Consider the following 57671-nt stretch of genomic DNA (forward strand, 5'->3'; position numbering starts at 1 on the left):
ACCATGGGGTCCTGAACGATAATCGTTTCTGGCCGTGTCCAGGCTTCAGAGAGCCTGTTGAGATCCTGATGATGGTGATAGGGATTGCCGCCCGCCCAATAGACGAGACGAATATCCGGATAGGTCCGCACCAATCCTTCATAGGTGTAAGTCTTCCCCGGATTGAGAAGCATATCACTAATACGCGCGACGGGAATGAAACTGTTAATGGGCTTGGTCAGTTGCGAGATTGCAGGCGACTTGCCAATATTGATTGGAGCGCCAACACCACCAAGGGATGCATATCCATATCCGACACCTCCACCCGGCAGTCCGATCTGACCGATCAGTGACGCAAGCCCCAGCGCCGCCCAGAAAGGTTGCTCACCATGATGCGCGCGCTGCAGGCTCCAGCTCACCGTTATCATCGAGCGTGTGTCTACCATCTGCTTCGCCAGCGACACGATCTGATTTCTATCGAGGCCCGTGATATTCGCCGCCCATTCGGCGGTTTTCACAACACCGTCGCTACTACCGTCCAGATAGGCCAGAAAGCGCTCGGAACCACTGGTACAGCGGTATAAAAACGACAGGTCGTGTCTGCCCGCCCTTAATATCTCTCCCGCTATGCCGATCATCAAAGCAGTATCTGTGTTTGGGCGGATCGGCCACCATTCGGCATTGACCCAATCGGGAATATCGTCACGCAAAGGGGAGACGAGAATGACTTTCACGCCGCGCTCTGCAATTTTCTTCAAATATATCTCAAGCGAATGACTTGCGATACCACCGGCTTCGCTTTGTGCCGTTCTTGGTGACAGTGCACCAAAAACAACCAATGTTTCCGTATGTTCGGCAATTGTATCGAGCGTATTGGCCTGGCCGCCACCAGCAGAATCATCTCCCAGCGTGTGCCGCAAGATAACCGGCCCCGCAGCGGTAGAGTAAGTGTCCACATGCCCGGTGAAACCACCGACCAGATTGAGCATACGTTTGAGTAACGATGGTGCATGATGAAAACGTCCGCAACTTGTCCAGCCATAAGAGCCGGCAAAGATCGATTCATTGCCGAATTCACGCGAGACGCGCTGTATCTCCTCGGCAATCAGGCTGATTGCTTCACTCCATCCCACAGGTATGAGCTTCTCACACCCGCGTCCGCGGCGATCGCTTTTCTCACGCTTCTCCAGCCAACCCGCACGCACCAGCGGCTGCGGCACGCGGCGATAGCCGCTGCCCCATTCTTTTACCGAATTGATGAGCGGCGACGGTGCCGGATCGAACTCGAAGGGCTCGACGCCGACAACCGTGCCATCATTCACAAGGAGCGTATAAGCGCCCCAATGGCTGCAATGTGGTACTCGCTTGATTTTACTCATGGCATGTACTCTCCGTTGGATCATAGCCTCGACAGGAAGCAGTTGAAGCGAGGCCTATAGTCGTCCGGCTTCGATAATCCGCTGTAGGAAAGCACGTGTGCGCTCCTGTTTCGGATCCCCGAATATTTCTTCCGCCGAACCTTCTTCATGCACTTTGCCGTCGGCCAGGAAACAGATCTTGCTGGAAACTTCGCGGGCGAATGCCATTTCGTGTGTTGCAAGAAGCATGGTCATGCCTTCGGCCGCAAGATCACGGACAATATTAAGCACTTCCGAAACAAGTTCCGGATCAAGCGCCGATGTGATCTCATCGAGAAGCAACACCATCGGCCCCATGGCCATCGCCCGGACGATAGCAACGCGTTGCTGCTGCCCGCCAGAAAGACGGTCGGGATATTCCTTCGCCTTGTGGTCGAGACCGATCCGCTTCAAAAGCGCTATTGCTCTGGCTTCCGCTTCCGCACGATCCTCACCCAGCACCTTGATCGGCGCCAATGTGACATTTTCAAGTACCGTCATATGCGGAAAGAGATTGTAGCTCTGGAAAACGATACCGACATCCCGTCTTAGCGTGTTGACGTCAACACCAGGGCCGGTAATCCGATCGCCGCATATGCGGATTTCACCGGACTGTATCTCCTCCAGTCCGTTGATCGTTCGCAGCAAGGTCGACTTGCCACAACCGGACGCACCGATCAGGCAGACGACCTGATGCTCTTCGACCATCAGACTGAGGCCATCGAACACCTTGTGGTGGCCGTATTGCTTATGAATGTCACGAATTTCGATCATTGCCATTGTGCGGAAGCCCTCAATTGCCGTTGGCACGCATGCGGCGCTGGTCCCGTTCCATCAGCTTGTCCACGAAACGAGCCTGTGGAATGGTGATCAGGATGAACAGGAAGGCGACGCCGGATACCGGCGACAGGTTGAAGTAATTGCTGGTGAGAATCTTGGCCTGATTGAAAGCATCGACAGCGCCGATCACATTAACCAGTGCCGTATCTTTCTGCAGACCGATAAAGCCGTTCAAGAGTGGTGGAATGATGCGTCGCACCGCTTGCGGTACGATTACGTATCGCAACGTCTGGAAATATGTGAGCCCCAGCGAGCGTGCTGCTGCCACCTGACTGCCATGAATACTCTCAATACCGGCGCGATAAATTTCGGCAGTATAGGCACCATGCGTCAAGGTCAACGCGATGATGGCAAAGGTTTCCTGTGAAAGATCCTTGACCCAAGGCAGCCCTGTTAGCGAGAGCCCAAAGCCGATCAGATAGATGTTGATGATCGCTGGCAACCCGCGGAATACGTCGGTGTAGATGGTCGCCATCATACGGATTGGACGCCACGCTTGACCGGGCATGAGCCGTGCAACGGCGACTATCAGCCCCCAAATAAGAACGAAGATTTCTGCAACGATGAAAATATAGATGTTGACCCAGAACGCCTTGCCGACCAGCCCGAACGTGCTCCCAATCAGCGGCAGCAGAAAGAACGTGCGCCCAACGGCGAGATCATTTGCAATGACGAACTGCACAAGAAGTATCACGGCTACGACCGCAGCGGCAGCACCCAAAGTATAATAGGCGTTCTCCCGCGACGCTGCATTGGCCACCCGGGCATCAACCATACTGTCCGACGCAAGCGCCGCTTTTGCAGCCCGTGAATTTTGCAGGCTTTTGAGCCCTGGCAGCAAGAGCAGCAAAACGGCAAGACCGCAGATCATCAGAACCGCGTCAACGAACACCCCCCCGATTTCCAGCGTCATAGCGGCGGCCCTGACGTCAAGCAGCGTTTTCCAGGTACAGGCAATGACGAGGACGCTGGCGCCCAATGCGGCAGTCACCCAACCGGCAACATCCTTGGGCGGCGTGCCGGCACTCCAGCGGCGCTTGCCGCTGAGAAGGCCAGAAATCTGGCCTCCTTCGCTATCCGTAATGAAGGACATCAGCTCAAAACCTCCCGCGATTACATCTTGATGTAGGGGATCGAAGCCGGGTCAGCCCCCAGCACCGGCGTGAGATACTTGGCTGAAAGTGACTTCACCGTCCCATCACCAATCAACGACTCAATGATTTTGTTGATCTTTTCGGCGTTATCAGAGCCCTTTGGATAAAGGCCGCCATATGTTTCACCTGTTGAAAATTGTCCGGGCACTTCAAGCGCTCCGTTTGAGCGCTTTGCCCAGCCGAGCACAACCGCGGTATCATTACCCACGGCATCAACCTGACCTGCCCTCAACGCAGTAACCGTGCTGGCTACATCCTGATACACCTTGACTTCGGCTGGCTGCAGCTTGCTGGAAACAAAATCAGCGGCTGTGGTCGACTGTTGCACGGCGATGCGCATCTTCTTGATGGATGCTGCGTCGACAACCGTACCCTTCTTCACCAGGATCCCGAAATCAGAGTGGAAATAGGGCGTCGAAAAATCGACAACTTTCTTACGTGGTTCCGTAATCGAAATCTGCGAAAGCGCCACGTCGAAATCTTTGGTTCGACCTGCTACCAGCGCATCCCATGCAACATTGACGATCTTTACACGATCGAGGCCCGCGCGATGAGCAATGTTAGCGCCAAGACAATATTCGTAACCATCCTTGATCTGGTCCGGCGTATCGCCATTGTTCCAGCCAGGGTTCGAAGGAAGATTAACCTGTACCGTCAATTGGTCGGCATTCACTGGTGTGAAAGGCATGGAGCCTTTCACACCAGTCACTTCGCACTCACCCATCATCTCAACAGCCAGAGCCGATGGCGCAGCGGCTAGAACCAAAAATGCAGCGAGAGTGACGGGGCGCCCGAGTGAAAAAAAAGTACCAAAGCTTGGTGTCATGATGCATTGCCTCCATTTGCAACGTTTAGATCTGTTATTGAGCGAAGAACGACGCAGCCTAGCTCGGCGCGCCAACGTTTGATGCTAGCAAGCGCAGAAAATCGCCGCGGGCAACAATGGCCCAACGAGGCATGTATGGCTCGCGACTTCCCTGATTTGATGTGCAGAAAGTCAGCCGCACCGGATAACCGGACGCGCAGTTCCACAGGCTCACTCATTTATTTTTATCCCCTCCATGCAATTCTACATTATAGAACAGCATTCTGAATAATTATGATGAAACGCCTAAACCTGTCAAGATACGGCGTTCGGACTTTCAATACTTCTGTGTGACAAAATCTGATGGAATCAATCCGCGCCGATTGGCTACAACGCTGGTCGGGGCATCTACGGCAGCAAGACCGTCTGTCATTATCGATAATACGATCGACTGACAGTTTGACGCGACGGCTCCAGACACGGCCTGGGTGACGGACAACTCCGGCATCCGAACCTGCGACGGCTTCGCCTACCTTACAGTTGTCATTGCTCTCTACTTGCGGAAGGTCTTCGGTTGGGCAATGCAGAGCCGTCAGACGACGGACGTCGTATTGCGGTCCCTGCTGTTGGCCGTGTGCGACGCAAGCCGAAGGAAAAGGGCCACTCGAACTAGAGCTCGCAGTTTACCAGTATGAACTGGGCATCGTTCCTCAAGTACTACAATCTGATTCACTCCCCGAGGCGGTGCGACAACTGCCATGACAACGCAGTCGCAGAGAGCTTCTTCAGTCTTCTGAAGCGAAAGCGGATACGCCGGAAAGTCTATCGTTCACGCGATGAAGCAGGTCAGGACGTGTTTGATTACATCGAGATGTTCCGCAACCCGAAATGAAAGCACGTCAGAAACAGGATGCTGTCGCCCGTCGAGTTCGAAAAGCAGCAGAAAATATAACCCGAGGGGGTCTACGAAACGCGGGGCTGTTCGTACCGTCATCGGTATCAGCGGATTGAAATAAGTTTGATCCGCATTTGCCGGTGAAGGAATGAACGCGGGCGTCGGCTATTGTAAACGTTCAGATACCGGCAGATGCCAGCGCGGGCTTCAAGTAGGTTGTAAGCGTGGAGATAGACCTCCTCGTATTTTATCGACCGCCAGAACCGCTCGACAACAGAGGAGGGAAAAGAAATTATGGACAAGACCCATGGTTTCCCGACGATAATTGCCCCACCATGCGCCTTTGCCATCCATCGAGATGACAATGGCGGTCTTCTTTAGCACGACGGTAAAGTCGATGAAGGTGAACTACGATCCTAGATCCGTGTTGACGATGTCAGGCCACCGTGACGGGCAAGTGCTACTTTCACCCCCGAAAGCCGGGTATCGTTCCGGCGCGGTCGTCTTATCATGATACCTCCCGTTCCGGCATCTAATCCGAACTCAGCAGAAATTCCATTTGTCCTCGCTGTGAGGATTCCCCGAGTCAGTTCTCTCACGTGACACAGATGATCCATTTGGATTTTTCCTCGCTCTATTGTGGGGCTATCGTGTTCGCGGAAATCAAACTGGCGCGGTTATATGTGGAAACCTGGACAAAGTCATAGCAAGACAGGTTGCTTCGACGATTATCCGAAGTCGGTCGTCGCGCGGATGATCGGTGGTCATCGATGACCTCGATTCCAGGCCCTGTCACGTTCTCCAATGGCCCAACGGGGCGCGTCATCAAAGCATCCTCAGCGCGGGCTTGGCTGGAGGGTTACAACCTCCTCCAAAGCGCTAAAGCTGCGGCAGAAGAACAGCAGGCGGCATCCCGCAAGGCCTATGGCGACAGTTACGCCCAGGGTTATGAGGACGGGTATAGCGAAGGACGGACGGGGGCTACACGCCTGATTCAAACCACAACTGCCAGAGTTGATCGATATCTCGGATCGCTGGAGAACGAAATCACCAGTCTCGCGCTCGATATTGTCACGCGTGTGCTCGGTGCGTTCGATACAGGCAACCTACTGGCCCAGGCAGCTCGTCAGGCGCTGGTGGATCTGCGTCGCTCAAAATACGTGAAGATTGCCGTCAACCCGGCCATGGAACAGGCTGTGCGTCGTGAACTGGCCGACCTGATGGCGAATGAAGAAATCCCCTTTGAAATACATGGCGATCCCGAACTGGCGGCTGATGCCTGTATTCTCTCTTCCGATCTCGCAGTGATCGACGCCACGCTCAAGGTACAGTTGGAAGCAATACGCACTAATCTTCAAACAGCCGATGCAACGTTTTCCAGAACGGGGCATGAATGAACGAAACAGACACGAAGCTTGCCTCCATCATCCCCCGATTGCGCGGAGGACTGACCGAAAACAGGGTTTCCCGTCCTAGCCGCGGTCGAGTGCGCGATGTCACGGGCCTGATGATCAGCGCCTCTATCGATGAAGCGCGCATGGGTGAAATCTGTGATCTTGTCGACCCCAAATCAGGTCAGCGAGGAAAAGCCGAAGTCGTCGGGCTAAGGGACGACACCGCGATCTTGCTCCCATTAGGCGACATTCAAAACCTATCCAGTCTTACAGAGGTTATCCCGACACGAAATGTACAGCAAATCCGTGTTGGATCAGGCCTTCTCGGTCGGGTCATCGATTCTCTGGGCAATCCCATCGATGGTGCGCCGTTGGAACCCAGCAACGACTGGCACTCCTATCCGGTCATGGCCCAGGCGCCCGAGCCGATGGAAAGGATGTTGATATCGGAACCCATCCATTTCGGTGTAAGGGCGATCGACGGAATGCTAACCTGCGCCCGGGGCCAACGCGTTGGTCTGTTTGGTGCACCCGGCGTCGGAAAGTCACTCCTTCTGGCCGAGATCGTCGAAGGCAGCGATGCAGATGTCACCGTTGTCGCCCTGATCGGGGAACGCGGCCGGGAAGTGCGCGAGTTCATGGAGCATCATCTTGGCGTAGCAACACGACAACGCTGTGTAGTGGTCGCAGCCACTTCCGATCGGTCGGGTATAGAACGTGTCAAGGCAGCACATGCTGCCACAACCATAGCCGAATATTTCCGCGACCAAGGCAAGCACGTACTACTGGCAGTCGACAATATCACGCGCTTCGCCAGGGCTCAGCGTGAAATTGGACTTGCTGCCGGTGAGCCTCCCACCAGACGCGGGTTTCCACCCTCTTTCTTTGCTGCTCTACCTCGCTTGCTGGAACGGGCCGGCCCCGGCTCCACCGGGTCGATTACTGGGCTTTACAACGTGCTCATAGAAGGCGACGGCACCCAGGATCCTGTCGTCGAAGAAGTTCAGGCACTGCTGGATGGCCACATCTTCCTCTCGGCAGATCTTGCCCAGCGCAACCATTTTCCCGCCATTGACGTCGTGCGGTCCAATAGCCGCCTGATGTCGAAGGTGATTGACGATGAACATCGTGCGGCGGCGGCACATATTAGACGGCTTCTTGCTAGGTATCAGGAGGTGGAGCTCCTGATACGCATCGGTGAGTACGAACATGGCGCCGATGCGCTAACCGACGAAGCGATTGCAAAGATCGACACGATCAACGACTTTCTGCAGCAAAAACAGCCAATGCGCGCACCAATCGAAGAAACCCTGCACCTGATGCGAGGGATAGCGGATTGAACCACGCCAAACAAAAAGCCGTCCTCGAGCATCTGCGCGAGATCCGTAAGTTTCGCGAAACAAAGGCCGGAGCCACTCTCGGTCGTGTCCGGAATCTGGCTCGACAAAGCGAAGCCAGCGCACGCGAAAAAACAGCACTTCGCCTCGCGCACGGAGTCGAGGCTGCAACCATGGAGCAAGAGATACTGGCAACAATGGCGGGTAAAACCATCAACACATCCCGGCTGCAATATCTGGAAGCTTTTCAACAACGCACGGCAGCAATTGGCATGCACCACTGGAAAGAAGATTGCGAGGCACAATCATCTCTCGATCAAGCAATGGAAAAACTGAATGTCGAACAGAGCCGCTACAGACAGGTTTACGCCTCGAAAACGAAGCTTGAGGAGTTGATCGATCGATTGAACAAGTCCTCTAATAATGACGGGTGGCCGGTCTAAATGGTTGCGGTCCTGGCAAACAGAAGACGGGTGGCAACCACCAGTCAGCTCAACGATAAGCTTTGTCCCGCCGTTGAGCCTTTGCGCTTGCCCGAAATACCTACCCAGCACATTGATGCGGTTAACGCACTCAATCGGCGGCGGGGCCCAGTTTCATTTTCAGTATTGGATCGGACATTTACACTAGGTTGGGCCAACTATCCGCCGGACGCACGGCACGAGGTTTCCCTTGCACTAACAACCCTTTATGGCTCGGCGACGCTTCATATCCCCGGCACATTATTCGATGACTGGTTAGAGCGGTCTGATTCAACGCGCGGCTTCGAAAATATGCAGTCGGCTGATCAGACCCTCCTGCTTGAAGCCATTCTTGATAACGAATTGAACTGGCTTGAACAAAAGCTTGATAGCGGAATTGAGTTCGTCGGTGTCCGGCGGCGCTCTGATCATCACGATGATTCACTGCTGCCCGTCGTGTCGCTCAAATCCGATTGTGGTCGAGACGTCGCACTTACCATCGGCAGCGATCAACTTGCGCAAAAGCTGGCAACACTGTTCGACCATGCGACCGATCCGGCTTCGCTTTTCGCAACATCGGTTCCGGTTCCACTGCGCATTCTCTACGGCGCAACCACAATTACCCTCCACGAGATGAAAGAACTGGAACAAGACGATGTCATTCTACCGGCAGACAGCGAACTTCATGCAAGTCGATCCTGTTGCCTGATTGGTGACCAATTGGCTGCCCCTGTTTCGGCTGTCAATGGTGGCTGGCATTTGAATGATCGCTTCCTTCCTCTAACCGGATCTGAATGGGATTTCGACATGGCTACTGAACGCACAACGGACAACAGTGATGAGGACAGCGTTGCAGGCCTGGCCGATATACCGGTAACTCTGGTGTTTGAGGCAGGTCGTGTGGCGCTACCCCTTGCGGAAGTCCAGCGTCTGGATGCTGGCGCTTTGATCACGCTCGACGCTCCAGTCGACAACGGAGTCTCGATCTTTGCAAGTGGCAAGCGTGTCGGTCGCGGGGAACTCGTAAAGCTGGGTGAAAAACTTGGCATCCGTGTTGTGAATATCTTCAACAATGATTGAGGCCCAACAGAACCTCCTTCCCCTCATCGTTGTCATCGGGATTGTCGGCCTACTGCCCCTGGCAGTGGTCACCATGACCGGCTTTCTCAAAATATCCGTTGTGCTATTTCTGGTACGCAATGCGCTGGGCATCCAGCAAATGCCGCCAAATCTCGTTCTGTACGGAATAGCCCTTGTCCTGACAGTATTTGTCACCACGCCAATGCTGACAGAAATCCAGAGAACACTTGTGGAAGGACAGGCCAAATTCGAAACGGCGGACGACATCATGCGTAGCGCCGAGCTTGTACGCGAACCGATCAAGCGCCAGCTTGTGCGTTTCACCAAGCCGGAAGAACGCAGCTTTTTTCAAAGCGCAACACAACGTTTATGGCCCGATGCCAAGCAAGACACCGTGCGCGACGATGACCTGTCTATTCTCATACCCGCTTTCGTTGCCAGCGAATTGACGCGTGCATTCGAGATCGGTCTCCTGCTTTATCTGCCATTTCTCGTGATCGATCTGGTTGTCGCCAATATCCTCATGACGCTTGGTATGATCATGGTGTCGCCGATCCTCATATCCATTCCACTGAAACTGTTCTTGTTTGTCGCAATCGACGGATGGTCGCGCCTGATGCACGGCCTTATCTTGAGCTATTCCTGAAGAGGCGCAATGACAGATGATCTCATTCTCACAAGGGTTCAGGGCACACTATTATCAGTGCTCTATGCATCAGCGCCTGTGATCATAGCTGCTCTGGTCGTTGGAGTGATCGTCGGCCTCCTCCAGGCTTTGACCCAGATTCAAGATCAGTCGTTGCCTCAAGCAATCAAGATTGTCGTCATTCTGGTCGTGATCCTTATTTTCGGGCCGATAGTTGGTCAGGATATCGCACGCCAGGCAACGGTTGCTTTCGAGGAGTTTCCGGGGGCGACGCGATGACATCGAGCAGTGGAATCTTTTCAGCGCTTCACCAGGTCCATGTCGTGGTTTTTGTTGCGGCGCTGGCAATGGCACGCATGGTCGGCCTGATGATCCTGATGGCTTTGTTCACACGCGCGCGCATTGCTGGTCTCCTGCGCAACGGTGTGGCCATCGCCTTGTCGATTCCGCTCATGCCGCTTGTTTACAAGACCGTTGTGGACACGAATATGGGCCCGACAACAATGGTGGCGCTGGGCATGAAAGAAATGTTTCTTGGCGCCACACTCGGCTTTGTCATGAGCCTCCCATTCTGGGCGGCGGAAGCAGCAGGCGACATTGTGGATCTTCAGCGCGGTGTGACTATGGGATCGCTTATCGATCCCATGATGACTCATGAAACCAGCATAACGGGTACGCTTTTCAGCATTGTCATGATCGTTATTTTCCTGTCGCTGGGCGGATTGTTGCTGATGCTCGATATAGTCTATACGAGTTATCGCATATGGCCAGTCGATCAGTTCACCCCGGTTTTTCGCACCGAGAGTGTTACGCTTTTTCTTAATCTTTGCACACGGATTGTCACCATGGCCCTGGCTCTCGCATTCCCGCTTATCGTCGGCCTGTTGCTCTCGGATATTTTGCTTGCACTGGTGTCGCGCGCGGCACCGCATCTTAATATTTTTGCCATGTCGCTCGCCGTGAAATCACTGTCATTCACGGTCCTGCTTCTCCTCTATGCAGCGTTTCTGCTCACCTATTTGAAGGGCGAGTTATCCTTCTTTGGTGAGATTAACGGCCTTCTGGAGGGCCTGGTCGATGTACGATGAAATTTTCAATTAAGGTGGTCTGAAATCGCATCTGGATCGCCCGAATACGGATTCTGATTAAGGTGAATAGTCGATGTTTTAACCTACAACCGAAAGGAGGAGTGAAGGTGGTGCAAAGCGGCAGGGGGCATAAATCGGAGGAGCTCGATTTTCTATGCCCAAACACCAGAGGAATATCGAACAGGAGATCGCTGACCTAGTCAGCGATGACTTTCAACGTTTTAACGAACGGCTGACCGAGCAACTGGAAACCATGCCGCAAGGTTTGCGCGCCGCAGCGCGTTTCGTGCTGTCGCATCCAGTTGACGTCGCTCTTAATTCAATGCGCATGCAAGCCAAACAGGTGGGAGTATCTCACTCCACAATGGTACGACTCGCGGAATGGACGGGGTTAGACGGTTATGACGCATTGCGTGCGATCTTCAGGGAAGGAATAAAAGCAGGAACCTGGACTGGAACTGAGGGTTCGACAGACAACGATTGGGGACAACAGACATCCAGTGACAGCCTCGAATGGTTGGCTAAGGAGGTGGAGCGGTGCGGCCTGCAAGACAGAATCCAGCATTATGGGGAAGCGGCCACCATACTGGCTGATGCGGATCGCGTCATCTGCGTGACCAGCGAGGCAGAGCTAACCGTAGCCCACCGTTTCGGGGACCTGATGCAGGCGATCGGGCGCAAGGCTGTTTCATTCGATTCAGCAACAGGCGCCCCGACAGAGATCAAATCGCTGGGGCCTCGCGACGCAATGCTGGCCGTGTGTATGGGAGCCTCAATTCCTCAAGTCACAAATACGGCACGATATGCAGGGCGCCGGGGCGCACGAATAGTTGCACTTACCAACTGCCCGGCATCGTCGATCACACGGTTTTCCCATGTGATCATACTGCCCTCACAAGTATCGCAGACCACACCAACGCTAGCGGCAACAATCGCTTCCGTAGAAATTATCGCGTCACTGATGGTCAATCCCGGCATTGCGTTATAAACGGCACGAACTACCCGGCATTTCGCCGCCAGATCGAGGCAATTGCTTCTATGGCGGCGATGGCGGGGGTTAGGCTGGGAATATTGAGTGCTATCGACGCCGGGCGAAAAATGACCGGTACATCAGCCATCCTCGCAACCAGTGCTTTCGAACTGTCGGTTATCGCAAGCGAAGGAACACCAAGCTGCTTCGCCAGGCGGATGGCATCTTTAGGTTCATCTCCATGGGGCCGCACGGAGATTACGAGCAGGCATATATCTTCTTGAGCAGCATCGGCGGCATGAAACTGTTCAGATGTTTGCACCCGGGAACCGAGGGCTTGAAAAAGTTGCCTTGCATGACCAACCACCGGGCTTTCCTGAGCCGAGCCAACAAGGACAATCGTCCGTGCCTTCATGAGCCGCTCTGCCGCATCGGCAAGTTGCGCCTGAACTTTGTCAGCCGCCAGATCCTTGATCGAGGACGCGATCAACGCAGGGGTCCTCCCCTCGTCGCCAGCTTTTTCCGGCACGCCCGATTCCGCAGTTACGACAACAGTCCCCTCCCGAAATGAGCTGATGAAGACCTGACGCAGTGCAGCGTATCCATCAAGCCCCAACCATTCCGACAAGCGCATTATCGTCGAATGCGAGACACCTGCCGCGCTTGCCAGTTCTCGCATCGACAGGAGCATCACGTCTTGCGGCCGGTCGAGAATAAATCTTGCAGCCGTCTGAATCTGCGGCGTCATGTCATTGAGCTGTGTCCGCAGCAAGGTGAGAATTTCACCCGCCATGTCACGCATTTCGACTGGGCGGCGGTCAGGAGAGGTCACGGACGGCTCGCGCATGGTCTCAACAGACACGCAAGACCCAAAGCTGACATTCCCCATGCAGTCCGCGCACGGGTGAAAAAAGTCAGAGTTCGTCCGGATCGATAAGACCGTCCCTCGAAAACATATGCAGCGTTAAAACTCATGCGGCTCTCCCTAGCCTCGGAATTGTTCCCCCACGCCGCGTTCTCCCTCCCAATTGGGAGACACGTTGGTAACACCAGTCAGGCAGACCAGTCAAACAGCGCATTTGGCCTGTGGATTCAGTGGATTATACTGGCGTTTGACTTCACTACTGACATATGGACAACTGACTTGAACCCGGCAGGACCACTGGGCCAGCTCCCCCAACAGCGTGCATGCTATCTTGAAAGCCTAAAACCTGATCGTGCAGGATATTGCTTTTTCCTCTGCCTCAGCTCTGATCCGCATCCCACTGTCGTGGCTGACGAAATCAGCTCATCGCGACTTCAAATTTTCCAGATATGTCGATCCGGCCCAACCATTGCGAACTGGCATTCATCCGCTCATGATATCGTGAAGCGCTGCTGCCTTGGCCGTTACTGACCCTTTCGTACGCGCTTTTTTTGCCAGTTTGAGGATTTTGTCGACTTCACCACTGGTTAGTCCCGCCGGGGTGGAGGAACGAACCTCTTGATCATGACCGATCAGGCCATAAGCCAGCACTATGTTTCGCTTGTGATGAAGCTCGGCAGCTCCAGAGGCTTCGACTGTATGTGCTGCCTGCTCCACCACCGAGGCATCACCTTGCAAAGCAGCAGCCAGCGCCAGGTTCGACTGGATATCGACATCTGCGGGTGCCATGCTCAGTGCTTTTTGATATGCCGCGATAGCGCTTTGTGTTTGTCCCGTCATGGTCAGAGCAACACCGAGACGATTATAGGCGCTACTCGTACCAACCACTGGTGCAGCGGAGGTCAGGGCACTAACACCGGCTGATAGGTCACCGATCTGAACCAGCGCAGTTCCCATCCCCAGCAGTGCCGGTCCGTTGTCAGGCGATTTGGCCAGAGCCGCCTTATATGCACTGATCGCCTCTTCAGGTTGCCCCGCACGAGAATAGGCATCCCCGGACTGTACCATGATTGCCGCGCTTGCCTCCGGCATCGCGGCGGCACGCGCATAGAGAGGCAAGGCCGTGTCAGCCTCCCCACGACCCTCGATGTCTTTGGCCAGCTTTGCCAATCGCTCCGATTGAGACGTCGGCTCCGAAGTTTTCTTAACGGTTTTTTCGCTCGTCGTCTGACAACCGGTTGCCAGCAAGAGAGTGCCGAGAGTCACTGCTAAACCAAACCGCATCTTCCCCTCTTTTTTCCCGCCGCGTCCAGCGGCGTTTATTTTTCTGCTCTTCAACGCTCAATTCTGCACGATGACACCGACACCAACCGGTACCCGCTCGTAAAGGTCGACAACATCTTCATTGGTCAACCGAATACATCCCGAGGAAGTCGCCGTGCCAACAGTCCACGGTTGGTTTGTTCCGTGGATCCGATAGAGGGTGGAGCCGATATAAAGCGCCCGGGCGCCGAGCGGATTGTTGTGTCCGCCGGGAACAAAGGCAGGCAGCGAACGTCCTTTCAGATTTTCGCGCTCCCGCATCTCAGCCGGCGGACGCCAATCAGGCCACTGTTTTTTGGCAGACACTCGGTCACGCCCCGACCAACTGAGCCCCTCGCGTCCCACTCCCACAGAATATCGCATTGCCTTTCCGCCCCCCAGAACCAGGTCAAGCCGCTTTGCGGTCGTATTTACGATTATGGTGCCAGTCGGCTCCGACCCTGAATAGTTTACAATCCGCTTCGGTACGGGTTCCCTGTTGCGATCAACAGGCTCGCGATCACCTGGGGACAACAGATCTCCGGGCGCCAACATGACATTGGCTTCCTCATCAAAAACCCAGGTTCTAGGGTCATACCCCACGGTTTGTGCACACAGTGGAGTTGCAGCGGTAACCGCGAGGATCAAACAGACAACCACGGTAGCGATCCCGGTGCTGCGCCTCCAGGCATCGAGCTGGAAGACACCCGTGTCTTTTTTCACCACACCATTCTCCCGAAGCCGTCTGCGAAACAATCTTGCGATCAATAATGCAGTTTTCGTCGATCTCCCGTTCCATTTGGATTTTCCGTTGTGCCATCGAGCCGGTATCCTTCCACAATGGATGATCCCAGCTCAATCTTGTGTGGTTAGATGCGAAAAGCTGACCGAAATCGCGCTCGGCAACGCCGGTCGGAGACTATGTCCGCCTTCGGGATTGGCTTCGCAATTGTACTCACATGCGCCAGTTTGGGCTGGGCCACCGAACCTGAATGGCCCAAGGGTCCTTACAAGTACATGGTTATCGATCAGTCGGTGCGTGACACGTTAACCGAATTCGGCCGAAATATCGGGATATCCATCCAGATGAGCCCTGAAATCAAAGGACGTGTTACCGCAAGTGTGCCGGAAGGCAACGCGAAGGAGTTCCTTGAGTGGGTTTGCAACCGTTACGGCCTGGTCTGGTATTTCGACGGATCCACACTACACATCAGCAACGAGACCGAAAATCGCACCGAAGTTCTGTCCATGGACGACAGAGCGCTTGATGGTATCAGTCAGCGACTTGATAATCTTGGGCTTGTCGATCCACGGTTCCCGGTTCGGATTGATCACGAGCAAAAGGCTGCATCCATATCGGGCCCACCTGCCTACATCGCTCTCGTCAAGGAAACCGTCGGCACGTTCACGACCGCAGAAACCGTATCCAACGTTCCCACGAATGTGCGCGTATTTCGCGGGCGGCAAACGCAGGCACAATCAGTCGACGTCGGCTCGCCGACGCTGGAAAAAGTCAATTGAGGAGCACGCCATGCAAGTTGCACCCACCGCATCCGGATTGATTTCGACACAGATGTTGACCATTGCGAGCCCCGTTTCGAATGTGGCCGCAGCCCCTCCCACAGGTCTGACAGAAGCGGAAACGGCTCTGCGGGTAAAAGAACAGCAGGCCAGCATGACGGCTCAAAAAGTTACTGAAACGCGGGCAACGCAAGTCGCACAGGCCGATCCAGCTTCTACCAATACGAAGACCTTGCAAAACCAAGGAACTGATCGTTCGTCATCGGAGTTGAACGGCTCAGCCAGTATCAAAGCCGAGAAGTTGCTCGACTATCTTGATAAAGCAGGCACTGACGTCCGGTCACTGTCACCCAGTTCTTTCATGAACTCCGGCGTGAAATCCTTCGTTGGCATTGTCGAAAACGCCCAGAACATGCTGGCTGGAAAAAATGCCGCGCAGGCAAAAGAAGCGCCGGGTTCCTCCCAAGGCACGACTGCACATGACCGGGCAAACGAGCGTTCAAATGGTGGTCAGGATCTGGCAAGTTTGGATGATGTTCTGGATCGTTACGTTTCTATTTCCTGGGCCAGCTTCAGCGCATCGCTGGCGACGAGTAGCGTCGCCGCTGCCTCCACATCGGTTAATACCCTGGTAAAGCAACAATAGGCGAGCGGCATGCACTTATCTCTTATGTTGAGGCAACGGGTTTGAACGCGCTTATGGTTTCCTCCAGGGTTCGTGCCCTGTTCCTGCTCATCTCATTTCTGATGCTGCAGGCCTGTACTGTCGAGCTTTATACCGATCTCGATCAGCGTCAGGCAAACGAAGTCGTGGCTGCACTTGCCCGCAAAGGCATACCCGCAGAGCGGGAAAACAGTAAAAGCGGCAGGATAACCGTTTCCGTTCCAAAAGACCGTTTTGCGGATGCCATGGCCATTCTCAATGAGAATGGACTTCCAAAGCAGAGTTTTGAAAGCCTTGGCGACGTATTCAAGAATGATGGCCTGATCTCCTCACCCGTTCAGGAAAAGGCTCGCATGATTTACGGTCTAAGCCAGGAACTATCCAAGACAATCCTGGATATTGATGGCGTGCTTTCCGCGCGCGTACATCTGGTCTTGCCCGAAAACGACCCACTTCGGCAAAATCTGGTGCCATCCTCGGCTTCAGTGTTCATCCGACACAAGACATCCGTTCCGATGAACAGTTTGATCCCCCAGGTGAAGATGCTTGTTGCCAACGGTGTCGCGGGGCTGTCCTATGACAAGGTTTCAGTGGTTCTGGTTCCCGTCGCCGCACCCGCAGAGGCAGGCGGGGATGTTCAGGGTTATACATCCTTTCTTGGACTATGGCTGCATCCGGACAGTGTGGTGCCAGCGATCTGGCTGATCAGCGCCCTCGTAGCGGCTATATCAGTATTGGCTGTCTGGATATTCCTGCTCGTCAACCGACGCAAAAATGGAGAATACAGAATCGGCGAGGTTCTGCCTCCATCCAACAGAACGGCCTCGCCGAATGGATGAAACTGACACAGCGTGGCGCAGCTTTCTCGACCAGCCTGCCGACTATGTCGTGCCCGAGAAACTTTCTGCATGCTTTGATAATCGTATTTCACTGACACAATGCGATCTGCTCTTAAGGAGCCGTCGCCTGCGACGGCGCTTGTCTCAACGCTTGATCGCGCATTACGATCTACCCTCTCCTGCAGGGGAGCTGATTGGGGAAGAAGACCGATCAATCGCGCTGATCCCCTCTGTCAGGTTCGGTGAACTCATCTTGCGTAGTGGTGCCGTGTTTAGGGCAAATGCGATCGCCGGTATCATTGACAGGAGACAGGCGATCCGCCTCCAGACCCTTCTCGGCGAAGATGTCATCACCTCCGCACTCAGGAATCGTGAACTTGCGGTGGAGAATCGACCACTTAGCGACGTCGAACTGGCATTGGACGAGATCGTTACGGATGGATGGTGCTGCTTCCACGGATGGAGCTTACACGCATCGGAAATCGTAGTTGCCCGACTGAAACTGAAATTTGCCGATGAAATTCCCGAACAAGACCGCGTCACAGTGGGGCACCGTGAACTGGGAGCGGGGATCGTTCGACGTGTCGCAGGCGAATTTTAACTTCCACCATGGCCGCGGACGACAGCCATTGTTCCCACTCCCACGTCGTTGCTCCACTCACGAAAATCGCGAAATAGTCGGGTTTTCACGACCGCCAGCGCGTCTGACCAACGCTGAACCAAATGGATTTTCCGAACTTGGAACCCCAAGCTAGTATCGCGCTGCACCTGAGAACATGCCCGGCCGTTACTGTCGGGCATGAAGTTCGAACTCAAGGAGACCCCCAGTGACACAAGTAGACGATACGACCGGCGGGAATGTGAACGAACTGAAATCTTTCTGGCAAGAGCAGAAAGCCTTTCAGCTCGCAATGACCAAGTTTAACCTTATGGTCGAAACTGACAAGGCCAAAGGTCAGTCACGCAACCGTGTAGCAGATGCGGTCGGCCAGTCCGGTCGCTAATACGAGCGTGTCCTGACACGATTCTGCCCGGCCGGACGGTCCGGTCGGGCAATTTTGCCGGGAGGATAACAAGCCGATGCACGCCCTGCCCGTTTTACTGGAAAAATGGCGTAGCGGCTTTGCGGATGGGAATGTTCGACTGAGCGTCGCCGCAGGATTACACCAAGGCGCAACCATCTCGCTTGATGGTTCAGCTTACGTCATCGGTTCCGACGCTGAAGCTGATATTGTTTTAAAAGACGCAGGTATTGCCGCTCGTCACGTGCTGGTGCGGCCTGCAGGTACCCGCGTCGAAATCGAGGCCGTCGGTGGTGATGTTGAAGTTGATACTCATCACATCGCCAAGGGACACGGTTATCGCAGCCGATTACCTGTGAACATCGTCGTCGGCGATGCACAGATGGTGATCTGTGCTCCGTCTCAGCCCGAGCCAAAAAGCTTTTTTAAACGCCCAACGACGGCAGTTGCGGCTGTGGTCTGTTGTATCGGCGTCTTTGCGTCTCTTGCGGCACACGCATGGATGAGCCCGCCGGTAGGCGCTGGGCCAGGTGCTGATAGTGGCAGTACGATGCAAGCTGCCACGCCGGACAAGGCAGAAACTCCGGCTGTCGCCCAAGGCCTGTTGGCCGCTCAACTGGACCAGGCAGGCATCAGCGGAGTGACTTTGGCAGTCGAAAAAAACCGCCTCGTGGCTTCGGGCGCTTTAGCCAAGGAGAAAAGCGAAGCATGGCTAAATATACAGTCCTGGTTTGATCGGAGCTATGGTGACAGACTCGTGCTGACTTCGAACGTCACTGTCAGCGGTGTCGGCACGCCCCCTCGCCTTGCCCTACAAGCCATCTGGTTCGGGCCGAATTCCTACGTGTTGGCAGGAGATGGCACTCGTTATCATGAGGGCGCCTATGTGGAAGATGGCTGGATGATCAGCAAGATTGGCGAGAAATCGCTTCACCTCAGCAAGAAGGGGGCAACAATTGCTCTAAACTACCGATGACGCGACGCATGGATGCAATCCGCCTTGACCCAGGCCCGCCAGGCGACATCCAGAATATTGGGCGCTCCCAAGCAGTTCACGGCAAAGAAATCGAGCGCCAGAATCTGAAGGCCATTGATGCGCTTCGCAAGCGCAGAACCGCGCAAGGTACGACAGAGCCTGATGCGAGCGAGGCCGCACCATCTGAAATGACCTTCGCGTCTCTGCAAAACAGCGACACCCTCAACGAAATTCTCACCGAATTCGTGCGCCCGCGCATTGTCGATGTCTCGATCATCCGGCATGCAGCGCAACTACTCGGCGAATATATCGATGGTGGTCTGATGCCGCTGGAGGGAAACGGAAATCTACGCTCGCTCACAGTCGCATTGATTGATGATGAAATCAGCCGCCACAACAGTTTTTCCGATCGGCTGCGCGAGGAGACCAGCACTGACAAATCCTCGTGACACCGTTCAGTTGCTGCATCTGCTTGGCTATGTCTACGGATGTCATGGGCAGGTCAAACGGGGAGCGGCTTATCTTTTGATTGCGGCCCAGTTGTCCCCGGACGATGTCGGGGTCCTTCGGACGCTCAGTTACCTTCTCACGCTTGATGGTGAAGCCGACAAGGCTCTCGAAACAATCTCACGGCTGGAAGTACTGGATGACAGGCGTGATCCGGCGCTTCACTTGCTGAAAAGCCGCGCTCTTTATGCAGCGGGGCGTCAGGAAGAAGCCCGACAGGCTTTTAACCTGTTTGTGAAAATGCGGGCAGAGATCGGGGCATGATGAACAGGATATCCCGTTTCCTCACAAGAGCACGGAACACCAGCGATATCGTTATCGCCGTGCTGGTTCTGGTAGCTGTCAGCATGATGGTTATTCCGCTGCCTACCTGGGCTGTAGACGGACTCATCACGCTTAACATCGCATTCAGCGTCCTCATCCTGCTCAGTTCGCTTTATGCAACCACGCCCCTCCAGTTTTCTGCGCTGCCCTCCGCAATCTTGATCGCAACCCTTTTTCGACTGGCGATCACCATCACAACAACCCGCCTCATTCTTTTGCAGGCGGATGCGGGTGAAATTGTTACGGCGTTCGGGAACTTCGTGGTTGGCGGAAGTATTGCCGTTGGTCTGATCATATTTTTCATCATTACGATTGCGCAGTTCGTAGTGATCGCCAAAGGTGCGGAGCGGGTTGCCGAGGTCGCAGCACGTTTCACGCTGGATGCCCTGCCTGGCAAGCAGATGAGTATTGATGCCGAATTGCGTAACGGTGACATCAATCAGGCCCAAGCACGCGCGATGCGCCAAACACTCGAGCAGGAGAGCCAGTTCTTCGGTGCCATGGACGGTGCCATGAAGTTCGTCAAAGGCGATGTGCTTGCAGGAATGGTTTTCATTTTCGTCAATCTCATCGGCGGCCTCGCTGTTGGAGTTCTGCAGCACGAAATGGGGTTTGCAGAGGCTGGTATGACTTATTCCCTGCTTTCGGTAGGTGACGGTCTTGTGGCTCAAATTCCGGCGCTTCTGGTCGCCGTTGCTGCCGGTACGATGGTTACGCGTGTTGCCAGCGCTGAAAATGGCAGTGACCTGGGACGCCAGATTACGTCACAGCTACTGCGCAATTCGCGAAGTCTGATCATGGCCAGCCTAATCATGTTCGTTCTGGCGATCGTCCCCGGCTTCCCTATGCCGGTATTTATCATGCTCGGCCTTCTTCTCGGTGTCGCCGGTTATGCCATGCAACGTAATCAGGTCGGCGAAGATAAGGAAGCCGGCGAAACGGTGCAGCTACGGCAGGTGTCCGACGATGACGACAGCAAAGAGCACTTGCCGGTCTATGATTCACCGCTCGTCATTCGAATTGGTACGGAGCTGGCAACAGATATGCCCGCCGATCTGTTGCAGTTATCGCAAAATGAAGCGCGTAGCCTTATCGGCAGTGAACTTGGCATCGACGTGCCTCCGGTTCCTCGGCTTGTCGACGGGAAACTCAAGCCACGCCAGTTACTCATCGATCTTGATGATGTGCCAGTGCTTGAAATGGAGATTCCGTCTGGTTGCGTTCTTGTCGATGAGGACCCGGCCCATCTCGAACTGGCCGGCATTTCCGGCGACAACCTGATGAAGATACAGGGTCTGAGGCAGATATTTCTGGTTGCTGGGGATCATCAGACCCTCCTTGCCGGGGCCGATATTCCTTTCCGACCAATAGGAAACATTGTGGGGCCTTTGCTGGGTTTTGTTTTCAGGACGTACTCCCAGCATTTCATCGGCATTCAGGAGACCAATAATCTCCTGCAAGATCTGAGCAAAACCTCATCAGAGCTTGTGGCTCAGGTGAAGGAAGCGATGCCGACCACGAAAGTGCTGGAGGTACTGCGAATGCTCGTCGCAGAAGGCGTGACGATACGCAACCTGCGCGTCATCCTGGAAGCGCTCATTGAGGCCGGGAACGAGGAGACGCGTGCACTAAATGAAAAAATTCGTATGGCCTTGAAAAGACAGATCAGCTTTGCGGCAGCCGATGACAATCATGTTATCGCCGCGTTCATTCTTGAACGTTCCGCCGAGCACGACGTACGAAGTGCACTCCGACATGCGGGCACAGGCGCGGTACTCGATTTATCCGATGACGCTCTTCGCAGCATTGCCCAGCAGATCAAGCAATTGAACGCACGCTCAACGGCTGATACCGCGCCCGTCGTTATTACGGCTGCGGATATTCGCCCGCATCTGCGCGCCCTGCTCGTCCATCACGGCGTCGATATCTCGGTATTGTCCTATCAGGAGTTGGCCTTTGAATTCAATGTGCAGCCGTTGGGAACGGTTACCGGATCAAGCTCCGGGAATAGCGTTCAAGGCAGGCTGACCAATCGTATGCAGGACGTCGGTCACTCACAACAGGCATGAGACAATAAGAGTGGGAACAATAAAACATGGATGAATTCGCATTACGACAGCTATGTCCTGGATATGTTTTCCGGCTGGCATGTTGCCGTATTCTAGCGTTCATTGGCGCGCTGACTTTATTGCTATGCGGAACGGCAAGTGCCCAGGACGCCTTACGCCTGTCGGGCCAAACGGCTATCGACTTACCTGTCGGGCAAGGTCGTATCATACGTTTCAACGAACCCGTCGAATCCGTTTTCATGGCGGACTCAACCATTGCCGAGCTTCAGGTCGTTGCCCCGGACGTTGTCTATGTGTACGGCGTGAAGCCAGGCGCAACCAATCTCATAGCGATGACCAGGGCTCGCAAGATTCAGGCGGCAACCCAGATCGTCGTCGCCAACAATGCCCGGGCAGCCAACCGCGCAAATCAGGCAGCAGCCCCAACTTCAACCACCAATCTGACGTTCAGCGGCAACCAGCTCATCGTGGATGGCCAGGCTGGCAATATCGATGACGCACTGGCGACAGAGAATGTGGCCCGCAGCTTTTCCCTTCCCGATCAGCCACCGATCAACAATTCGACTCTGGGCGGAGGGTCACAGCAAGTCAATATTCGCGTCCGCTTTGCGGAAGTAGCGCGCAGCGAACTGCAATCTTACGGCATCGACTGGGAATTCGGATATGAATCGAATGGTCTCAAGTTGGGAATATTCGGTAATAACGCTATTCCTGACGGCGGCGGCAATCTAGGAGCCGGCGGATCGACATCAGGCGGTTTCAAGTTTGATGTTGTGATTGAAGCACTCAAACGCAACGGCCTGGTAAAAATACTCGCCGAACCAAATCTGACTGCGGTCAGCGGACAACCTGCCAATTTTCTCGCAGGTGGAGAAATTCCTATCCAGGTGCCACAGGGCCAGGGCGTCTACACTGTCGAATACAAGCCCTTCGGGGTTTCGCTAAATTTCACTCCGACCGTTATCGGAAAGAACCGCATTGCCATGCATGTCAAACCGGAGGTTAGCGAAATCTCCAGCATCAATGCATCTGCGGGGTCCGACGGTTTCAGTTATCCAAGCTTCGTCGTTCGCAGGGTCGACACCACCGTTGAAGTCGGAAGTGGACAGACTTTTGCGCTGGCGGGACTGTTTCAGCAAAACATGACCCGCAATCTTGAGAAAGTCCCCGTTCTCGGAGACACGCCGATCCTTGGAAGTCTGTTCCGATCGGAAAGATTTCAGAAACGGGAGACCGAGCTGGTGGTCTTGATCACACCCTACATCGTCAATCCCGTCAGCAGCCGCGATCTGGCAACCCCGATCGACCGACCCGCGCGAAAGAAACCGCCGCGGACCAGGAATGCACCGTCCATGGGACTGATAATCAAGTGAGGAGGACGCCAATGGCTTTTCACATAACCGGTCTTGGCAGGATCCTTCCGATTATCCTCCTTTCAGCATGTGCAACACCTGCCCCGGAACCGGACCATTCAAATGATTATAGTTATGTTCCCACCGGTCAAAGCGACGGTGCCAAAGGTGTGCAAGGTTCGGTTCTAGTCCCCAATGCTTGCCTGACAGCGCCCGCCGACCAGGAACCAACATCGGCGGGAACCCAGTATATGAAAGTCTCACAGGTCGGGCCGCATCTACCCCCAGGCTGTGCAAATGCCTTTAATCTTCAGCGCATGGTTGAAAGCGAGAAAGACCTGATCGAAGGACGCCGCATGGGGCCGCCACCTTCTGCGCCATCGGTTCGAGCCGCACGTCGATATATCTACGGAACTGAGGAAGCCCCCGAACAACCTCAAGATATGGAACCGCAAACGCCATAGCACAGAACATTTGTGTTCCGCTTCAAGTGAAAATCCGGACAGAAGCGATTGAATGATGGCTGACAAAGATACTGAAGAAAAACGTTTTCCTGCGTCAGCCAAAAAACTCAAGGATGCGCGGAAGCGGGGTCAGGTAGCCAGCAGCCGCGATTTGTTGACTGCTGTATCTTTTATCGCGGTACTGGGGCTGTTTTATTTCTTTCGTGGCTGGTTCTATGCACGTTTCATGGAACTGATCGAGATCGTTGCACTGGCGGGCAGCCAACCGTTCGAGTTGCTGGCCCGACAGGCAATGATGATGGTATTCTGGCTGTTCCTGACCATGATGGGATCAGCCCTGGCGATAATGCTTTTATCTCTCGTGCCCACAGCCATCATGATGATGAAGGGATTGATTTTCTCCTTCGAGCCGGTGAAGCCCCAGTTCAGTCAGCTTAGCCCGGTCACAGGGTTCAAACGTTTGGCGTCCCTGCGCAATCTCATTGAGTTCATCAAGGGAATAACCAAGGTCGTACTGCTCTCATCCATTTTCATTGCCATTGGCGCCAGTTGGCTGTCGCCCATCTTTCAAGCGCCTGTGTGCGCGCCGGGCTGCCTTGTCCCGGTAGCTTTCGGTGCACTGGTTGCCTTTGCAGTAACTGGAGCGCTGAGCTTCGTCCTTCTTGGGCTGGCCGATATTCCTGTCCAGCGCTGGCTTTTTGGCCGTGACATGAAAATGACGCGCAGCGAATACCGGCGCGAGCATCGCGATATCGAGGGTGATCCGTATATTCGACGCGAGTTCAATCGTTTGCGACAGGAAGCGGTTTCCACTCCCTATCAACGCGCGAAAGCCGGTCCAACGCTCGTCTTCTCAGGTAAAAGGCGGGCAATCGCCATTCGATTTGTTAAGGGCGAAACACCGATGCCGCTAATAGCCGGGAAAGCGTCAGATGAGGACGCCCTGCAATTGGAGAAAGCTGCGCGCCGCATGCAGATACCGGTAATCAAGGATATCGGTCTGGTCGATACCATGTTCGATCGCTCAACGCTCGGCCAGTATATACACAGCGATTTCTTTCCTTTGGTCGTGCCTCATCTCGTTGCGCTCGATCATGTTTAATCGACAAAACCTGTTCCATCACTGTCGCCCGTTCGCACCAAAAATCAATCCGTTCTCATTATTTGATCTGCCGTGTGCAACAACGCTGAAGAGATATTCTTTTAAATTCAGAATGTTGACTTGGTAATCCAAGTGGATTTTGCTGACTGGCTACACCGCCTTACCATATTTCCCGAAGCATGCGGAGGCTGGAGGCTTTTGCGCCCGGCCCAATCCAGACCGATCCGGTCTGAGGTATGGGAAGCTATGCGCGAACGGCCTGAAATCTACAGTTGGGAGACGTTGGATGCGAATATTTGATATTATTCGGAAGTTTCCGCCGCCACCCCCGCCACCTCCACCTCCCCCGCCGCCTCCGCCAGCAAAAAAGCAGCCGGATGTGAAGCCGGTCTCTACGACACAGACCGAGAAAACACCTACGGAGATTGCAAACGAAATCCATGCCGATCTCGGCAAGGGCAAGAGCATCGACACAATCGCACAGGAGCGAGGCATGACGCGCGAAGCCGTCATGACTGCACTTGGCGGAGAAAAAGCCCCCGAGATTGTTGTCACCCAGGGCCAGAATGGTGACACACGCGTCACAACAATCACCGACAGTCAGGGGCGTACGGTTACGGAGAATGTCGATTATCAACATGGCACCCATTACACCGTGACGACCACGCCTGATGGCGACACGGATACGTCGCCAATTCGTACAGAAAGCGAAAAAAAGCAGGAAACCAGCTACGACTCCGAGACCGGGGTGACGACCACCACGGAAACGGACGATCTTGGTAGTGGAGAGACGCATACCGAGACCAGTTATGACAACGGGACGAAAGTTGAAACGACCGTAAAGCCTGATGGAACGACGCAAACCTTCGTAATAGGTCCAGACGGAGAAAAGGTCGAGCTGGATCCGAAGCAATCGGCTCCGGGTCTGCCCGGCGACAAGGGCACTGTAAAGACGGCAGACCAGAACATCTCCGATACAAAAAACGCTATCGAGAATGGCAAGACGGTCGAGGAGATCGCGCAGGAACGTGGATTGTCTGCCGATCAGGTCCGCGCCGAGTTGCTGGCTGCCGGTGTCGACATCAAGGAGACAACCAGCGGCACTACCACTTCAATAACCCTGACGGACAGCAAAACTGGCGATGAAACGACCTACACCCAGGAGGTTCACGACAACAGTCTTCCCGAAGGCGTACAGGGACCGGTTGCTCCGTCCTATACTGTGACAACGGTTGAAACCAAGGACGGTGCAACCGGCACGACAACCAAGACTGTTACCAATTCACAGACGGGCGTGACCAGCAGAACCGAAACCGATGAAAACGGCCGGATAACGGAAACCACCAGTCAAAAAGGCGCAGACGGCAAAGAAACCACTACAACCTCAGTGACTGCAAACGGCTACACCATGACCACTGGTTCCGATGGCACAGTCACCCTGAAGGATAACGAGACCGGCGACACGATAACACTCGAAAAGGGCAGCGCGGAGGCGGCGCTGGCGCAGTCTTTGGTTGAAGCCAATCCTAACAGCACGGACCCCGCCGAAAAGAAGGAAGGCGAGGTCACCAAGGCCTTCGCCGAAAGCCAGCTCGCGGATAAGTTTCTGGAGGTTCAGGAAAAGAGCGCAACCGATGCTACGCAGGCGAAAGATGACGCTATTGATGAGCATGGTATCGTCAATCCGGCTGATCCTGATGGCCCCAAACTTCCCGGCATTGCAGCAACGCCGACGGAAAGGGATGGCGTACTGGACCCGGCTGGCGATCCGCCCAAATATGGCATCCCACCGGGCGAAAAATGGATTGCATACCCCGTCAACGGCCAGTGGATATGGATGCACCCCGATGTCGCCGCTGCAATTCAGGATGAGAATATTGCCCTTTCTCAAGTAACCGAGACCAAGGCACAGATCGGCAGCGACTATGCCGATCTTAACCGATACCTGCTCGATCCTGACTACAAGCAGGCTGTCGAAGCAGCCCAGGCTGGCATAAACGGGAAACTCGAGTCCCTGGGGCTACAGTGGAATGCGGTCAAGCCGGAAGGCACGCTGGAAGACGCCAAGCAACTACAAACCGACGCTCACAATGCCCATACCAAGGCCACTGAGGCGTATAACGCTTACAAGGACGGCAAGACGCTGCTCAATCAGGCGATCGATAAGCGCGTCAACATGGGTTACTATCCCGGCCGCAATGACACGGTGGTCGTCGCAGCCGACAGCAATTACAACTTCCAGGATGAGGTTGAAAAAGGTGAAGCTGCGTGGGCAGAGATCAACGATCTGGTTGCTCAGGCAGACGTCAAGAACAAGTCAGGTGACCAGGCGCTTGCCGACATGATGGTTCTTACAACCGGGTCGGACAGTCCACCACCTGGCATGCTGGAAAAAAACCAGGAGCCGGTAGAAATAAACATCGGTGATCAGACCCTCAAGGTAGCACCGGATATCGCGGATGCCTACAACGCCGCCGGTGGTGGGATCGATACACTTGCAAGTGCGACATCGATAGCCGTGCAGGTCAACGTCACGCAGCCCGATGGCAGTGTGAGGACGGAATGGCACTGGGTCGAACCGCAAGTTGCACTATTCAAGACCCAGACTGATGGCGCCCTGCAACTCAGCGAAGCCTATTCCACCTACTATTCGCAAAAAAGCGGGAAAGCCGACTACGAAGTTCTGGAAAATCAGACAATCGCACAACAAAGGGAGCGTGCACCGCACCAGTTTGATCCAGACGGGTTTACCGATGCTGGTGGAAAATTCAGCGGCAAGTTCAAAAGTGCCGAAGTCATCCAGAACGCCGATGGACAGTTTGTCCTGGAAATCAAATACGAGGACAAGACGCTCGAGATCGACATCACTGCCGATCCCGACGACAAGAATGCAAGCGATGAGGCACGCAACGGCCCACTTGCCCAGCAATGGCGAGATCTTCAGGCGAATTCCATTCCCACATCAAACGGTGACCAGTGCGTTGCCAATCCCGGCCCACTGGCCGGTTATGAGCAGGCAAAAATCAACGTCAACACTCTGCTCGACAAGCGCGTCGATGTGAACATCGGCGAAATCGACAAGCAGATAGAGGGCATGGAAGCCAAGGTACAGGAGGCGATCGGTCAGTATGGTCCCGGCACGACAGAACCCCCTGCCGGTTTGCTGTCGGATGATCAAAAGCCGGTAGAGGTGGATCTTGGCAATGGACAAACCGTTAAGGTCGCTCCAGAAGTCGCAGAGGACCTTAAGGAGCTGTCAGGTTCTGAAAAACTTGAAGCACTTGCCGGCAGCGGCAAACCAGTGTGGATCGAGATAAGCCCGACACAGGGCGCGCCCACAGAGGGCCGCTGGGTTGATCCACGCATTGCCAAACTGCAGATCCAGCTTGGCATGCTGAACCAGCAGCGCGATCAGTTGGATGATGTCAAACAAAACATTGCGAGCAATATCGACCGATCGGAATTGCTTTTGTCGGAGCCCGAGCGGTTAGGCACGGACGACACTGATCGCGTGCTTCTTGACAAGGATGAAGACAAAACACTGAACGGTGTTTTCCAGCCGCAGTTTCAGGGGCTGCAAGACCGGGGATTTGACGGCAAGTTTAAAGAGCGCTCTGGCGAAGAATTGAGCGACTATATCGGTGAAACGACCGGCCTTACCGGAATTGACGACGCGGAAGCGCGGGACAAAATCATCGATGAAATCCATAACATTGGCGGCGACAGCCCCAAGGTTAAGGCCGTACCGATTTTTTACGTACCTGAAAGTGGTGAAACAAGCCAAACAACATTGTTCGCAATCCAGGACAGCGCCGGCAATACGAAATATGTCGACGCCAATGGACAGAAATTCGATGGGGTCAAAGACTTCCAGGAGAACAACCGCCTGTTCGACGACAGCGGCAAGCTGGTTATTCCCAAAAATCTGGAAATGAAGGAAGGGCAAGACGGTCAGATCGCGCTCGATGTCGTAGATGCACGCATCGTTTCAGCGTGGGACAAGGTTGTTGACCCGGTCGTCGGTCTCGTGGGCACCGGAGCAATGCTCTTGTCATTTTCTCCGCTCGCACCAGTGGCAGCACCAATCGCAATCGGTAGCGGCATTTATCTTGGTGGGCGTGCCGTCATCAGACAAGCTGATTATCTCGATCACGGCGGCGAATGGGGCGATACTGAATCACTGATGAATGTAGCGAGTGTCGCCATGACAGCACTACCTGTCATCGGCAGCAGTATGCGTACCTTCGGCATGGCGGCGCGCACTGAAATGTCATTCGGGCGCTCGCTACAGGCAAATTTCGGCGCAATGCGCATGAAAGATTCAACCTTCAGGCTAGGTGGACGGACCTTTAATCTTCAGGCCTCGCCCTATGCGACCAGCGCCCGGTCCTATCTGAACAGTGGACGCGCCATTAACGTCGCCGCTCATGGATTGGAGGGCACAGCAGCCGTCCTTGGCGTTCCGATGATCGCTGTCACGGCAAGCGACCTTCTGACAAACAGCGACAAGATGTCGGGGCTGGAATTTACCAATGCGATCACTGGTTTGGGAACAGGCGTGGTCGGCACTGGTTTGGGCGTCAGATCTTTCGCCGCCATGCGACCGGTCAAGACCGGCAATGGTGAAGAAAGCGGAACACAGCCGCCAGTGGATGCGACGATTACCACTGCGGCCTATCGTTCGCCCCTCGAACCCGATGGGACCGGGCCGACCAGCTCCATTAACACAGGCCAGACCCCGGCCGTCAAGTCCGGTAAGGCACCCACAACGATCCAGTTGATCGACGAAACCGGGCAACCAATCACCGCGACTGTACTCGGTCGCGCACCGAAAAATCCCGAGAATATCTATGTAACAGCTAAAGGCGGATGGACGCCTCGGGGCGACGAACCCCAATATAGTAACAAAAGTCACAGCATTGTCTGGAACGGCAAAGATGCCTATGTTGTGCCATGGATCCGTGGTGCCTCGTCCAACCATCAGCCATCCGCGCCCCGTGGTCCGAGCCGCACAAAACTGCAGGCCACGACACCTCGCAATATCGACATCGGGCAATTGGAGCCGAGGCATGTCCCGTGGTTGAAATCCAATCAAGTTGCAGGTTTCACACCCAAACAATGGGCCGACTTCAAACAGGCCGGTTTGCAACCTTATCTGACCCGTAACCAGCTACGCGGAATTCCGGAAGGTCGTGTCAAATATATCGACGCTGGAATATTGACGCAGAACCAGATCAAGTCACTTACCCACGGCCAGATCGCGGCCTTCACCGGCCCGCAATGGAAGGCGTTCAACAAGTCAGGCTCGCAAACGTTTCTCACCAAAACCCAGCTCATCTCGCTTCCAGACAAGCAATTCAAGCAGCTCGATATGGCCGGACTCGACGGAAAACAGGTTCCGTGGCTGTCCGCAAAAGGCCAAGTGGCGGGAATGACAAACGGCCAATGGAAGGCATTCAATCAGGCAGGCCTACCGGAATACATGACCCAGGGGCAGACCCGAGCCATTCCGATAAACCGGATGGCAAGCCTGAATGTTTCGTCGTTGAAACCCAGACAGATATCGTGGCTCACACAAAAGCAGTGGGAGGCTTTCAATCGGGCGGGGCAGCAAAAAAACCTCACCGAGCCCCAGATCAGAGCAATTTCACTGAAGCGTGTCCCTTCGCTTGGCATTTCGGGCCTCGAGCCACAGCAGTTCGGTTGGTTGAGCAAAGCCCAATTCGGCGCATTGAGCACGCGGCAGGTACACACGATGTCGGGACCACAATTGCGGTCCGTGCCCGAAAGCAGCGTCGGATTGATTGCTCCGCAGCTTAAGCCTGAACAACTGCCGGAACTGACCACTCCCCAGATGGAAGCAATAACCGGCACACAAAAGCAGAAAATGAGCGCCGAACACAGGTCAATGCTCGAAGAGCTTATCTTTGCGCGTAATCTGACCGGCGATGACATCACCAGTATGTCGCCAATGGGCTGGAAATCACTCAACGAGCACCAATGGCAGGCTTTGAATGGCGATCAGTTAAGAGCCATTCCGGAAAAACGGGTAAAGCATATAAATCTTGGCGCTCTCAAGCCGGAGCAGTTACCTGAATTCACGACCGCACAGTCGCGCAGATTTACGCCGGGACAAATGGCGGGGCTAAGCAAGGAGCAACTTGGAGCATTTACCTCGACCCAGAACGCCATATTCAGACCGGTACAGACAGCGGCGATCAAACCTGATCTCCGAGCAGCGCTCAATGGCTACAAACCTGCATCGCGTCCTGTACAGGCAATAGCGAGGATGCGGGCTGCGGGGATTGGCGATTTCGTATTGACAGGAGTCGGCACCGGAACATTTGCCATAGTCATGCCGCTTCTTCCGGCAAATGCTCAGCTCGCGATTCATGCCAGTAGTTACGGCGCACGTGCCGCAACTCAGGTTCTCATGGCTTTGCCTATCAAACAGATGGATGTAAGCCATCCTTTTGGGCGCACAGTACGTGCCGTCACGGCGCTGAGCTATCTGCCCAACCAGGTCTATAGCGGCATTCCAGGGACGATTGGAGCACCCTATAGCTTCTCTTCCAATCTCTCCAGCGGTCTGTTCACGGTCAGCAATGTTGCCTACGGAGCCAAGGCGCTTCGAGAGGCGCGCACTGGCCAGAGCGCCTTCACCAAAGCAGATAAATATCACTTGCCTTCCTATGCGGCTGGCAGTCTCTTACCGTTTTTGGGAGGGGAGGTTAAGCCTCTCGACGTCGCTGCCAACTCCATGTTCGCTTTTGGCTCCGGCTGGTTATGGGCAAAGCAACGTGGCAAAGCCGGGTGGGGTGGAAATTTGACGACGGCTGATCGTTGGATCTACGGCGTCACGTTCGGCGGAGGTTTGGCAATATACAGTTTCAATGCTTTTGCGAAACTGTTCGGAGATGGCGAAGATAACTCTATTCCTGCCGTAGATACCAAAACCGAACCATCGGGCGAGCCTCCCGAGATAGAGCAGCCGGAGAAACAACCAGAAGAAAACCCTGAACCTGAACCCCAACTGGTGGTGATCGCGCCGGACGGGCTTAACGTCAGGGAAGCGCCAGGCGTCGACAGTGAGAAACTCGCTACGCTCCACCCCGGTTCGCTAGTCGATGAGAAAGGTGAACGCCATACAGACAAGACAGGTAATGAATGGGCCTTGGTGGATGGTTTTGCGACAGATGGCACGGATAAGACAGGGTGGGTACTCGCAGATTATGTCGACATCCATCCATCCGGCGATCAGGACAGCCAGGGTCGCTTCAATCCTGACCTCGACAAGCAGGGATATACGGCCATTGTTGTGGACACTGGCGACAACATTGTCGTCATTGCCAAGACAAACAACAGAGACGTGTCGGAAACCGTTGCGTTAAATCTTGGGCACATTACCGATCCAAGCCTGATCTTTAAGGGTGACCGCGTTTATCTGCCTCTGCAGGCGGTGGGCTGACAGTTGCGTTTGACAATGTACTACACCACGAGATCGTTACTTGGCCTCGATAGCCAGGCTCGTTCTGACAGGCAGACCTTCAGCCATTGTCGTAGGAGACTGACGGTCGATTATCATTACTCTGGGCAATGTGGAGACCACATATTAGCACTACTTATTGAATGAAGATGCGCTGTGCATTTATCTTCAATAGACCGTTTGAACTGTTGGAAATACAGCATTTCCTGATATATAAAACAGCATCGCAGTGGCTTGCTGCGTCTCTGGGGGGCAGCGATGGCACTACTTACTTTAAAAACTAGGCTTTTGCGTACGCCGTCTTCCCGACGCAAGAAGCACCTGCTCTGGCTTTCTTCCAGCATTGTCTCGACCGCGCTCGGTTTTCCGTTTTCGGCTCACACCGAAACCTGGACGAATAACGCATCACCACCGTTTTGGGGCAACGCAGCAGCATGGCAGGAGGGTACTGTCCCCAACGCCCAGGGAGCCGCAGCAACATTCATCGCAGACAGTTCTACGAACCACTTTGTTAATCTTAATAGCCAGACATTCGCCGTCGGCGAGCTTAACCTGACCGGTGCGGTCAGCGGTGGATTTAATTTCTCTAACGGGACATTGATCCTGTCCGAGACGAACGGAAGTGCTACCGTCAATGTATCTACGCATAATTCTACCAAAGATTTTGGCGGGTCCAATTCGGTAGACGTTCAACTCGCATCCGATACCATTTTGAATACGATAGGCTCTGATTCAACACTGAAATTCGACGAAAATGCTTCCATTTCAGGAACCGGAGCCTTGATAAAGCAGAGCCTGGGGACGGTTTATCTCGACGGAGCCAACACTTATTCGGGTGGCACAACGATTTCAGCGGGCACGCTCATCGCCAATCACGAGAACGGCAGCGCGATCATTGATGCACTGGGTACAGGACTGATCACCCTTAACGGGGGGCGGTTACACTCCGCTCTCGGACATTCCACGCTCAACAGTTATCTCGTTGAGAGAGGCACAACGGGCACGATCAGTACTGCAACAGGCACTAAGCTTTGGCTCAACGGTGGCGCGGGTCAAAGCTTCACTCTTCAGGGCAATCTGGTGATCGGAACGAGTGATGCAACCGGTGACGTGGTTATGGACGTCATCGGTACGAATGCAGCTCCAGCCTCGACAATTACAGTCGCATATGGACGCCTTGTTGACGGTAACCATTCATTGGGAAATCTTACGGGCTTCACTGGTGCAACGCGCGTTGCCGCAGGCGCAACAATCGATTTCTCTGCCTATGGCGGGGTAATTCGCAACTTGCAGGATGCAACGCCAGGAAACGGTGGCACGGTGTCCTGGGCCAGCGATCGTCTTTATGTATATGGCGGCAATTTCTCGGGTCAGTTCTTGAACCCGCTGGGTGGTGAGTTAGTCAAGGGGGGCACTGATACGCTTCTCCTCAATGGTGACAGTTCAGGCTTCACTGGCACGACACAAGTCGCTGGCGGCAAACTGATCGTCGGCGATGTTAACAATAGCAGCGCTATACTCGGCGGCAATATCTCCGTCTTATCCGGCGCCACCCTTGGGGGTTTTGGCTCGGTCGGGGAGACTACGGTTCAGTCAGGCGGTATATTGTCTCCAGGCAATTCCATTGGCATATTGACTGTCGATGGTAATCTGACGCTCACGCCCGGCTCAATCCTCGAGGTCGAAATCGCTGCAAATGGCCCCTTGAATCGCCGCTCCGATATCGTGGGTGTCACAGGCTTGGCCACAATATCTGGCAGTACGGTTTCCGTTACGGCCATCGACCCCGAAACCAGTTATCAGAGCGGACAAAACTATACCATTATGCATGCCGACGGTGGTGTCAGCGGAACTTTTGACACTGTTGTCTCAAAATCCGCCTTTCTCAATTTGACCGTGAATTATTCGCCCAAAGATGTTCTTCTGAATATCGCCATTAAGGAAGACCCGGCGGAACCATCCAACCCCGGCACACCTGAGCCTGAAAAGCCTACCCCTCCCCTTTTCACGAAGGTCGGAGAAACAAGAAACCAACTGGCAACAGCTAGAGGACTGGATACGTTGGCGCAGACGGGTTCGTCACTTGCACTCTATAACGGCCTGCTGATGCTGTCGGCCGACGAGGCCCGTGCGGCCTTCGATAACCTCTCCGGTGAGGCTTATGCGTCCACCAAAGGCGCGCTGATCAATGACAGCCAGTTCGTCCGCAATGCGGCACTCGGTCGTTTGCAGCAGGCTTTCGGCGGCGCTCCGGCTATGTCGATCAATGCCCTGTCTTATGCTCCTTCGCAAAAGGCTGGCTCGGCCCCTGCCTCTGCCATCGACGCCGTTGCTCCCACCAGCATTGCTTCGGCACAAAACCTCAATATCGCCTGGGGCTATGCTTATGGTGCATGGACCAGGCAGGATGGCGATGGCAATGCCGGTGACACAAAGTCATCCATCGGCGGTTTCGTTACCGGTATCGACGGTACAGTTCTCGACACATGGCGCCTCGGTCTTCTCACAGGCTATAGCCATTCCAGTTTCAATATGGATGAGCGCTCTTCGTCGGGTAGCAGCGACAACTATACGCTCGGTGCCTATGCGGGAACCGAATGGAACTTCGATAACGGCCATGCCTTGGCATTTCGCTCCGGTCTTGCCTATACTTGGCATAACATCGACATGGATCGTGCTGTCGCCTTTCCCGGCTTTACCGATCGCCTGAACGCCGATTACGATGCCGGAACTTTCCAGCTCTTTGGCGAACTTGGCTATAAGCTTCGCTATGACAAGGCCCTCTTCGAGCCTTACACCAATCTGGCCTATGTGCGGCTGAAGACGAATGGTTTTGGAGAAGAAGGCCTTACGGCAGCCGCCCTGTCGGTCAACTCCGACACGACGGATACCAGCTTCTCGACACTCGGGCTTCGCGCATCGACCGAATTTACTCTGGGAACGATTGCGACCAAGGCACGAGCCGACCTTGGCTGGCGTCATGCCTATGGCGATATTACGCCGGTTTCCACCGCAACCTTCATAGGCTCGGATGCCTTCACGGTATGGGGTCTTCCGATTGCCGAAGACGCCGCCCTCCTTGAAGCAGGGCTTGATTTCCGCCTGACCGAAGACGCCACGCTTGGCCTATCCTATAATGGGCAGTTCACATCCGGCGCCAAACAAAATGGTTTCAACGCAAAACTCAGTGTTGGCTTTTAATTTAACGCCAGAAGATAGCCGCTCCATTGGCGGCCATTTCCAGCAGGCTCCTGAGTGCGTATGAACTCGGTTTCCAGGAGCGTCCTCCTTATTCCAGCGGGGAACGAGGTAATACAGGCCCTGGAAACGCTTCACTCACTCCGTCTTGGAATATAAGGCAGAATAAACAGATACAGCCCAGTCGCAAGCAGGACAAACAGCGGTAAAAGCGGCGAATAGACGACCCATGCAGGAGGCTGTCTGAAAGCCATAGTGACGAAATTCGCAATCACGGTAAGGGTGAAAATGATCGACAACCAGCGGTGAATTTGGCGTATGGATTTATTTATGACCATATGTGCATTCTCCTTGGGGAGTTCGCAAAGCGGATCGGCTGAACTTCTGTTGTTCTGAGGCTTGCCATATTTTGCAACAATCTGACGAAGAATGAAGTCAGTCCAAATTGGCGGCTACTGCATCCAGCTTTTCAAGGAAACTCTGCCATCCATATTGAGCGCCGTGAATGGCCTGCTTCTGACCCGGCATAAAGCCCGACTGTTCCATCCGCAAATGTGTCCCGGTAGCGGTGGGTGTCAAAATTAGGGTCACGACACTTCTGAGATTGTATGCTTCGTCCTCATGTATATGGTTCCAAGTGTAAGACAGCCGTCTGTTCGGCTCGACAACCAACACCTGGCAATCCAATACGCCGCCCCACTCACCCCGAAGCTTGAAACAATGGCCGACCGTCGGAGCGAAGTCGTTATTCATCAACCATTCCGCGATCAGATGAGGCTCAGTTAACGCGCGCCAGAGTTTTTCGGGCTGATGAGGCATTTCGCGCTCAACTATTACTGTTCGCATATCAATTGACATCTGGCTCATTGGTCCATCCTCCTCAACAGGTCTTCAAGGGCATCGAACTTCTGTTCCCAAAAACCGTTCAACTCTTTTGCCCAATCGATAAGAGGAACCAGTGCGGTGTATTCCGCCCTGTAATGGCTTTGGCGGCCTTCGTGACGATCCCTGACAAGGCCTGCTTTTTTGAGCGCGGCGAGATGCTTGGAGACAACAGGTTGTGAAACATTCGTTCCTGCGGTCAACACCGTAACCGTCTTCTCGCCCTCTCGACAAAGACGCTCGAATATCGACCGTCGGGTCGGGTCAGATAACGCTTTGAAAACTTCGTCTCTCATGATCACGATCGATTCATACCCAATTGGCTATGAATCGACATATAGCTGATTGGCTATATGTTAGTCAAGTGTCCGTCAGGCGAACTGGCTATGGTCGCAACTCAGGGTGTTTTACGAGCGAGGAAGTGATCGTTGACTTGCAATATGAAAGACCGCCTGTTTCGTTCAGAAGCGCTCTCAGAGCGTTCCATTGAAATCATCACGGATCATCAGCGTTTTATCACGAAGCATTTCTCGCGGGCGTGACATCGAGAGTAATCCAGTTCAAAGAAAAAGCAGGGCCGAGGCCCTGCTTTCAATCAGTTGGCGGCGCGTTTAGGCGCATTGCCTTGCAGGTCAGCCAAGTCGGTAACAATGGCCGCAGCCTCATTCTGCAGGACATCCGTCGCGCTCTTGCGGTTTTTCTCGAGGGCTAAATCAGCACTCAAGCTTCGTTCATTCGACTGCAGACCGTCGTCCATCTCCGTATCAATACCATCATTGACTTTTCCGCGCGCCTTGATCCGGTTTTCCTGGGCGGTTATCTCGTTGCGACGTTCGGTTTCGTTGAGGGAAATAACCTTTTTCTCACGCTGCGCCTTGAGCGTTGCAACGTCTTCCACAAAGTCCTTGAACTCGGGGGATTTCTGCACACGTTCATCATGCAGGTTTTGCAGCCGTGGCAACAAGGCTTTAATACCATCTGATGACTTGTATTTCGCAGCGTTGACCTGAGACCAAGGCAAAGCATTGTCGAAGCTCGATTCACCGACGAGTTTGAGATCGAAAAGCCCCGGCAGAGTGATATCAGGCGTTACACCGCGCAATTGTGTCGTTCCGCCATCAACCCGGAAGAACTGAGCAACCGTGAATTTAAGCTCGCCATATTCCGGTTTAGGATTGTTGGCCACTTCGTCGAGATCCACCACGGTTTGCACCGTTCCCTTGCCGAAGCTCGGTTCACCTATGACCACGCCCCGCCCATAATCCTGTATAGCCGCAGCAAAAATCTCGGAAGCCGAAGCTGAGCCGCGATTGATGAGCACACCCAGCGGTCCCTTCCAGGCAGGTGCCGGGAGTTTGTCACTTTCCACCTTGACTTCGCCGGCTGCGTTGCGCTGCTGAACCACCGGTCCCTTTCCAACAAACAGGCCTGTCAGATCGATCGCTTCGGATAGCGAGCCACCGCCGTTGTTGCGAAGGTCAATCAGAACGCCATCGACCTTATCCTGCTTAAGCTCGGCGATAAGCTTGGCAACATCGCGGCTGGCACTTCTGTAATTCTTATCGCCCTTTCGCCGCGCTCCAATGTCTTCATAAAACGCAGGCAGAGTGATCACTCCGATCTTGCGCGAGACGTCTCCGTCCTTCACGGAAAGGATCGTTTTCTTGGCGGCTTGCTTATCGAGACTGATCTTGTCACGAACTAGAGTGATGACATGATGCTTGCCGTCGGGGCCAGCATCAGCCGGCAGAATATCGAGGCGCACCACTGATCCCTTGTCGCCGCGGATCATTTGCACAACCTCATCGAGACGCATACCGATCACTTCTTTGATCGGACCGGTTTTGTCCTGGCCGACGCCGATTATACGGTCGCCCACGGAAAGCTTGCCCGATAATTGCGCCGGGCCGCCGGCAACGAGCTCACGGATTGTCGTATAGTCGTCCCTCTCCTGAAGCACGGCACCGATCCCAACCAGCGAGAGCTTCATTGCGATGTCGAATTCGGCTGAAGCCTTGACACCGAAATAATCCGTATGGGGATCGACCGCTGTCGTATAGGCCGCCATGAATGACTGAAAAGCATCGTCGCTTTTATACTTATACGTCCGCTCGATGGAGTTCTCGTAGCGTTTATCGAGTGTTTTGCGAATAGTCGCGTCATCCTTGCCGGCCAGCTTCAAACGCAGCCAGTCGTTCTTGACGCGCTTGCGCCACAGATCATTGCTCTCTTCATTCGACCGTGGCCAAGGTTCCTTATCGCGTACAATCGAGAAGTCTTCCTGCTTGCTGAAATCGAAATTCTGCTTGAGCAGACTGCGCGCAAAGGTCATGCGTTCGATGATGCGTTGCTGGTAGATATTAAAAATGGAAAACGGAATGGTCAGGTCTTGACGTTCAATAGCATCATCGATTTCCCTGCTGCCGGTCAAGAACTTGTCGACATCCGCCTGCTGGAAGATGAGCCGATCCGGATCCAGCGAGTCTATGAACCGGTCCATGATCCGGACCGACAATGCATCATCCAGCGGAATGGGCCGGTAATGAAAACGCTCGAGAAATTCGGACGTCAGATGGGCGGCCTGCACTTGCTGCGGCGATGGCTTCAAAACGGCCGGAGAACCGGCATCAAGAGCATGTGCGGGCAAAGCACCTGTCAGGAAAAGACAAAACAAGCCAATTTTGATGCGTTTCAAGTGATGTTCCATTTCTTGACGCTGAGCGTTTAATTCCAACCCTTGTTGAGTAATTATGGTTTTTTGGCAACCGTCTGTGCCAATTAGTCAACGGCGGCGGTCGTTGGGCTACATCCTCGTGGATTGAATTTGGCGTTTGATACCCATTCGAAAGAACCTATTTTCAAACTTCAAATTCGGAAGCGCTGCTCCAAAACGGAAGCGGCCGCTATTCATTCTTGATTTTTGTGACCGGATTATCGGCACCCAAAGCGCGCTTCACTGCTGCACGCGCCGACGCCAGATCCGGCATGACCCAGTTGGGCTCGCCACCAAGAAACTTATCGAGAAATGCAATCGCGTAGCCAGGAATTTCAGAGATGTTTTCCTTATAAGACCACCAGGTGCGTAATTCATCGGCACATTGGTCGATATCCGGTACCGTGCCGAACTCCTGTTCCTGCACAGCAGCAATCGCACAGATACAGTAATTGGTGTAGAGAAAACCTTCCGGCCAGAAGCTGACGATCTCATAAAGACGGGCAGCATCGCCCGTGGCGCGTTTTGGTGGTGAAACGGCCCGTGCAGGCGACAAGCGGATCAATTCGCGCAGCACTAGACCGGCGGCAAAGGTGATGAAGTCCTTGCGGTCTACCTTGGCAAAACGCTTGTTCTGATTAACCAGCTCCACCCAGTTCAAGAACGCCTCAGTGAGCTTCTTTTCATCGATGTCATATTCAACGCCATAGAGCTTGTGCAGCAGACTGGCATGCTTGCGGAATGTCGCCCTGAACCAACGTAGCTGACGCAGCCGATGACGCAAATCAGGCATCGATGCCATTTGTTCTCTGAGTAGCAAGTCCATGTTGCGAGCGGTCTCCGGTTTGTAAATGACATTATGCGAAACCGATCGAGATGTCAGTCTTCATTCCTCTTCGTTTAGCAGAAAAATTATACATATTGACATTCAAGAAGACAAATGTTCTCTAATTAATGAAAGACGAACTCGAGAAATATCCTGTTCGTCCTTCTTGGGAGGAGAACAATTATGGCTATCTGGCAGTGGGCCTTGCTGGCGCTCGCCTTGCTGTGGGGCTTTCAGTCGCTGGGCGTCTGGTTCCAGATGCGCCACTATTCCGATGTGATGAAAGGCATCACTTCGAAATATTCAGACGGTTTTGTTGGTGCAGGGCACATACGGGCGCGCTTTGGAAAAGGCGTCATCGTATTGATCGTCGTAGACCGCGACCTGGTGGTGCGACGCTTCCTGCAGATGGGCGGACGGACGGTTTTTGCAAAATTCATCCGTCGCGAAGGCTTCGAGGGAATGCACCTCAGCGCGTTACAGGACAATCCCGCAATTGGAGAAGGAACGCCTGAAGTGGTGGCTGCCGCGCGACAGGCGATGGAGCAGATCGCTCGCATCAGAGATCAATCCGATGGGATCGAACTCGAAGGTCTGAAGGCAGTAGGAGCATAGGAGTTGCTTGCCTGAAACAAGCAATCGAGGAGGAACAATGTCGATAGTGACGATGTTGGCACAACATGCCGACGTAACAATGCAATCTATCCATATGGCTGGCAGCATGATTTCCGATGCCGCCCTGCATGGCAAACAAGCCGCAGAGCACGCGGGACATGATCTATTGCAGCTTGCGCAAGCAACAACAACCGCGCCGGGCGATGCTGGCAGCGGCGGAATTACCGTCGATCAGTTCAAGGAACGTCTTCAGAACGTCCAGCAGGAAGAGCAGCTCGGCTGGCTTGCCTCGATCGGCAAACACTTCATTGGCGTTTTCCAAAAGGGGGGCGAAGTTTTTGCAGGGTTTGTAACGGGCATCATCCCAACCCTCGTCGTGCTGATGACCGCCTTCTATGCCGTAACCGAACTGGTCGGCGAAAAGCGCGTCCATGGCATCGCACGCGGCGCTGGACGTATTGCGCTCACCCGCTACACGGTTCTGCCGGTTCTTTCGGTGTTCTTCCTGACCAACCCGATGGCTTATACATTCGGTTCGTTCCTGGACGAGAAATACAAGCCTGCTTTCTACGATGCGGCTGTATCCTACGTACATCCACCGCTGGGTCTCTTCCCGCATATCAATCCGGGCGAATATTTCGTCTGGGGTGGGGTGCTCGTTGCCCTTCTCGAGCTTGAGAAGAAGGGTGCGGTTCCAACAGGTTATCACATCAACGTCGCCATCTGGTACGCCATCGTTGGTCTCGTCGTGATCCTCCTTAAAGGCATGCTCACTGAACGCATCACCGCCATTATGGCGCGGCGTCAGGGCATTGAGCTTTAAGCGGGAATTGGGAGGACGACATGGTGAAGACCTATAAGGCAGTTAAGATTTCCCGCGGCTCCAACGGTTGGGGCGGCCCGCTGGTCATTCAGCCGACCGAGCAGCGCAGCAAAGTTGTATCCGTCACCGGCGGCGGCATTCATCCGCTTGCACACCGAATTGCCGAACTGACCGGCGCGGAAGCCGTTGATGGTTTCCGCTCGCCGCCAATCGAAAGCGAGATGGCCGTCGTGGTTGTCGATTGCGGCGGTACAGCTCGTTGCGGCGTCTATCCACGCAAGCGCATTCCAACCGTGAACATCACGCCGGTTGGACAGTCCGGACCGCTGGCCCAGTTTATTACCGACGACATTTACGTGTCAGGTGTGAAGCCGGAAAACATCGTCCCCGCTGATGGCTCAGCCGCCGCAGCCCCTGCTGCTGCAGTTGAAGAAGACACGCCTGCACCAGTAGAACAGCCAAGCGAAGGCGGTCTTGTCGGGTTGATCAGCAGCATCGGTCGTGTGATGGGCCGCGTCGTTGGTATCTTCTTCCAGGCCGGACGCCGCACAATCGATCAGGTTATCCGCAACGTTCTCCCGTTCATGGCATTCGTGACGATGCTGATCGGCTTGATCCTCTATACCGGCATTGGTGATATTCTCGCCCAGCCTCTCGGGCCGCTTGCCAATAACATTGTCGGCTTGCTCGTGCTTTCCGCAATTTGCGGCTTGCCGTTCCTGTCACCAATTCTGGGACCGGGTGCGGTTATCGCACAGGTTGTCGGCGTGGCGATCATAGGACCGCAGATCGCAAACGGTACAATCGCCCCGGCGATGGCCCTGCCTGCACTGTTTGCCTACAACACACAGGTTGGCTGCGACTTCGTGCCGGTTGGCCTGGCACTTGGAGAAGCGAAGCCGAAGACCATTGAAATTGGCGTTCCGGCAGTTCTGATCAGCCGTCAGATCATGGGGCCTCTTTCGGTTCTGATCGCATGGCTCGTCAGCCTCGCAGTGCTTTAAAGCTCTCAGCTTGCCGCGGCAAAAGAGGCGGCAGGTAATCTCCCAAACATGTGCAATCAGATGCCCCAATCGATTTCCCGAGCATCGAACGACCGTACCAAGAAAGGACCGCTCCTATGTCGATACATCTGAAAACACGGATCACCGCGATCGGCCCGGAAGTAGCGGATCTCGCCGAAGGCGGCGTTCTCATCCTGTTTGCCGACGGGTCGCCGCCTGAACTGGCAGAAGTATCCGTTCTCCACGTTGTGGAAGAAGGTCCGGAAGCATCGGCTCCTGCTATTGGAGCACAGATCACGATAGGCTCGCTGAAAGCAGAAATCACCGCCGTTGGCGAAAGCGCCTGGCAAAAGGTGCGCGAAATCGGACATGTCGTTATTTCATTCACAGGCGCGAATTCAACTGATCGCCCCGGTGAAATCTGTGCCAGCGAAATAGCGGGCGAGGAGCTTGTCGCTGCTCTCAAAGAAGGGCAGATTATCACTATCGGTGGCTGAAAATGTCCACCTAACGGTTTAGAATTGCGTGTTAAAACAGACAATTGGAATGGTTCTCCACATCACCGATGTCGGAATGTTTCAGGTGTCGATTTGAGGCTTACATAAATGGAACGCTCGACTATCGTCCGGGTGCATGAGGGGCTGCATGCGCGCCCTGCAACTCGCTTCGTTAAACTGGCCAAGGGTTTTGAGAGTGATATTGAAATCGCCAAGGCCGGAAAAAGCGTAAGCGCCAAAAGCTCCGTCAAGCTGATGCTGCTTGGCGTAAAAGAGCTCGATGAAGTGACCGTTCGTGCCGATGGAGCAGATGCGATTGAAGCCATTGAGGCCCTGATCGGCTATCTGGAAAACCCACAGGCTGGCCTCGAGGAAACCACAACCTCGACCATCCCAGCTCCTGTGGTTACGCCTCAAGCCGAGACCATGCCTCGGTCGGCGATGACGATAACGCTTCCCGCAGGCCAGATAAAAGGCGTAGGGGCGAGCGAAGGTATCTCGTTGGGAACAGCGTTTCCGTTTTTTCCCGAAGAAATCAAACCTTTGGGCCGGAAGCTCGCAGCCTTTGAAATAGACGCGGAGATTGCCCACTTCAAATCGGCAATTGCTACCGTGCAGCAACGCATGGATGCTTCCCTCTCCAGCGACACTCTCGCTGACGCAGACAGGGGCATCATCGCCGCATTAAAAGATATTGCTGCTGATGACAGCCTGACCGAAGAAGCACTTGGGCTTATTCGGGACGGTCTTGATGCAATTTCGGCCATGCTCGCTGCAGCTTCAACTGTAGCCGGGCAATTTGCGGCACTCGATGATCCATATCTCAACGCACGCGCGGATGATGTTCACGCTGTCAGCCGTCAGATCTGCCTTGCTCTTCTTGGCAAGGAAGACATCAATCTGGAAGGTCTGCCCGAAGGCTCGGTGCTCATTGCTGAAGATATCGGCGCATGGGATCTGGCGCGCGCACCACTCAAGAAGATCAAAGGCGTTGTTTGCGGCCATGGTGGCGCAACATCGCATGTGGCCATCATCGCACGCACACACGGCATTCCGGCGGTTCTTGGCCTTGGAAGTGCAGTTCAACAACTAAAGAGCGCCAAAACCGTAGCGGTGGACGGCAATTTCGGCATCGTTCATTCCGATCCGGACATGGCTACCCGCACTGAAATCGAAGCGCGCATTTCCAAAGCGTTGCAGGAAAAGCAGGCGCTGGATGCTTACCGTTCCATCACGCCGCGTCGGGCCGACGGAACAATCATCGAAGTCGCAGCCAATATGGGCGCGCTGGAAGAGATTGATGTAGCACTCGAAGCCGGTGCGATGGGTGTCGGACTGTTCCGCACCGAACTTCTCTTCATGAAGCACATTCACCTGCCTTCCGAAGATATGCAGACGGAAACTTATTCGGCACTTCTGAAAGCTTTTGCGCCAAACTCTGTTATTGTGCGCACGCTGGACATCGGTGGTGACAAGCCGATTGCCGGTATCGAATTTCCCGACGAAGAGAACCCCTTCCTCGGCTGGCGTGGTATCCGCATGTGCCTGGACCGCCTGGATGTGTTCAAACCGCAGTTGCGTGCGCTGTTGCGCGCAGCGGTTAACGGCAATCTCAAGGTGATGTTGCCAATGGTTTCGGATGTTGAAGAAATCCGTGCAACCAGACGTCTCATTGCGGAATGCATCACTGAGCTCAAAATCGAAGGCAAGCCCTTTGCCGAGTTTGACCTCGGTGTGATGATCGAAACTCCTGCGGCTGTTTTCTCGGCCCGCGAACTTGCAAAAGAAGCAGCCTTCTTCTCCATCGGCACCAACGACCTGACGCAATATGTAATGGCTGCGGATCGGCTCAACCCGACCGTTGCGAAGCTCAACGACGTAAGCCATCCGGCTGTAATGGCTGCAATCGAGATGACTGCAAAGGCGGGGACAGAAGCAGGCATCATGGTCGGCATGTGCGGCGAGGCAGCAGGCAAGCCGGAACTCATCGGCGAGTTCCTGCGTATGGGCCTGACCGAACTCAGCATGAGCCCGGCTTCAATTCCCCGCACAAAAAAGCTGATCGCAGGCATGTTTGGAAATTAAATCTCGTCTGCAATGCACCTACTCAAGGCCCGGATCTGACTATCCGGGCTTTCTCCTTACGGAAGATGAGCAATTAAGGTCTGAAACAATCTTTCGAGCTGTGCCTGATCGCGATCCTCTGCCGCCTGTATGAGACGATCATGTCGCGCATCCAGTGCAAGAATGGCACTTTCCAAAGGATCGACGCCTGCCAGATCGGCCGCTTTTGCAGTAGCCAGACCACAGGCAACACCGGCTGCCGCAAAACAGGTCGTTTCAAATTTGTGCAGAGCCTGTGGGTCACAATGACCGTCCATCGAGATAAACCGCACAGGCCTTTCGCCAAGCAGTTCCAGAAAAATAACCGTCACGACGTTGGAAGTTGCCGCGATTTTCGTCTCACCTGCCTCTGTAGAAAACACGCTCTTCAGCAACGAGCCATGCTTTTGCACCATTCTGGCATGGACCGTTACGAATGCAGCTTCCTGGATCAGCACATTCTGCAACTGATGACGACGGAGCACTTCCTTCGTGAGATAATACATATCCTTACGAAAAGCGCGTGCTCCCTCGGCGCCAGCGCCGAAATAAACCGACAGGCTTTTTACATGCGGCGCGCTGTTATGCACATTTGGGTTCGACGAAATCAGTGAAATCGAAATTGTTTCAGCCGTCGTCAGCGCCTTGTCCATCATGCTCGCCGCATGTCCCAGCAACAATTCTGGCGATACGATTTCGCCAGGACGCACCGCCGACCGCTCGCCCTGCAAACTTTCATGGCGATTGCGACGAATCATGTATCGAACCTCGCGCAGGCGGTCCTTCAGATTGACAGCAATTTCTTCCGAAAGAGTGCGTAACATATTCATTTTCCTTAACTACAGCGCCATCAAAACAGGATGCACCAAGCACATGAATTATTGTTTGCCTTCGCGTGGAAAAGCAATAGTTTCGGTGTAAGAACAGCGTTTCTATAGTGCAATAATACGCCATAAATTTGAGGGACAGTTTTGAAAAAAGCCGGTAAGAAGACGCAGAAAAATCCGGAAGCAACGGACCTCATCATTGGATCGGAAGGTGTGGCTGCTGAAAACCGTACAAGCCGGTTGAGAACACGTGCTGCGTGGATGTACTACGTCGAGCAGATGACCCAGAATGACATTGCGGAAGCGCTTGGTGTCGGCCGTGTCACAATCGTTCGCCTTCTTGCCGATGCCCGTGCTCGCAATGAAGTAAAGATTACCATCGAAGGCAAGCTGGCAAGCCTGACATCATTGGAAGTCGAGCTTGAAAAGACGTTCGGTCTTGAGCGCGCCATTGTTGCGCCGCTCTCTTCGCCTGACATTGATCCGATTCCGCCTATCAGTGCGGCAACCGGCGCCTATCTTTCGGAAAAAGTACAGCACGGCATGACGATTGGCGTGGGTTGGGGGCGTACACTTTCCAGCACCCTGCAACATATCGGTGCGCGACCGCTCAATGATTTGAAAGTCATTTCCCTGCTTGGCGGCATCGTGCAGCCGCGCCGTTCAAATCCACCGGAATTCGCCTGGCAGTTTGCGCAGATTTTTCAGGGTGAAGGCTATCTGATCCCCGCCCCTGCTCTGGTCGACAGCAAAGAAACGCGGATCGCTCTTATCGAGCGTTGTGGGTTGAATACTGTCCTGGACATGGCTGACGAACTCGACATGGTTCTGCTCAGCGTCGGTGATATTCAGACCGCGAGCAGTACGTCTTATCGTGTAGGCCTGATCGACGAAGCGCAGAAATTGTCGCTCATCGAAAATGGTGCCGTCGGTGACGTGTTGTTCCACTTTTATGATAAAAGCGGCAAGATCGTTGATGATCCAGTGCATGACCGTGTCATGTCGGCAAAGATTGAGAGCCTCCAGAAAGCGCCGCAGCGTATTCTTACATCAGGCGGCAAGGAGAAGATTGCAGCCCTGCTTGGCGCGATTGAACTTCTGAAGCCGACCGTTCTCATCACCGATGAAGAAAGTGCCGCGCAGATGCTCAAAGACAAAGCACGGTCAGAGTAAGAGCAAAAAGCACATCGTCGCAAAACGATGTGCTTTTTCTTATCGCGCATCAATTGGCAGCGGCTGCGCATTCTTTAAGGATTTGCAGCACCGCAGCGCGTTCTTCGATTTGTGGCATATGTCCGCAACCTGCGAAGATGTGGACGCCCACTTTCCCCGGCAAACCATGAGCATGGGCAACGGGGATGACCCGGTCTTCAGCACCGAAGATAAGCCGCACCGGCATCGCAAGCGTGGCAATGTTTGAACGAACCTCAAAGGTCTGCGTGCCATCTGCAAAGAAGCGGGCACCAATCGCTTCCTGCGTGTTGCGCAGCTCTGTATCAGCCGCCTGAGCGACTGTTGCATTGATGAACAGCTTCGTTAGATGGCTCTCATCGGCGACAAGAAGTTTCAGCCAGGGAACGATGCTGGCTTCGCTTTTTGCGCCGACAAGACCCTTTATAAACGCTCCATTGACCTGTGGGCCCAAGCCTCCTGACGAGATCAGCAATAAGGAACGCACGTCGACAACACCGCGTGTGGCCACGATTGTCGCGACCGCACCGCCGAGCGAATGTCCAGCCAAAAGGCAGGATGTTACGCCAAGGGATGCCAACGTTGTCTCCGCGGCAATGGCAATATCATCAATGCTTTCCGGAACGGCACGTGGTGAATTGCCGTGTCCCGGAAGATCGAGCGCCAGAATTGGATGACCAAGCGATGCACCGGCAAACAATCCGCGCCACGAATTCAGATCAGCCGCAAAGCCGTGAAGCAGGACAATCGGCAGACGGCCTGCTTCTCCCTCGCGCAACCAGACAGCGTTGAGCTGTCCAAGAGCTGATGGTCCGGCATCCCTGTTTGCAAGCGATTTAACCGCCACCGCAGCAACTACAGGCTTTGCGACACCGATATTGCCTTCAATGTCCTTTTTCTGCACACGTCCCTTCGGGCCAGAACCACGAATGGACATCAGATCAATGCCCGCTTCACGCGCAAGGCGGCGGGCGAGCGGCGTTGCCCGAACATCATTGGCTGAACCCGCTTCATCGTCTTGGGAGGACTGGGGTTCAACCTGTTTTGGAGCTACCGGCTCAACAACCGCCTCCACCTGAGCAACAGCGACGGGTTCCTCAACAAGCGGAACCGACTTGCCGTTGCGTACTTCACCTTCAGCGTAAATCCAGGCCACAGCCTGACCAACAGGTACAATAGCCCCTTCAGCCGCACTGATATCCGCGAGAATACCCGATGCCGGTGCATCGACTTCCATCGCCGCCTTGTCGGTCTCAATTTCAAAGAGAAGCTGACCTTTCGTGACAATATCGCCATCCTTGGCGTACCATCGCGAAATCTGCCCCGTCTCCATATCCATATCGACCTTGGGGAGAATGACTTCCACAGCCATGGTCAGCGCACTCCCTTGGCCAGATCACGGGCGCTTTTCAGGATATCAGACACCTGTGGAACGGTCGCGCGTTCAAGATCAGGATTGTAAGGAATTGGCGTTTCGGCCCCACCAAGACGCACAATTGGCGCATCAAGATAGTCGAAGGCATCACTTTCCACCACAATGGCAGATATTTCTGCGCCAATACCAAGGGTCTTTACCGCTTCATAAACGCAAAGAAGCTTCGACGTCTTCTTGACGCTTTTAATGATGGTTTCGCGATCAATCGGACGCACGGTGCGCAGGTCGATCACTTCAACATCAATGCCTTCTTTTGCAAGTTCGGCAGCCGCATCAAGTGCCTTGTTCACCATGATCGCCGTTGCGACGATGGTCAGGTCGCGACCCTCGCGAACCACTTCCGCTTTGCCGATTGGCACGGTGTAGAAGCCTTCAGGAACCGGACCTTTGGTTTTATAAAGCAGCTTGTGCTCGAAAATCATAACCGGATCGGGATCTTCAACGGCTGCAAGCAACATGCCCTTGGCGTCATAAGGTGTCGCAGGTTGCAAAACTTTGAGACCCGGCACATGGCCAAGCCATGCCTCAAGGCTCTGGCTGTGCTGCGCCGCGGCACCCGTTCCCGACCCTGCCGGAAACCGCATGACAAGCGGCACCGAAACTGCACCACCAAGCATGTACCGAATTTTTGCGGCCTGATTGACGATCTGTTCCATCGCCAGAGCGGCAAAGTCGGAAAACTGGAACTCAAAGATCGGGCGCATACCGGTCAGTGCTGCACCGACAGCAACACCTGCACCGCCCAGTTCCGAAATCGGCGTATCCATGACCCGGTCTTCACCGAAGCGATGCACCAGATCACCAGTCACCTGAAATGCGCCGCCATAGACGCCAATATCTTCGCCCATCAGAAATACGCGGTCGTCGCGCTCCATGGCAATTGCCATAGCTTCCTGGATAGCTTGCGAATAGCTCAACTCACGGATTGTCGTGTCCATGTTCAAATATCGTCCGTGTAAACGTCGCGGGTCAGGTTGGTCAGATCGGGTGCCGGGCTATTCTTGGCAAACTCAATCGCCTCGGCGATTTCCTTCTCTACCTCGGCACGGATCGCCTCGATCTCGGCATCGTTGATGAAGCCATAGGCTTTCAAATCCGTCTCAAAATGCGCGATTGGGTCGCGATCATTCTGCCAATGTTCAATTTCTTCCTTGGTGCGATAGCGGTTGCGATCGCTCTTGGAATGACCACGAATGCGATACGTCTTGCTTTCAATCAGCGTTGGTCCATCGCCGCGCCGTGCGCGTTCGGTGGCTTCATGCACAGCTTCCGCCACTTCCGACAGATTGTTACCATCGACGATCACGCCGGGCATACTGTAGGCCGAGGCGCGGTCTGCAACATTGGCAACCGCTGTCGAGCGCTTGGTGGAGGTGGACATGCCGTAACCGTTGTTTTCACAAACGAAAACAACAGGAAGCTTCCAGACGGAGGCCATGTTGAGAGCTTCGTGGAAAGCGCCTTCATTATTCGCACCGTCCCCGAAGAACGACACGACAACCTTGCCGTTTTTCTGCTTCTTGGCGGAAAGTGCAGCACCGACCGCAATCGGGATACCGCCACCGACAATACCGTTCGCACCAAGGTTTCCCCTGGAAACATCAGCGATGTGCATCGAGCCGCCACGGCCTTTGCAATAGCCTGTTTCCTTGCCGAAAAACTCCGCAAACATGCGTTTCACGTCTGCACCCTTGGCGATGCAATGACCGTGGCCGCGATGGGTCGATGTGATCATGTCATCGTCGTTGAGTGGCAGGCACGTTCCCATCGCGCTCGCTTCCTGCCCGATGGAAAGATGCATCGTTCCATGAATAAGACCGCGCGTGTAGCTTTCTTCCGCGCCTTCTTCAAAGCGGCGGATGAGATACATTTTATGCAGTGCTTCTTTTAGCTGTTCCGGCGAATAAGTACGGAAGGCATAAGGCAAGTTGTGACGGTCGCCTGAATCCTGCGGTTCGACTTTTTTGGCTTGAACCATGATGTTTTGTCCTCACGCTCCGTAAACGAGCTTGTCTTGACGCGCGCGCAATTCGGCAATCTTCGAACCGGGAGCCACAGCCGCATTATCGTAAGTGATCAGCTCACCCTTCTTGATCGGCTTGGTTACGCTGCCACCCTGCAGAAGCCCGCAAGGGATCGCGTGTGCGCTACGCGCCTCGCCTGAAGTCATGATCCATGCGCGGTAGCAATATTCGCCAATCGCATCGAGCTTTTCGCCCGGCTGCATGTCCTTCTTTGCAACCGCAGCCACTTCTGCGACGGGCTTTGAAAGCGGAACCATGTCAGGCTTGCCGTAAAGAACAACGCGGGCGCAGGTGAGCGGCACTTCGAGAGATGTCAGGTGATACGGGCGATGGAAGGTGAAATATGGACCCTTGCCCATCTTCAGGTCTTCCATACGCTCGGAAATGCGCGGATGAGACATGTCGGCAACGACGAATACGCCAGGTGCTACGCCTTTACCGATCGAATAATCAACTACACCAACCTTGGACAGCACGCCGCCATCCTTTTCAGGGATCAACGTCTTGTTGAGTTGGTCGAGCGTTGCGGCAGGTCCGTGCATCCCAGCCTTATCCGGCACAAGACCTGTAGCGTTGGCAATAGCGGCCATCTCAACCATGGTTTTCGAGCCATCGACGAATTCCACCAACATGCGCACGTTCATATTACGGCGCGTGGCTTCTTCCGCATATTCGTCAGGAATAGCATCGATATTGAGTGGATTGTTCTTGCCCTTGCCTGCGGCCACAATCGGGTGCCCCATGGCAGTCACGAATTCGATCAGCTCCATGCAGGATGATGGTTCATCGCCAGCACCCAGCGAATAGGTGACGCCAAGACGTTCGGCTTCTGCTTTCAGATAAGCGCCGATTGTCACGTCTGCTTCGACATTCATCATGACCAGATGCTTGCCGTGCTCCATGGCGCGAAGGCCAATCTCGGCACCGACAGCCGGAACGCCCGTTGCATCGATCACAACATCGATAAGATCGTTTTCGAGGATCAGATTGGCGTTGTCCGTTACGGCAACCTTATGCGCCTCCATGGCGGCGGTCAGATCGGAGGCGGTCGAAACCTCACGGCCATGACCTTCTTCCTGAAAAGCAATATCGACTGCCTTCAGGGCATTGGGAACGCGCAATTCAGAAATAGCACCAACTTCGATACCTGGCATATGCGCAACGCGTGTGACGATATCCGTGCCCATTTCACCTGAGCCAATCAGTCCGATGCGGATTGGTCGCCCACTATCGGCCCGCGCCTGCATATCACGCGCCAGACCTGTCAACGCCACGTTGGTTGCCATCGTTTCCTCCTGAACGTCCCTGCAAAAATTGTCGCAGTCTCCTCTGATACCCTACCGATTAATGAACATTTGTTTCTAAGTCAATACCAGTGTTCATTTCAGATTCAGTCGAGCGCGTCCTTTAAATGCCATCTTGTTATTCAACTTTGGTTTGCTATAGAATACAAATGTTCTGCCGTTTCGCACAATTCACATTTTGAAACGTCGATACGTGCGAGCTAATAATGGCGTTCTGTTAGCTCGGCGCACTTTGGGAGTGTTCCGGGGGGAGGAGAAATAAATGGACGCATTTCTGAGTGGACTGAAAACGGCAGTCGACACACTTGGGGCAACAGTTCTGTTGCCTGTCGTGATCTTCATTATTGCAGTGGTACTTGGCGCAAAGGTGGGCAAAGCCTTCCGTGCGGCCATCACCATCGGCGTCGCTTTCATCGGTATTAATCTGGTGCTTGGCCTCATGTTCACCTCAATCGGTGAAGTGGCTCAGGCAATCGTCACCAACACGGGCATCAAGCGCGATATTGTTGATGTTGGCTGGCCTTCCGCTGCTGCAATCGCCTTTGGCTCATCCGTGGGCCTGTGGGTTATTCCGGTTGGCATTCTCGTCAACATTGTGCTGCTGCTCCTTCGCTGGACGCGCACGCTCAATGTGGACGTCTGGAACTTCTGGCACTTTGCTTTCGTCGGCTCACTGGTTGTCGCTGCGACCGATAACCTCGCTTATGGCATCATCGTTGCAGCACTTGTTGCGGCACTGTCACTGCTGTTTGCAGACTGGTCGGCGCGCGCTGTTCAACAGTTCTATGGCGTTCCCGGCGTTTCCGTGCCGCATCTGGCCTCGGCACAGATTCTGCCGATTGCTATCGTGCTCAACTGGATCATGGATTGCATTCCCGGCATCAACAAGATCAACATCAGCACCGAAACCATCGAACGTCGCTTCGGTGTATTCGGCGAGCCGGTCGTGCTCGGCCTGATCATCGGCTTGGTGCTTGGTCTTATTGCATTTTATAATGCAGGGGATTTCGGCACGATTCTCGCCAAGGTTCTCGGCACGGGTATGACTCTTGCAGCCGTTATGCTGCTTCTGCCGCGCATGGTCAAAATCCTGATGGAAGGCCTGCTGCCGGTTTCGGACGCTGCACAGGAATTTGTGCGCAAGCGTACAGGTGACCGCGAACTTCTCGTTGGCCTCGACTCGGCAATCCTTATCGGACATCCAGCCGCGATCTCGTCATCGCTCATTCTGGTGCCGATCGCGATCATTCTTTCGGTCATTCTGCCAGGCAACCGCGTAATCTTGTTCGCCGATCTTGCCGTCATTCCGTTCATCGTTGCCATGACGGCACCGCTTCTGAAAGGAAACGTGTTCCGCATGGTCGTCGTCGGAACCATCACGCTGGCCATCGGTTTCTATGTCGCCAATGCGCTTGCACCACTGTTCACGAGTGCTGCGGTATCATCCGGCTTCAAACTGCCTGAGAACGCCTTGCAGATTACCTCGGTAGTCGATGGATTCCTGTGGGTGCCGTACATCATCATCTCTGCCATCCAGTGGCTTGGTGCTATTGGTATCGCCGTGATTGCCGTTGTTATTGCAGCACTTTTTATGCTCTATCGTCGCAATACGCAGGCATGGGAACGCGCTGCCGGTGCTGAGGACGAACCTGCAGACGAGGTTACCGCCTAAGGGTGGAATGATCGCTGCATGAAATATAAGTCGCACGTCGAAATCGGCGTGCGACTTCTTTAAACGGAGAATGGAATGGCTGCTGGTCTGATTGATTTTCTCGACCCACAAGCGATCGAGCTTCAGAGCGAAGCAAAAACCAATGAAGAAATCATCCGGATTCTAGCGGGAAAGCTGGAAAAGCTTGGCTATGTGAAGCCAAGCTATGCCGATGCTGTCGTCAGCCGCGAGCTGTCAATGCCGACCGGATTGCCGCTTGAGCGCGACGAGAATGTTGCCGTACCGCATACAGATCCCGAGCATGTGCTCAAGGCCGGCATCGCCTTTGCCACGCTGAAGTCGCCAGTTGAATTTGCCAATATGGAAGATCCCGAAGAAGCTGTTTCCGTAGGGTACGTCTTTCTGCTTGCCATCAATGACAAGGACAAACAGATTGAGACCTTGCAGCAGATCATGGTGACCATTCAGGATGCCGATGCACTCGACAAGTTGAAGGCAGCGCGCACGCTTGAGGACATTCAAGCCGCACTGCAATAAACACACCCCATCCGACAGGCTCAAGTCTACAACTGAATTCGAGACAAGAAAAATACCACATTCGCGCGTTTCGTTAAATGCACGAACATTGGAGGAAACCATGGCTAGAATGAAAACAATTCTCTTCGCTTGCGGCACAGGTGTAGCGACATCTACAGCAGTGAATGCAACCGTGACCGAAGAAATGAAAAAACGCGGGCTTACCTTCAATGCTCAGCAGGCGAAAGCAACCGAAGTTGCGTCGCTGGCCGACAACGTGGATTTCATCGTTTCCACCACACCTATTTCGGCTTCGGTGACCAAGCTCGTCATCAAGGGCCTACCCTTCCTGACCGGCATTGGCAAGGATCAGGTTCTCGACCAGATCGAAGCGGAATTGCGCAAATAAGCTCTGCCAGCAGGTCCAAAGGCAATTCTGCTAGCGTACCACTCGTCGCAATTGATCTGAGATTTGAGTGAACGCTCTTTTACGAGAGTTTGCCTCGATAGGCTGACCGGAACGGGGCAAGTGCTGCCCCGTCAATCTTCCACGTGATTACATAACAGCGGTCACTCAGATAAACTTGCCGAGCTTTTCCGCCGCTTGTCGCAGATCATCAAGATGGGTAAGCCCCTGTTCTAGGGACAGCCGTTGGGTCGGCGCGTGGAACGACAGCGTCGCGCAAAAATTTTGCCGCGCATCCATGACAGGCACGGCAACTGCAATCATGCCTTCAACGAGCTCTTCCTGATCTGTTGCGAACCCACGCACCCTCACAAGCTCGATTTCCTCGCGAAGCATCGTCGTATCGACAATCGTCTTGCTGGTGAAGGACTGCTTGTCTCCGGTGAAGAGATAGCGTTCGAACGCTTCCTCCGAAAGCAGACTGAGCGTGACTTTTCCCGCTGCAGTGGCGTGGAGTGGCACCCGCGAGCCAATATGGAGCGCGATGCGCAGCGGCCACTGCGTTTCGACACGATCAACATAAATCATCGCATCATTGTCGGGAACAGCCAGATTGCATGTTTCGCCGATCTGCTGATTGAGCCAGACCAGAACATTTCTGCTCGGAAGACTGCTCAGCGAAGCATGCATGGCTCCAATTGCCATCTCGCGGAAGCGAGCTCCTGGCAGATAACTTTTCCCATCAATGTTCTTGGCGAGAAAACCCTGCTCTTCAAGATAGGAAAGCAGGCGGTGAACTGTCGGCTTGGGTAGTTTGAGTTCATCAATGAATTCGGCAGGCGTCATCGCGCGTCTTTGACGGCCTAGCAATTCAAGAATCTGCAGGTTTCTTATACTTGGACTGGCAATCAGGCTCTTGGGTTCATTTTTCATGAAAACACTGCGTCACACTGAGATTTCCCGTGGTTTACCTCACCTGCCACACGTATCCAAGAGAATTTAATATCCGGCAATTTCAAGGCATTGATATTTTTTGAGACATAACGTCTCAAAAAATAATTGACTCTTACGCGTTTTACGCCAAGGCTAAAGACATCGCGATCCACAGGAGGAGTGTGGATCGCGCCATAACCGTCAAAACGCAGGAGGGCGTCATGTCGGATACAACTGTGGATGCTGTGAGGAGCAGCAGCCAGAATAACGATGTCAGGAAAGTGGTCTTTGCCAGCCTGATCGGCTCTACCATCGAGTGGTATGATTTTTTTCTCTATGGTGTGGTGGCAGGCATCGTCTTCAACCACCTATATTTTCCATCGGAGAACGAAACCATTTCCGTCATGCTGGCCTACGCGACATTTGCAGTAGGTTTTGTCGCCCGACCCTTGGGCGGACTTGTCTTCGGTCATTTCGGGGACCGTATCGGCCGGAAGGCGATGCTGATCGTCAGCTTGCTGATGATGGGTGGCGCTACTGTCGCCATCGGGCTCTTGCCCGGCTATCAAACTATCGGTCTGATGGCCCCTGTGGCGCTTTTGTTCCTTCGCATACTTCAAGGCATTGGCATTGGGGGCGAGTGGGGCGGCGCAGTACTGATGGCTTACGAATATGCGCCCAAGGACAAGCGTGGATTCTACGCTTCCCTGCCGCAGATCGGCTTGTCTCTGGGATTGTTCCTGTCGTCTGGCGTCATGGCGCTCTTGTCGCTTTTGCCTGACGATCAGTTCATGGCATGGGGCTGGCGCGCAGCCTTCATCGGATCAATCGTCCTGGTATTCCTGGGGACATGGGTCCGTTCGAACATTCACGAAAGCCCCGAATTCGAAAAGGCCAAGGCCGCATCTCGCGGTCGGGATCAGGGCCTGCCCTTTACCGACATGATCAAGCGCTATCCGGGTAACGTCATTCTCGGCATGGGTGCCCGCTATATCGACGGCGTGTTCTTCAATATCTTTGCCGTTTTCTCGATCCTGTATCTGACCCGTTTTGCCGGGCTTGACCGTACGACAGCATTGTGGACGGTCTGCGCCGCCGCCGTGGTCATGGTAGCTTTCATTCCTCTGTTCGGGCATCTGTCCGACCGGATCGGACGCCCCGTCACCTATGCATGGGGATCATTGCTATTGGGTTTGAGCGTTTTCCCGGCTTTCTGGCTCATGTCGACCGGCGAGCCCGTGCTGATCATTCTGGGTGTCGTACTGCCCTTCGGCATCATCTACCCCATGTGCTACGGGCCGGAAGCAGCTCTGTTTGCAGACCTGTTCGATCCGACTGTCAGATATACCGGCATATCCTTCGTCTATCAGTTCTCGGGCATCATAGCTTCAGGTCTGACCCCGATGATTGCCACCTATCTGATGTCCATCAACAACAACGATCCTTTCTGGGTATGCGTCTACGTGGTGTTTGCGGCTGCGGTGTCCTTGGCATCCGCTGTTGCAATCGAGCGCAGACGAAAACGGCTCTAGTGGAACCAGCGGGCTGTAGTGGCAGCAAGACAAGGATCCGTTTCCATCGCGCGACGCGGATCCTGTCAGGAGGAAGTTCTTTATGAATGAAGTGGCAGATTACATCATAGTTGGAGCTGGCTCGGCTGGTTGCATCGCTGCCAACAGGATCAGTGCGGACCCTTCGGTCACCGTTCACCTGCTGGAAGCCGGCCGCAAGGACAGCAATCCGTGGATTCACGTTCCGGTTGGCTATTTTCGCACCATGCACGATCCCAACTATGACTGGTGTTATCAGACAGAACCGGATTCAGGATTAAACGGGCGCAGCCTGAACTGGCCCAGAGGCAAAGTGCTTGGCGGCTCATCCTCGCTCAACGGTCTGCTTTACGTGCGCGGCCAGAAAGAGGATTATGATCGCTGGGCACAGTTCGGCAATTCCGGCTGGTCCTGGCAGGATGTGGCCCCCATTTTCGAGAGTTTCGAAACGTTTCATCGCCCCGCAGCAGCAGATCGTGGCACCACGGGTGAGTTGCAGGTGTCGGACCCGCGCCTGAAGCGGGCAATCTGCGAAAAATGGATCGAAGCGGCCCGTGCCAATGGCTACGATTACAACCCCGACTATAATGGGGCAACGCAGGAGGGCGTGGGG

General features: G+C 54.3%; 50 protein-coding genes and 2 pseudogenes (2 of these 52 running past the window's edge). 33 read left to right on the forward strand and 19 right to left on the reverse strand.

Annotation, left to right across the window (positions count from 1 at the left end):
• The 4 genes in view from ACYSN1_RS11740 to ACYSN1_RS11755 are tightly spaced (at most 54 nt apart) and all read right to left on the reverse strand, a layout consistent with a single transcriptional unit that may run on beyond the window.
• Nucleotides 1-1358, reverse strand: the 5' portion of a protein-coding gene (locus ACYSN1_RS11740) for a molybdopterin-dependent oxidoreductase (protein WP_461725810.1). Its footprint begins 961 nt before the window's first position; 1358 of the gene's 2319 nt are visible here — the first part of the coding sequence; the start codon lies at nt 1356-1358; its stop codon lies beyond the left edge, outside the window.
• Nucleotides 1359-1412: 54 nt separating this feature from the next.
• Nucleotides 1413-2156: an amino acid ABC transporter ATP-binding protein gene (locus ACYSN1_RS11745; protein ID WP_461725811.1), complete on the reverse strand. Its 744-nt coding sequence runs from the start codon at nt 2154-2156 to the stop codon at nt 1413-1415.
• Between the two features lie 13 nt (nt 2157-2169).
• Entirely contained in the window at nt 2170-3309 is a 1140-nt protein-coding gene (locus tag ACYSN1_RS11750; protein ID WP_461725812.1) for an amino acid ABC transporter permease, read from the reverse strand.
• A 20-nt stretch (nt 3310-3329) separates the two neighbouring features.
• The gene (locus tag ACYSN1_RS11755) at nt 3330-4196 is read right to left on the reverse strand and encodes an ABC transporter substrate-binding protein (RefSeq protein WP_461725813.1); all 867 of its coding nucleotides are present in this window, start codon (nt 4194-4196) and stop codon (nt 3330-3332) included.
• A 355-nt stretch (nt 4197-4551) separates the two neighbouring features.
• On the opposite strand from ACYSN1_RS11755, the pseudogene ACYSN1_RS11760 reads away from it, so the two are divergent.
• Nucleotides 4552-5127 (forward strand): annotated as a pseudogene (locus ACYSN1_RS11760) (DDE-type integrase/transposase/recombinase); the annotation flags it as partial.
• Between the two features lie 33 nt (nt 5128-5160).
• On the opposite strand, the pseudogene ACYSN1_RS11765 reads toward ACYSN1_RS11760, so the two are convergent.
• Nucleotides 5161-5558: pseudogene (locus tag ACYSN1_RS11765) on the reverse strand (hypothetical protein); the annotation flags it as partial.
• Between the two features lie 282 nt (nt 5559-5840).
• Here ACYSN1_RS11765 and sctL point away from each other — a divergent pair.
• The 8 genes from sctL to ACYSN1_RS11805 all read left to right on the forward strand — a co-directional run bounded on the left by sctL (nt 5841) and on the right by ACYSN1_RS11805 (nt 12064).
• A complete protein-coding gene (gene sctL / locus ACYSN1_RS11770; RefSeq protein ID WP_461725814.1) occupies nt 5841-6467 on the forward strand; it encodes a type III secretion system stator protein SctL in 627 nt (208 codons plus the stop codon).
• Nucleotides 6464-7804, forward strand: coding sequence for a FliI/YscN family ATPase (locus ACYSN1_RS11775; RefSeq protein ID WP_461725815.1), 1341 nt, complete (start codon nt 6464-6466; stop codon nt 7802-7804). Before sctL ends, ACYSN1_RS11775 begins: the two co-directional genes overlap by 4 nt.
• Nucleotides 7801-8244 (forward strand): hypothetical protein, encoded by a 444-nt coding sequence (locus ACYSN1_RS11780; RefSeq protein ID WP_461725816.1) that lies wholly within the window; start codon nt 7801-7803, stop codon nt 8242-8244. Before ACYSN1_RS11775 ends, ACYSN1_RS11780 begins: the two co-directional genes overlap by 4 nt.
• Complete coding sequence (sctQ, locus tag ACYSN1_RS11785; protein ID WP_461725817.1) at nt 8245-9342, forward strand: type III secretion system cytoplasmic ring protein SctQ; 1098 nt, start codon at nt 8245-8247, stop codon at nt 9340-9342. It abuts the gene before it with no gap.
• Nucleotides 9335-9988 carry a type III secretion system export apparatus subunit SctR gene (gene sctR, locus ACYSN1_RS11790; protein WP_109989596.1) on the forward strand — a complete coding sequence of 218 codons (654 nt, stop codon included), beginning with the start codon at nt 9335-9337 and terminating at the stop codon, nt 9986-9988. Before sctQ ends, sctR begins: the two co-directional genes overlap by 8 nt.
• A gap of 9 nt (nt 9989-9997) precedes the next feature.
• The gene (locus ACYSN1_RS11795; RefSeq protein ID WP_461725818.1) at nt 9998-10267 is read left to right on the forward strand and encodes an EscS/YscS/HrcS family type III secretion system export apparatus protein; all 270 of its coding nucleotides are present in this window, start codon (nt 9998-10000) and stop codon (nt 10265-10267) included.
• Nucleotides 10264-11076: a type III secretion system export apparatus subunit SctT gene (gene sctT / locus ACYSN1_RS11800; protein WP_461725819.1), complete on the forward strand. Its 813-nt coding sequence runs from the start codon at nt 10264-10266 to the stop codon at nt 11074-11076. The genes ACYSN1_RS11795 and sctT overlap by 4 nt, the downstream gene beginning before the upstream one ends.
• Nucleotides 11077-11230: 154 nt before the next feature.
• Nucleotides 11231-12064: a MurR/RpiR family transcriptional regulator gene (locus ACYSN1_RS11805; RefSeq protein WP_461725820.1), complete on the forward strand. Its 834-nt coding sequence runs from the start codon at nt 11231-11233 to the stop codon at nt 12062-12064.
• A gap of 10 nt (nt 12065-12074) precedes the next feature.
• Here the strand turns inward: ACYSN1_RS11805 and ACYSN1_RS11810 are convergent, their stop codons facing one another.
• The 3 genes from ACYSN1_RS11810 to ACYSN1_RS11820 all read right to left on the reverse strand — a co-directional run bounded on the left by ACYSN1_RS11810 (nt 12075) and on the right by ACYSN1_RS11820 (nt 14882).
• The gene (locus ACYSN1_RS11810) at nt 12075-12908 is read right to left on the reverse strand and encodes a MurR/RpiR family transcriptional regulator (RefSeq protein ID WP_461725821.1); all 834 of its coding nucleotides are present in this window, start codon (nt 12906-12908) and stop codon (nt 12075-12077) included.
• A 486-nt stretch (nt 12909-13394) separates the two neighbouring features.
• On the reverse strand, nt 13395-14249 hold the full coding sequence (locus ACYSN1_RS11815) for a tetratricopeptide repeat protein (protein ID WP_461725822.1): 855 nt from the start codon (nt 14247-14249) through the stop codon (nt 13395-13397).
• A gap of 3 nt (nt 14250-14252) precedes the next feature.
• Nucleotides 14253-14882 (reverse strand): L,D-transpeptidase, encoded by a 630-nt coding sequence (locus ACYSN1_RS11820; RefSeq protein ID WP_461725886.1) that lies wholly within the window; start codon nt 14880-14882, stop codon nt 14253-14255.
• 252 nt (nt 14883-15134) lie between these two features.
• Here ACYSN1_RS11820 and ACYSN1_RS11825 point away from each other — a divergent pair, with 252 nt between their 5' ends.
• From ACYSN1_RS11825 to ACYSN1_RS11885, 13 genes are all read left to right on the forward strand, one after another.
• On the forward strand, nt 15135-15734 hold the full coding sequence (locus ACYSN1_RS11825; RefSeq protein ID WP_461725823.1) for a type III secretion protein: 600 nt from the start codon (nt 15135-15137) through the stop codon (nt 15732-15734).
• Nucleotides 15735-15744: 10 nt separating this feature from the next.
• Nucleotides 15745-16380, forward strand: a complete 636-nt coding sequence (locus tag ACYSN1_RS11830) for a hypothetical protein (RefSeq protein WP_461725824.1) — start codon at nt 15745-15747, stop codon at nt 16378-16380.
• Nucleotides 16381-16421: 41 nt separating this feature from the next.
• Nucleotides 16422-17237 (forward strand): type III secretion system inner membrane ring lipoprotein SctJ, encoded by an 816-nt coding sequence (gene sctJ, locus ACYSN1_RS11835; protein WP_461725825.1) that lies wholly within the window; start codon nt 16422-16424, stop codon nt 17235-17237.
• Nucleotides 17230-17838, forward strand: coding sequence for a hypothetical protein (locus tag ACYSN1_RS11840; protein ID WP_461725826.1), 609 nt, complete (start codon nt 17230-17232; stop codon nt 17836-17838). Before sctJ ends, ACYSN1_RS11840 begins: the two co-directional genes overlap by 8 nt.
• A 226-nt stretch (nt 17839-18064) precedes the next feature.
• Entirely contained in the window at nt 18065-18241 is a 177-nt protein-coding gene (locus ACYSN1_RS11845; protein ID WP_461725827.1) for a hypothetical protein, read from the forward strand.
• A gap of 76 nt (nt 18242-18317) precedes the next feature.
• Nucleotides 18318-19235, forward strand: coding sequence for a SctD/MshK family protein (locus tag ACYSN1_RS11850; protein ID WP_461725828.1), 918 nt, complete (start codon nt 18318-18320; stop codon nt 19233-19235).
• 8 nt (nt 19236-19243) lie between these two features.
• Nucleotides 19244-19684, forward strand: a complete 441-nt coding sequence (locus ACYSN1_RS11855; protein ID WP_461725829.1) for a hypothetical protein — start codon at nt 19244-19246, stop codon at nt 19682-19684.
• Nucleotides 19685-19694: 10 nt separating this feature from the next.
• Complete coding sequence (locus ACYSN1_RS11860) at nt 19695-20006, forward strand: hypothetical protein (protein WP_461725830.1); 312 nt, start codon at nt 19695-19697, stop codon at nt 20004-20006.
• Entirely contained in the window at nt 20003-22135 is a 2133-nt protein-coding gene (sctV, locus tag ACYSN1_RS11865) for a type III secretion system export apparatus subunit SctV (RefSeq protein WP_461725831.1), read from the forward strand. The genes ACYSN1_RS11860 and sctV overlap by 4 nt, the downstream gene beginning before the upstream one ends.
• 26 nt (nt 22136-22161) lie before the next feature.
• Entirely contained in the window at nt 22162-23508 is a 1347-nt protein-coding gene (locus ACYSN1_RS11870; RefSeq protein WP_461725832.1) for a type II and III secretion system protein family protein, read from the forward strand.
• Between the two features lie 495 nt (nt 23509-24003).
• On the forward strand, nt 24004-25053 hold the full coding sequence (locus tag ACYSN1_RS11875; RefSeq protein ID WP_461725833.1) for an EscU/YscU/HrcU family type III secretion system export apparatus switch protein: 1050 nt from the start codon (nt 24004-24006) through the stop codon (nt 25051-25053).
• Between the two features lie 379 nt (nt 25054-25432).
• Complete coding sequence (locus ACYSN1_RS11880; RefSeq protein WP_461725834.1) at nt 25433-32521, forward strand: SH3 domain-containing protein; 7089 nt, start codon at nt 25433-25435, stop codon at nt 32519-32521.
• A 276-nt stretch (nt 32522-32797) separates the two neighbouring features.
• Nucleotides 32798-35740: an autotransporter outer membrane beta-barrel domain-containing protein gene (locus ACYSN1_RS11885; protein ID WP_461725835.1), complete on the forward strand. Its 2943-nt coding sequence runs from the start codon at nt 32798-32800 to the stop codon at nt 35738-35740.
• A gap of 131 nt (nt 35741-35871) precedes the next feature.
• Here ACYSN1_RS11885 and ACYSN1_RS11890 read toward each other — a convergent pair whose 3' ends face one another.
• The 5 genes from ACYSN1_RS11890 to ACYSN1_RS11910 all read right to left on the reverse strand — a co-directional run bounded on the left by ACYSN1_RS11890 (nt 35872) and on the right by ACYSN1_RS11910 (nt 40158).
• Nucleotides 35872-36075 carry a hypothetical protein gene (locus ACYSN1_RS11890; RefSeq protein WP_109989617.1) on the reverse strand — a complete coding sequence of 68 codons (204 nt, stop codon included), beginning with the start codon at nt 36073-36075 and terminating at the stop codon, nt 35872-35874.
• A 97-nt stretch (nt 36076-36172) separates the two neighbouring features.
• A complete protein-coding gene (locus ACYSN1_RS11895; RefSeq protein WP_461725836.1) occupies nt 36173-36604 on the reverse strand; it encodes an SRPBCC family protein in 432 nt (143 codons plus the stop codon).
• Entirely contained in the window at nt 36601-36915 is a 315-nt protein-coding gene (locus tag ACYSN1_RS11900) for an ArsR/SmtB family transcription factor (protein WP_140023134.1), read from the reverse strand. Before ACYSN1_RS11900 ends, ACYSN1_RS11895 begins: the two co-directional genes overlap by 4 nt.
• 299 nt (nt 36916-37214) lie before the next feature.
• A complete protein-coding gene (locus ACYSN1_RS11905) occupies nt 37215-39326 on the reverse strand; it encodes a carboxy terminal-processing peptidase (RefSeq protein ID WP_461725837.1) in 2112 nt (703 codons plus the stop codon).
• Between the two features lie 196 nt (nt 39327-39522).
• The gene (locus ACYSN1_RS11910; protein WP_461725838.1) at nt 39523-40158 is read right to left on the reverse strand and encodes a hypothetical protein; all 636 of its coding nucleotides are present in this window, start codon (nt 40156-40158) and stop codon (nt 39523-39525) included.
• Between the two features lie 183 nt (nt 40159-40341).
• Here ACYSN1_RS11910 and ACYSN1_RS11915 point away from each other — a divergent pair, with 183 nt between their 5' ends.
• The 5 genes from ACYSN1_RS11915 (at nt 40342) to ptsP (ending at nt 45182) form a co-directional block, all read left to right on the forward strand.
• Nucleotides 40342-40773 carry a transcriptional regulator GutM gene (locus ACYSN1_RS11915; RefSeq protein ID WP_461725839.1) on the forward strand — a complete coding sequence of 144 codons (432 nt, stop codon included), beginning with the start codon at nt 40342-40344 and terminating at the stop codon, nt 40771-40773.
• 37 nt (nt 40774-40810) lie between these two features.
• Nucleotides 40811-41596, forward strand: a complete 786-nt coding sequence (srlA, locus tag ACYSN1_RS11920; RefSeq protein WP_461725840.1) for a PTS glucitol/sorbitol transporter subunit IIC — start codon at nt 40811-40813, stop codon at nt 41594-41596.
• 20 nt (nt 41597-41616) lie between these two features.
• The gene (srlE, locus tag ACYSN1_RS11925) at nt 41617-42600 is read left to right on the forward strand and encodes a PTS glucitol/sorbitol transporter subunit IIB (RefSeq protein ID WP_461725841.1); all 984 of its coding nucleotides are present in this window, start codon (nt 41617-41619) and stop codon (nt 42598-42600) included.
• 116 nt (nt 42601-42716) lie between these two features.
• Nucleotides 42717-43097, forward strand: a complete 381-nt coding sequence (locus ACYSN1_RS11930; protein WP_461725842.1) for a PTS glucitol/sorbitol transporter subunit IIA — start codon at nt 42717-42719, stop codon at nt 43095-43097.
• Between the two features lie 108 nt (nt 43098-43205).
• Entirely contained in the window at nt 43206-45182 is a 1977-nt protein-coding gene (gene ptsP, locus ACYSN1_RS11935; RefSeq protein ID WP_461725843.1) for a phosphoenolpyruvate--protein phosphotransferase, read from the forward strand.
• 56 nt (nt 45183-45238) lie between these two features.
• Here ptsP and ACYSN1_RS11940 read toward each other — a convergent pair whose 3' ends face one another.
• Nucleotides 45239-46024, reverse strand: a complete 786-nt coding sequence (locus ACYSN1_RS11940) for a hypothetical protein (RefSeq protein WP_461725844.1) — start codon at nt 46022-46024, stop codon at nt 45239-45241.
• Nucleotides 46025-46171: 147 nt separating this feature from the next.
• On the opposite strand from ACYSN1_RS11940, the gene ACYSN1_RS11945 reads away from it, so the two are divergent.
• Nucleotides 46172-47200: a sugar-binding transcriptional regulator gene (locus tag ACYSN1_RS11945; protein WP_461725845.1), complete on the forward strand. Its 1029-nt coding sequence runs from the start codon at nt 46172-46174 to the stop codon at nt 47198-47200.
• A 49-nt stretch (nt 47201-47249) separates the two neighbouring features.
• Here ACYSN1_RS11945 and ACYSN1_RS11950 read toward each other — a convergent pair whose 3' ends face one another.
• Genes ACYSN1_RS11950 through ACYSN1_RS11965 form a run of 4 tightly spaced genes read right to left on the reverse strand, consistent with a single transcriptional unit; the run spans nt 47250 to nt 51963 of the window.
• Entirely contained in the window at nt 47250-48590 is a 1341-nt protein-coding gene (locus ACYSN1_RS11950) for an acetoin dehydrogenase dihydrolipoyllysine-residue acetyltransferase subunit (protein WP_461725846.1), read from the reverse strand.
• A 2-nt stretch (nt 48591-48592) separates the two neighbouring features.
• Nucleotides 48593-49591, reverse strand: coding sequence for an alpha-ketoacid dehydrogenase subunit beta (locus ACYSN1_RS11955; RefSeq protein WP_461725847.1), 999 nt, complete (start codon nt 49589-49591; stop codon nt 48593-48595).
• Between the two features lie 2 nt (nt 49592-49593).
• Entirely contained in the window at nt 49594-50631 is a 1038-nt protein-coding gene (locus ACYSN1_RS11960; RefSeq protein ID WP_461725848.1) for a thiamine pyrophosphate-dependent dehydrogenase E1 component subunit alpha, read from the reverse strand.
• A 12-nt stretch (nt 50632-50643) separates the two neighbouring features.
• Nucleotides 50644-51963, reverse strand: coding sequence for an NAD(P)H-dependent oxidoreductase (locus tag ACYSN1_RS11965; RefSeq protein WP_461725849.1), 1320 nt, complete (start codon nt 51961-51963; stop codon nt 50644-50646).
• 280 nt (nt 51964-52243) lie between these two features.
• Here ACYSN1_RS11965 and ACYSN1_RS11970 point away from each other — a divergent pair, with 280 nt between their 5' ends.
• From ACYSN1_RS11970 to ACYSN1_RS11980, 3 genes are all read left to right on the forward strand, one after another.
• Entirely contained in the window at nt 52244-53653 is a 1410-nt protein-coding gene (locus ACYSN1_RS11970) for a PTS galactitol transporter subunit IIC (protein WP_461725850.1), read from the forward strand.
• A 75-nt stretch (nt 53654-53728) separates the two neighbouring features.
• Complete coding sequence (locus tag ACYSN1_RS11975; RefSeq protein WP_461725851.1) at nt 53729-54190, forward strand: PTS sugar transporter subunit IIA; 462 nt, start codon at nt 53729-53731, stop codon at nt 54188-54190.
• Nucleotides 54191-54290: 100 nt separating this feature from the next.
• A complete protein-coding gene (locus ACYSN1_RS11980; RefSeq protein ID WP_140023104.1) occupies nt 54291-54578 on the forward strand; it encodes a PTS sugar transporter subunit IIB in 288 nt (95 codons plus the stop codon).
• Between the two features lie 165 nt (nt 54579-54743).
• On the opposite strand, the gene ACYSN1_RS11985 is transcribed toward ACYSN1_RS11980, so the two are convergent.
• Nucleotides 54744-55508: an IclR family transcriptional regulator gene (locus tag ACYSN1_RS11985; RefSeq protein WP_461725852.1), complete on the reverse strand. Its 765-nt coding sequence runs from the start codon at nt 55506-55508 to the stop codon at nt 54744-54746.
• Between the two features lie 221 nt (nt 55509-55729).
• Between ACYSN1_RS11985 and ACYSN1_RS11990 the strand changes: the two genes are divergently transcribed.
• Both ACYSN1_RS11990 and ACYSN1_RS11995 read left to right on the forward strand, forming a co-directional pair.
• The gene (locus tag ACYSN1_RS11990) at nt 55730-57040 is read left to right on the forward strand and encodes an MFS transporter (RefSeq protein WP_461725853.1); all 1311 of its coding nucleotides are present in this window, start codon (nt 55730-55732) and stop codon (nt 57038-57040) included.
• A gap of 82 nt (nt 57041-57122) precedes the next feature.
• Nucleotides 57123-57671, forward strand: the 5' end (the start) of a protein-coding gene (locus tag ACYSN1_RS11995) for a GMC family oxidoreductase (protein ID WP_461725854.1). Its footprint extends 1101 nt past the window's final position; 549 of the gene's 1650 nt are visible here — the first part of the coding sequence; it begins with the start codon at nt 57123-57125; its stop codon lies off the right edge, out of view.

Source organism: Brucella sp. LJL56 (genome assembly GCF_054871705.1).

Bases quoted from the DNA above. Each gene is read 5' to 3' on its own strand.
- ACYSN1_RS11745 (WP_461725811.1), bottom strand. From the start codon at position 2,156: ATGGCAATGATCGAAATTCGTGACATTCATAAGCAATACGGCCACCAC.
- ACYSN1_RS11750 (WP_461725812.1), bottom strand. From the start codon at position 3,309: ATGTCCTTCATTACGGATAGCGAAGGAGGCCAGATTTCTGGCCTTCTC.
- ACYSN1_RS11755 (WP_461725813.1), bottom strand. From the start codon at position 4,196: ATGACACCAAGCTTTGGTACTTTTTTTTCACTCGGGCGCCCCGTCACT.
- sctL (WP_461725814.1), top strand. From the start codon at position 5,841: ATGACCTCGATTCCAGGCCCTGTCACGTTCTCCAATGGCCCAACGGGG.
- ACYSN1_RS11775 (WP_461725815.1), top strand. From the start codon at position 6,464: ATGAACGAAACAGACACGAAGCTTGCCTCCATCATCCCCCGATTGCGC.
- sctQ (WP_461725817.1), top strand. From the start codon at position 8,245: ATGGTTGCGGTCCTGGCAAACAGAAGACGGGTGGCAACCACCAGTCAG.
- sctR (WP_109989596.1), top strand. From the start codon at position 9,335: ATGATTGAGGCCCAACAGAACCTCCTTCCCCTCATCGTTGTCATCGGG.
- ACYSN1_RS11795 (WP_461725818.1), top strand. From the start codon at position 9,998: ATGACAGATGATCTCATTCTCACAAGGGTTCAGGGCACACTATTATCA.
- sctT (WP_461725819.1), top strand. From the start codon at position 10,264: ATGACATCGAGCAGTGGAATCTTTTCAGCGCTTCACCAGGTCCATGTC.
- ACYSN1_RS11805 (WP_461725820.1), top strand. From the start codon at position 11,231: ATGCCCAAACACCAGAGGAATATCGAACAGGAGATCGCTGACCTAGTC.
- ACYSN1_RS11825 (WP_461725823.1), top strand. From the start codon at position 15,135: ATGTCCGCCTTCGGGATTGGCTTCGCAATTGTACTCACATGCGCCAGT.
- ACYSN1_RS11830 (WP_461725824.1), top strand. From the start codon at position 15,745: ATGCAAGTTGCACCCACCGCATCCGGATTGATTTCGACACAGATGTTG.
- ACYSN1_RS11840 (WP_461725826.1), top strand. From the start codon at position 17,230: ATGGATGAAACTGACACAGCGTGGCGCAGCTTTCTCGACCAGCCTGCC.
- ACYSN1_RS11850 (WP_461725828.1), top strand. From the start codon at position 18,318: ATGCACGCCCTGCCCGTTTTACTGGAAAAATGGCGTAGCGGCTTTGCG.
- ACYSN1_RS11855 (WP_461725829.1), top strand. From the start codon at position 19,244: ATGGATGCAATCCGCCTTGACCCAGGCCCGCCAGGCGACATCCAGAAT.
- sctV (WP_461725831.1), top strand. From the start codon at position 20,003: ATGATGAACAGGATATCCCGTTTCCTCACAAGAGCACGGAACACCAGC.
- ACYSN1_RS11870 (WP_461725832.1), top strand. From the start codon at position 22,162: ATGGATGAATTCGCATTACGACAGCTATGTCCTGGATATGTTTTCCGG.
- ACYSN1_RS11875 (WP_461725833.1), top strand. From the start codon at position 24,004: ATGATGGCTGACAAAGATACTGAAGAAAAACGTTTTCCTGCGTCAGCC.
- ACYSN1_RS11885 (WP_461725835.1), top strand. From the start codon at position 32,798: ATGGCACTACTTACTTTAAAAACTAGGCTTTTGCGTACGCCGTCTTCC.
- ACYSN1_RS11890 (WP_109989617.1), bottom strand. From the start codon at position 36,075: ATGGTCATAAATAAATCCATACGCCAAATTCACCGCTGGTTGTCGATC.
- ACYSN1_RS11895 (WP_461725836.1), bottom strand. From the start codon at position 36,604: ATGAGCCAGATGTCAATTGATATGCGAACAGTAATAGTTGAGCGCGAA.
- ACYSN1_RS11900 (WP_140023134.1), bottom strand. From the start codon at position 36,915: ATGAGAGACGAAGTTTTCAAAGCGTTATCTGACCCGACCCGACGGTCG.
- ACYSN1_RS11905 (WP_461725837.1), bottom strand. From the start codon at position 39,326: ATGGAACATCACTTGAAACGCATCAAAATTGGCTTGTTTTGTCTTTTC.
- ACYSN1_RS11910 (WP_461725838.1), bottom strand. From the start codon at position 40,158: ATGGACTTGCTACTCAGAGAACAAATGGCATCGATGCCTGATTTGCGT.
- ACYSN1_RS11915 (WP_461725839.1), top strand. From the start codon at position 40,342: ATGGCTATCTGGCAGTGGGCCTTGCTGGCGCTCGCCTTGCTGTGGGGC.
- srlA (WP_461725840.1), top strand. From the start codon at position 40,811: ATGTCGATAGTGACGATGTTGGCACAACATGCCGACGTAACAATGCAA.
- srlE (WP_461725841.1), top strand. From the start codon at position 41,617: ATGGTGAAGACCTATAAGGCAGTTAAGATTTCCCGCGGCTCCAACGGT.
- ACYSN1_RS11930 (WP_461725842.1), top strand. From the start codon at position 42,717: ATGTCGATACATCTGAAAACACGGATCACCGCGATCGGCCCGGAAGTA.
- ptsP (WP_461725843.1), top strand. From the start codon at position 43,206: ATGGAACGCTCGACTATCGTCCGGGTGCATGAGGGGCTGCATGCGCGC.
- ACYSN1_RS11940 (WP_461725844.1), bottom strand. From the start codon at position 46,024: ATGTTACGCACTCTTTCGGAAGAAATTGCTGTCAATCTGAAGGACCGC.
- ACYSN1_RS11950 (WP_461725846.1), bottom strand. From the start codon at position 48,590: ATGGCTGTGGAAGTCATTCTCCCCAAGGTCGATATGGATATGGAGACG.
- ACYSN1_RS11955 (WP_461725847.1), bottom strand. From the start codon at position 49,591: ATGGACACGACAATCCGTGAGTTGAGCTATTCGCAAGCTATCCAGGAA.
- ACYSN1_RS11960 (WP_461725848.1), bottom strand. From the start codon at position 50,631: ATGGTTCAAGCCAAAAAAGTCGAACCGCAGGATTCAGGCGACCGTCAC.
- ACYSN1_RS11965 (WP_461725849.1), bottom strand. From the start codon at position 51,963: ATGGCAACCAACGTGGCGTTGACAGGTCTGGCGCGTGATATGCAGGCG.
- ACYSN1_RS11970 (WP_461725850.1), top strand. From the start codon at position 52,244: ATGGACGCATTTCTGAGTGGACTGAAAACGGCAGTCGACACACTTGGG.
- ACYSN1_RS11975 (WP_461725851.1), top strand. From the start codon at position 53,729: ATGGCTGCTGGTCTGATTGATTTTCTCGACCCACAAGCGATCGAGCTT.
- ACYSN1_RS11980 (WP_140023104.1), top strand. From the start codon at position 54,291: ATGGCTAGAATGAAAACAATTCTCTTCGCTTGCGGCACAGGTGTAGCG.
- ACYSN1_RS11985 (WP_461725852.1), bottom strand. From the start codon at position 55,508: ATGAAAAATGAACCCAAGAGCCTGATTGCCAGTCCAAGTATAAGAAAC.
- ACYSN1_RS11990 (WP_461725853.1), top strand. From the start codon at position 55,730: ATGTCGGATACAACTGTGGATGCTGTGAGGAGCAGCAGCCAGAATAAC.